58 protein-coding genes (2 of these 58 cut by a window edge) are annotated in these 57671 nt (G+C 35.9%); 40 read left to right on the top strand and 18 right to left on the bottom strand.

Going from position 1 to position 57671, the window contains the following annotated elements:
- Nucleotides 1-500, top strand: the 3' portion of a protein-coding gene (locus tag BM260_RS04825) for a TerC family protein (RefSeq protein WP_093535520.1). The gene continues 271 nt to the left of window position 1, outside the view; 500 of the gene's 771 nt are visible here — the last part of the coding sequence; its start codon lies off the left edge, out of view; its stop codon occupies nucleotides 498-500.
- A 101-nt stretch (nucleotides 501-601) separates the two neighbouring features.
- Nucleotides 602-1954 carry a TrkH family potassium uptake protein gene (locus BM260_RS04820; RefSeq protein WP_093535518.1) on the top strand — a complete coding sequence of 451 codons (1353 nt, stop codon included), beginning with the start codon at nucleotides 602-604 and terminating at the stop codon, nucleotides 1952-1954.
- A gap of 67 nt (nucleotides 1955-2021) precedes the next feature.
- Here BM260_RS04820 and BM260_RS04815 read toward each other — a convergent pair whose 3' ends face one another.
- Nucleotides 2022-3758 carry a B12-binding domain-containing radical SAM protein gene (locus BM260_RS04815; RefSeq protein WP_093535516.1) on the bottom strand — a complete coding sequence of 579 codons (1737 nt, stop codon included), beginning with the start codon at nucleotides 3756-3758 and terminating at the stop codon, nucleotides 2022-2024.
- Between the two features lie 185 nt (nucleotides 3759-3943).
- On the opposite strand from BM260_RS04815, the gene BM260_RS04810 reads away from it, so the two are divergent.
- The gene (locus tag BM260_RS04810; protein WP_093535514.1) at nucleotides 3944-4999 is read left to right on the top strand and encodes an ATP-binding protein; all 1056 of its coding nucleotides are present in this window, start codon (nucleotides 3944-3946) and stop codon (nucleotides 4997-4999) included.
- A 75-nt stretch (nucleotides 5000-5074) separates the two neighbouring features.
- Nucleotides 5075-5521 (top strand): MarR family winged helix-turn-helix transcriptional regulator, encoded by a 447-nt coding sequence (locus BM260_RS04805; protein ID WP_093535512.1) that lies wholly within the window; start codon nucleotides 5075-5077, stop codon nucleotides 5519-5521.
- Nucleotides 5522-5740: 219 nt separating this feature from the next.
- Here BM260_RS04805 and BM260_RS04800 read toward each other — a convergent pair whose 3' ends face one another.
- The 3 genes from BM260_RS04800 to BM260_RS04790 form a co-directional block, all read right to left on the bottom strand.
- Nucleotides 5741-6364, bottom strand: coding sequence for a hypothetical protein (locus BM260_RS04800; protein ID WP_093535510.1), 624 nt, complete (start codon nucleotides 6362-6364; stop codon nucleotides 5741-5743).
- A gap of 147 nt (nucleotides 6365-6511) precedes the next feature.
- Complete coding sequence (locus tag BM260_RS04795) at nucleotides 6512-7123, bottom strand: CPBP family intramembrane glutamic endopeptidase (protein ID WP_175496188.1); 612 nt, start codon at nucleotides 7121-7123, stop codon at nucleotides 6512-6514.
- A 60-nt stretch (nucleotides 7124-7183) separates the two neighbouring features.
- Nucleotides 7184-7372, bottom strand: a complete 189-nt coding sequence (locus BM260_RS04790; RefSeq protein ID WP_093535505.1) for a YkvS family protein — start codon at nucleotides 7370-7372, stop codon at nucleotides 7184-7186.
- Nucleotides 7373-7484: 112 nt separating this feature from the next.
- On the opposite strand from BM260_RS04790, the gene BM260_RS04785 reads away from it, so the two are divergent.
- From BM260_RS04785 to BM260_RS04755, 7 genes are all read left to right on the top strand, one after another.
- On the top strand, nucleotides 7485-7676 hold the full coding sequence (locus BM260_RS04785) for a hypothetical protein (RefSeq protein WP_093535503.1): 192 nt from the start codon (nucleotides 7485-7487) through the stop codon (nucleotides 7674-7676).
- 93 nt (nucleotides 7677-7769) lie between these two features.
- Complete coding sequence (locus tag BM260_RS04780) at nucleotides 7770-7946, top strand: aspartyl-phosphate phosphatase Spo0E family protein (RefSeq protein WP_093535501.1); 177 nt, start codon at nucleotides 7770-7772, stop codon at nucleotides 7944-7946.
- Nucleotides 7947-7963: 17 nt separating this feature from the next.
- The gene (locus BM260_RS04775) at nucleotides 7964-8902 is read left to right on the top strand and encodes an AAA family ATPase (RefSeq protein ID WP_093535499.1); all 939 of its coding nucleotides are present in this window, start codon (nucleotides 7964-7966) and stop codon (nucleotides 8900-8902) included.
- Complete coding sequence (locus BM260_RS04770; protein WP_093535497.1) at nucleotides 8899-10059, top strand: DUF58 domain-containing protein; 1161 nt, start codon at nucleotides 8899-8901, stop codon at nucleotides 10057-10059. Before BM260_RS04775 ends, BM260_RS04770 begins: the two co-directional genes overlap by 4 nt.
- Nucleotides 10052-11296, top strand: a complete 1245-nt coding sequence (locus tag BM260_RS04765) for a hypothetical protein (protein ID WP_093535494.1) — start codon at nucleotides 10052-10054, stop codon at nucleotides 11294-11296. Before BM260_RS04770 ends, BM260_RS04765 begins: the two co-directional genes overlap by 8 nt.
- A gap of 142 nt (nucleotides 11297-11438) precedes the next feature.
- Nucleotides 11439-12308, top strand: a complete 870-nt coding sequence (locus tag BM260_RS04760; RefSeq protein WP_093535492.1) for an NAD(P)-dependent oxidoreductase — start codon at nucleotides 11439-11441, stop codon at nucleotides 12306-12308.
- Between the two features lie 65 nt (nucleotides 12309-12373).
- On the top strand, nucleotides 12374-13279 hold the full coding sequence (locus tag BM260_RS04755; protein ID WP_093535490.1) for a chemotaxis protein: 906 nt from the start codon (nucleotides 12374-12376) through the stop codon (nucleotides 13277-13279).
- A gap of 85 nt (nucleotides 13280-13364) precedes the next feature.
- Here BM260_RS04755 and BM260_RS04750 read toward each other — a convergent pair whose 3' ends face one another.
- Nucleotides 13365-13826, bottom strand: a complete 462-nt coding sequence (locus BM260_RS04750) for a YkyB family protein (RefSeq protein WP_093535488.1) — start codon at nucleotides 13824-13826, stop codon at nucleotides 13365-13367.
- A gap of 192 nt (nucleotides 13827-14018) precedes the next feature.
- On the opposite strand from BM260_RS04750, the gene BM260_RS04745 reads away from it, so the two are divergent.
- The 12 genes from BM260_RS04745 (at nucleotide 14019) to BM260_RS04690 (ending at nucleotide 30476) form a co-directional block, all read left to right on the top strand.
- The gene (locus tag BM260_RS04745) at nucleotides 14019-16058 is read left to right on the top strand and encodes a sensor domain-containing protein (RefSeq protein WP_093535486.1); all 2040 of its coding nucleotides are present in this window, start codon (nucleotides 14019-14021) and stop codon (nucleotides 16056-16058) included.
- An 87-nt stretch (nucleotides 16059-16145) separates the two neighbouring features.
- Nucleotides 16146-16913, top strand: a complete 768-nt coding sequence (gene fadH / locus BM260_RS04740) for a 2,4-dienoyl-CoA reductase (RefSeq protein WP_093535484.1) — start codon at nucleotides 16146-16148, stop codon at nucleotides 16911-16913.
- Nucleotides 16914-17016: 103 nt separating this feature from the next.
- Nucleotides 17017-17457 carry a cyclic-di-AMP-binding protein CbpB gene (gene cbpB, locus BM260_RS04735; RefSeq protein WP_093535482.1) on the top strand — a complete coding sequence of 147 codons (441 nt, stop codon included), beginning with the start codon at nucleotides 17017-17019 and terminating at the stop codon, nucleotides 17455-17457.
- Nucleotides 17458-17739: 282 nt separating this feature from the next.
- Nucleotides 17740-18615, top strand: coding sequence for a LysR family transcriptional regulator (locus tag BM260_RS04730; protein WP_093535480.1), 876 nt, complete (start codon nucleotides 17740-17742; stop codon nucleotides 18613-18615).
- Between the two features lie 57 nt (nucleotides 18616-18672).
- Nucleotides 18673-21078, top strand: coding sequence for a hypothetical protein (locus BM260_RS04725; RefSeq protein ID WP_093535478.1), 2406 nt, complete (start codon nucleotides 18673-18675; stop codon nucleotides 21076-21078).
- A complete protein-coding gene (locus BM260_RS04720) occupies nucleotides 21078-22007 on the top strand; it encodes an ABC transporter ATP-binding protein (protein WP_093535476.1) in 930 nt (309 codons plus the stop codon). The genes BM260_RS04725 and BM260_RS04720 overlap by 1 nt, the downstream gene beginning before the upstream one ends.
- On the top strand, nucleotides 22008-22850 hold the full coding sequence (locus BM260_RS04715) for an ABC transporter permease (RefSeq protein ID WP_093535474.1): 843 nt from the start codon (nucleotides 22008-22010) through the stop codon (nucleotides 22848-22850).
- 13 nt (nucleotides 22851-22863) lie between these two features.
- The gene (locus BM260_RS18170; RefSeq protein WP_139219896.1) at nucleotides 22864-24252 is read left to right on the top strand and encodes a hypothetical protein; all 1389 of its coding nucleotides are present in this window, start codon (nucleotides 22864-22866) and stop codon (nucleotides 24250-24252) included.
- A gap of 12 nt (nucleotides 24253-24264) precedes the next feature.
- On the top strand, nucleotides 24265-25257 hold the full coding sequence (locus BM260_RS04705) for an AAA family ATPase (protein WP_093535472.1): 993 nt from the start codon (nucleotides 24265-24267) through the stop codon (nucleotides 25255-25257).
- Nucleotides 25254-26129, top strand: a complete 876-nt coding sequence (locus BM260_RS04700) for a DUF58 domain-containing protein (protein WP_093535470.1) — start codon at nucleotides 25254-25256, stop codon at nucleotides 26127-26129. Before BM260_RS04705 ends, BM260_RS04700 begins: the two co-directional genes overlap by 4 nt.
- 11 nt (nucleotides 26130-26140) lie before the next feature.
- Nucleotides 26141-27898, top strand: coding sequence for a vWA domain-containing protein (locus BM260_RS04695; protein WP_093535468.1), 1758 nt, complete (start codon nucleotides 26141-26143; stop codon nucleotides 27896-27898).
- A complete protein-coding gene (locus BM260_RS04690) occupies nucleotides 27882-30476 on the top strand; it encodes a VWA domain-containing protein (protein WP_093535466.1) in 2595 nt (864 codons plus the stop codon). The genes BM260_RS04695 and BM260_RS04690 overlap by 17 nt, the downstream gene beginning before the upstream one ends.
- Before the next feature lie 147 nt (nucleotides 30477-30623).
- Here the strand turns inward: BM260_RS04690 and BM260_RS04685 are convergent, their stop codons facing one another.
- From BM260_RS04685 to BM260_RS04660, 6 genes are all read right to left on the bottom strand, one after another.
- The gene (locus BM260_RS04685) at nucleotides 30624-31808 is read right to left on the bottom strand and encodes an MFS transporter (protein WP_093535464.1); all 1185 of its coding nucleotides are present in this window, start codon (nucleotides 31806-31808) and stop codon (nucleotides 30624-30626) included.
- Nucleotides 31809-32168: 360 nt separating this feature from the next.
- Complete coding sequence (locus tag BM260_RS04680) at nucleotides 32169-33242, bottom strand: ABC transporter substrate-binding protein (protein ID WP_093535462.1); 1074 nt, start codon at nucleotides 33240-33242, stop codon at nucleotides 32169-32171.
- Entirely contained in the window at nucleotides 33239-34042 is an 804-nt protein-coding gene (locus tag BM260_RS04675; RefSeq protein WP_093535460.1) for an ABC transporter permease, read from the bottom strand. The genes BM260_RS04680 and BM260_RS04675 overlap by 4 nt, the downstream gene beginning before the upstream one ends.
- Nucleotides 34026-34850 carry an ABC transporter permease gene (locus tag BM260_RS04670; protein WP_093535458.1) on the bottom strand — a complete coding sequence of 275 codons (825 nt, stop codon included), beginning with the start codon at nucleotides 34848-34850 and terminating at the stop codon, nucleotides 34026-34028. The genes BM260_RS04675 and BM260_RS04670 overlap by 17 nt, the downstream gene beginning before the upstream one ends.
- Nucleotides 34840-35946: an ABC transporter ATP-binding protein gene (locus BM260_RS04665; protein ID WP_093535456.1), complete on the bottom strand. Its 1107-nt coding sequence runs from the start codon at nucleotides 35944-35946 to the stop codon at nucleotides 34840-34842. The genes BM260_RS04670 and BM260_RS04665 overlap by 11 nt, the downstream gene beginning before the upstream one ends.
- 28 nt (nucleotides 35947-35974) lie before the next feature.
- Entirely contained in the window at nucleotides 35975-36520 is a 546-nt protein-coding gene (locus BM260_RS04660; protein WP_093535454.1) for a helix-turn-helix domain-containing protein, read from the bottom strand.
- Nucleotides 36521-36702: 182 nt separating this feature from the next.
- On the opposite strand from BM260_RS04660, the gene BM260_RS04655 reads away from it, so the two are divergent.
- The 3 genes from BM260_RS04655 to BM260_RS04645 all read left to right on the top strand — a co-directional run bounded on the left by BM260_RS04655 (nucleotide 36703) and on the right by BM260_RS04645 (nucleotide 39390).
- On the top strand, nucleotides 36703-37152 hold the full coding sequence (locus BM260_RS04655) for a thioredoxin domain-containing protein (protein WP_093535452.1): 450 nt from the start codon (nucleotides 36703-36705) through the stop codon (nucleotides 37150-37152).
- A gap of 74 nt (nucleotides 37153-37226) precedes the next feature.
- Nucleotides 37227-37886, top strand: coding sequence for a potassium channel family protein (locus BM260_RS04650; protein ID WP_093535450.1), 660 nt, complete (start codon nucleotides 37227-37229; stop codon nucleotides 37884-37886).
- Between the two features lie 166 nt (nucleotides 37887-38052).
- Nucleotides 38053-39390: an amino acid permease gene (locus BM260_RS04645; RefSeq protein ID WP_093535448.1), complete on the top strand. Its 1338-nt coding sequence runs from the start codon at nucleotides 38053-38055 to the stop codon at nucleotides 39388-39390.
- Here the strand turns inward: BM260_RS04645 and BM260_RS04640 are convergent.
- The 4 genes from BM260_RS04640 to BM260_RS18755 all read right to left on the bottom strand — a co-directional run bounded on the left by BM260_RS04640 (nucleotide 39387) and on the right by BM260_RS18755 (nucleotide 42293).
- On the bottom strand, nucleotides 39387-40046 hold the full coding sequence (locus tag BM260_RS04640; RefSeq protein ID WP_407691698.1) for a LysE family transporter: 660 nt from the start codon (nucleotides 40044-40046) through the stop codon (nucleotides 39387-39389). The genes BM260_RS04645 and BM260_RS04640 overlap by 4 nt on opposite strands.
- 85 nt (nucleotides 40047-40131) lie before the next feature.
- Entirely contained in the window at nucleotides 40132-41799 is a 1668-nt protein-coding gene (rnjA, locus tag BM260_RS04635) for a ribonuclease J1 (protein ID WP_093535444.1), read from the bottom strand.
- Between the two features lie 3 nt (nucleotides 41800-41802).
- Nucleotides 41803-42012 (bottom strand): DNA-dependent RNA polymerase subunit epsilon, encoded by a 210-nt coding sequence (locus BM260_RS04630; RefSeq protein ID WP_093535442.1) that lies wholly within the window; start codon nucleotides 42010-42012, stop codon nucleotides 41803-41805.
- 152 nt (nucleotides 42013-42164) lie between these two features.
- Complete coding sequence (locus BM260_RS18755) at nucleotides 42165-42293, bottom strand: hypothetical protein (RefSeq protein ID WP_281249737.1); 129 nt, start codon at nucleotides 42291-42293, stop codon at nucleotides 42165-42167.
- 142 nt (nucleotides 42294-42435) lie between these two features.
- On the opposite strand from BM260_RS18755, the gene BM260_RS04625 reads away from it, so the two are divergent.
- Nucleotides 42436-43209, top strand: coding sequence for a Cof-type HAD-IIB family hydrolase (locus BM260_RS04625; RefSeq protein ID WP_093535440.1), 774 nt, complete (start codon nucleotides 42436-42438; stop codon nucleotides 43207-43209).
- 12 nt (nucleotides 43210-43221) lie between these two features.
- A complete protein-coding gene (locus tag BM260_RS04620; RefSeq protein WP_093535438.1) occupies nucleotides 43222-44148 on the top strand; it encodes a carbohydrate kinase family protein in 927 nt (308 codons plus the stop codon).
- 156 nt (nucleotides 44149-44304) lie between these two features.
- Here BM260_RS04620 and def read toward each other — a convergent pair whose 3' ends face one another.
- Nucleotides 44305-44862 carry a peptide deformylase gene (def, locus tag BM260_RS04615; RefSeq protein ID WP_093535436.1) on the bottom strand — a complete coding sequence of 186 codons (558 nt, stop codon included), beginning with the start codon at nucleotides 44860-44862 and terminating at the stop codon, nucleotides 44305-44307.
- Nucleotides 44863-44997: 135 nt separating this feature from the next.
- Here def and BM260_RS04610 point away from each other — a divergent pair, with 135 nt between their 5' ends.
- The 9 genes from BM260_RS04610 (at nucleotide 44998) to BM260_RS04570 (ending at nucleotide 53823) form a co-directional block, all read left to right on the top strand.
- Complete coding sequence (locus BM260_RS04610) at nucleotides 44998-45645, top strand: YkyA family protein (RefSeq protein ID WP_175496186.1); 648 nt, start codon at nucleotides 44998-45000, stop codon at nucleotides 45643-45645.
- Between the two features lie 233 nt (nucleotides 45646-45878).
- A complete protein-coding gene (gene pdhA / locus BM260_RS04605) occupies nucleotides 45879-46991 on the top strand; it encodes a pyruvate dehydrogenase (acetyl-transferring) E1 component subunit alpha (RefSeq protein ID WP_093535432.1) in 1113 nt (370 codons plus the stop codon).
- A 3-nt stretch (nucleotides 46992-46994) separates the two neighbouring features.
- Entirely contained in the window at nucleotides 46995-47972 is a 978-nt protein-coding gene (locus BM260_RS04600; RefSeq protein WP_093535430.1) for an alpha-ketoacid dehydrogenase subunit beta, read from the top strand.
- 31 nt (nucleotides 47973-48003) lie between these two features.
- A complete protein-coding gene (locus tag BM260_RS04595) occupies nucleotides 48004-49365 on the top strand; it encodes a dihydrolipoamide acetyltransferase family protein (protein WP_093535428.1) in 1362 nt (453 codons plus the stop codon).
- Nucleotides 49366-49368: 3 nt separating this feature from the next.
- Nucleotides 49369-50781: a dihydrolipoyl dehydrogenase gene (lpdA, locus tag BM260_RS04590; protein WP_093535426.1), complete on the top strand. Its 1413-nt coding sequence runs from the start codon at nucleotides 49369-49371 to the stop codon at nucleotides 50779-50781.
- 166 nt (nucleotides 50782-50947) lie between these two features.
- Complete coding sequence (locus tag BM260_RS04585; RefSeq protein ID WP_093535424.1) at nucleotides 50948-51559, top strand: MEDS domain-containing protein; 612 nt, start codon at nucleotides 50948-50950, stop codon at nucleotides 51557-51559.
- Nucleotides 51560-51646: 87 nt separating this feature from the next.
- Nucleotides 51647-52462, top strand: coding sequence for a polysaccharide deacetylase family protein (locus tag BM260_RS04580; protein WP_245762638.1), 816 nt, complete (start codon nucleotides 51647-51649; stop codon nucleotides 52460-52462).
- A gap of 312 nt (nucleotides 52463-52774) precedes the next feature.
- A complete protein-coding gene (locus tag BM260_RS04575) occupies nucleotides 52775-53152 on the top strand; it encodes a CidA/LrgA family protein (protein WP_093535422.1) in 378 nt (125 codons plus the stop codon).
- Nucleotides 53149-53823, top strand: coding sequence for an LrgB family protein (locus BM260_RS04570; protein ID WP_093535420.1), 675 nt, complete (start codon nucleotides 53149-53151; stop codon nucleotides 53821-53823). Before BM260_RS04575 ends, BM260_RS04570 begins: the two co-directional genes overlap by 4 nt.
- Nucleotides 53824-53906: 83 nt before the next feature.
- Here the strand turns inward: BM260_RS04570 and BM260_RS04565 are convergent, their stop codons facing one another.
- Nucleotides 53907-55376, bottom strand: a complete 1470-nt coding sequence (locus tag BM260_RS04565; RefSeq protein WP_093535418.1) for an aminotransferase class I/II-fold pyridoxal phosphate-dependent enzyme — start codon at nucleotides 55374-55376, stop codon at nucleotides 53907-53909.
- A gap of 139 nt (nucleotides 55377-55515) precedes the next feature.
- Here BM260_RS04565 and BM260_RS04560 point away from each other — a divergent pair, with 139 nt between their 5' ends.
- Both BM260_RS04560 and BM260_RS04555 read left to right on the top strand, forming a co-directional pair.
- Nucleotides 55516-56472, top strand: a complete 957-nt coding sequence (locus BM260_RS04560) for an NAD(P)H-dependent flavin oxidoreductase (protein WP_093535416.1) — start codon at nucleotides 55516-55518, stop codon at nucleotides 56470-56472.
- Nucleotides 56473-56488: 16 nt separating this feature from the next.
- Nucleotides 56489-56758 carry a UPF0223 family protein gene (locus tag BM260_RS04555; RefSeq protein ID WP_093535414.1) on the top strand — a complete coding sequence of 90 codons (270 nt, stop codon included), beginning with the start codon at nucleotides 56489-56491 and terminating at the stop codon, nucleotides 56756-56758.
- 40 nt (nucleotides 56759-56798) lie between these two features.
- On the opposite strand, the gene BM260_RS04550 is transcribed toward BM260_RS04555, so the two are convergent.
- Nucleotides 56799-57428, bottom strand: a complete 630-nt coding sequence (locus BM260_RS04550; RefSeq protein WP_093535412.1) for a YktB family protein — start codon at nucleotides 57426-57428, stop codon at nucleotides 56799-56801.
- 157 nt (nucleotides 57429-57585) lie between these two features.
- Here BM260_RS04550 and BM260_RS04545 point away from each other — a divergent pair, with 157 nt between their 5' ends.
- Nucleotides 57586-57671 carry the start of a hypothetical protein gene (locus tag BM260_RS04545; RefSeq protein ID WP_093535410.1) on the top strand. It continues 112 nt past the right edge of the window, so only the first 86 of its 198 coding nucleotides appear in the window; it begins with the start codon at nucleotides 57586-57588; the stop codon falls past the right edge of the window.

Here is a 57671-nt window from a genome sequence, read left to right as displayed (position 1 = left end):
ATGATCAACGTAAAAGCCCTGGACCACATATAGATGTGGAAGGAATGGAGCCTAAAAAAGGATCCGGTTTCTGGATGACTGTATTAAAAGTAGAGCTTGCAGATATAGCATTTGCTATTGACTCTATGCTAGCTGCAGTTGCAATAGCAGTAACATTACCATATTGGGGAACTTATGAAATTGGTGGTATTAATGGAGGGCAATTCGCAGTTATGTTCCTAGGCGGAATCATTGGTCTAATAATTATGCGATTTGCTGCACATAAATTCGTACAATTACTAGAGAAGATGCCTACATTAGAAACAGCTGCATTCTTAATCGTAGGATGGGTTGGGGTTAAACTTACTGTTATGACTTTATCACATCCAAACGTTGGCGTGTTAGATGAGCATTTCCCACATTCTACTCCATGGAAGTTAACTTTCTGGATCGTATTACTTGCGATTGCTATTGGTGGATACCTTTTAGGTGTTGCAAAACAGAAAAAAGAAGCAAAATAATTAGAGTAAAAGCGTAAAAAGATAGTTTTAGCTATCTTTTTACGCTTTTTTTTTTTACAATGAGATAATGATTACTCGAAATGTTGAAAGGAAATAAAATAATGAAGCAGCCACAACTTAAAAAGAGATTAAAATTTACACCTGCTCAAGTAATTGTTACGTATTATTTTATTGCTATAGCTATTTCAGTAGTTCTTCTTTCTCTTCCAGGAGTGCATAAACCTGGTGTAGAAGTCGCATTCATTGATAGTTTGTTCACGGCAGTGAGCGCAGTCTCTGTTACTGGTTTGACTGCAGTCAGTATTTTGGATACATATAGTGTCTTTGGTTATTTCATGATTATTCTTATTTTACAACTTGGTGGAATTGGAATTATGTCACTAGGGACTTTTGTCTGGTTAATAGCTGGGAAGAAGATTGGTTTACGTGAAAGGCAGTTAATAATGGTTGATCACAATCAATCTAACTTATCAGGCGTCGTTCATCTAATAAAAGAGATTGTTAAAATTCTCTTGCTTGTCCAAACTATTGGCGCAGCACTATTAACTTTATATTTTACACAGTATTTTGATACGATAAAACAGGCAGCAATTCATGGAATATTCACATCTGTATCCGCAACAACTAATGCTGGGTTTGATATTACTGGGCAATCATTATATGCATATCATAATGATTATTTTGTTCAAACGATTACAGGAATATTAATCGTTTTTGGAGCGATAGGTTTTCCAGTTTTAATTGAGGTAAAAGAGTTTTTATCGAACAAAAATAAGAATTTCCGCTTTTCTTTGTTTACGAAGTTAACGACTATTACATATGGAGCATTGTTGCTATTTGGAACTGTTATGATTTTTATATTAGAATTTTTTAATTCATTTAGAAGTATGCCGTGGCACGAGAAGTTTTTTACTGCATTTTTTCATTCAATTTCCACGCGGTCAGCAGGACTAACGACGATAGACGTTACTATATTTAGCGAAGGCACCAATTTTTTGATGAGTGTTTTAATGTTCATTGGTGCTTCACCTAGTTCTGTTGGAGGCGGAATTCGTACTACAACTTTCGCTATTGCGCTTCTATTTTTAATCCATTTTTCAAGGGGCAAAGAGAATATCCAAATTTTTGGTCGGGAGATTCACTTAATAGATGTGTATCGCTCGTATGCTGTTATTATTCTAGCTTTAGTAATGGTTTTCACTGCTACCATACTTCTGACTGTAACGGAGCCTGGAGTTCCAATTTCTTCCTTAATATTTGAAATTACTTCTGCTTTTGGAACTTGTGGTATGAGTCTAGGTATAACAGGGGATTTGTCGAATATTGGAAAGGTTATTATTATGATTCTGATGTTCATAGGTAGAGTTGGATTAATCTCCTTCTTATTTACATTAGGAGGTAAGCATAACAAAACAAAATATCATTATCCGAAAGAACGTGTAATTATTGGATGAATGAAAAAACGAGCTATTCCTTTACGGATAGCTCGTTTTATTTTAGAAAAATAAGAAAGGCTCTATATTATTTGTACACAAATGATAAGTGAGGAAACTCTGATTTACCAAAGGTAGTCAGTAGATATCCTTCTTTTTCTTCTATAGATCCTTGCATAAATGCATCTACATCAATAGAAACTGGTGTGATGAAAGTTTGTTTGTATAATTCTCTTTCATTCAGCTGAAGCGTTGTAAAGGACTCCCCAGCAAGCTCTGGGTTATCTAGCAATAATTTATACATCTTGGATTGTTCTTCCTTACTAAGGTCATTATTCCACCAAGGCTTACGAGGTTGAAACTTTTGGTTAGATAAATAATCTAATTTCATGACGCTTCGAATAGTAGGCAATGATATATGATCTAGTCCTTCCAAGAATGTATAAAGTCTAGTATATAAATCCTCCAATTGATGACCGATTCTAGACCAGTTACGCTCTTCCCAGAATGTACCGAACTGTTGGAAGAAATCGAAAGGAGATTCAAATACATGTTCGAATAAATACTCTAATGTGCGGTCCATCCGGTGAGCATTCCAATACTTCTCCAGAACATCTTCTACTTGTTTAATACGCAAAATATCATCGAAGGTTAACACATTATTTGAAAATATTTCATATGGAGCTTGGTCTACATAAACGTAGCCATATTTCTGGGCTTCAACTCTTAATCCAGTTCCACGAAGTAATTTTAGAAAACCTAACTGAAGTTCCTCCGGACGCATTTCGAAGACTTCATTAAAAGTATTTCTAAATGAAGAATAATCTTCTTCTGGAAGACCTGCGATCAAATCTAAATGTTGGGCAATCTTTCCACCACTTTTAACCATAGTTACAGTACGTTTTAGCTTTTCAAAGTTCTGGCGACGTTGTACAAGTTCATTTGTTAAATCATTTGTAGATTGAACACCTATTTCAAAACGGAATAATCCTGCTGGAGCATTGTCGTTTAAAAATTGAATTACTTCAGGACGCATTATATCTGCAGTTATTTCGAATTGAAAAACAACTCCCGGTTGATGTTCGTCAATTAAAAATTGGAACATTTCCATCGCATAACTTCGACTAATATTAAATGTTCGATCCACAAATTTAATGATTCTTGCACCATTTTCCATCAAATAACGAATATCCTCTTTGACTTTGTCGCGGTTAAAATATCGAACCCCAACCTCTATAGAAGATAAGCAAAATTGACAAGAGAAGGGGCATCCTCTACTTGTTTCTACATAGACAATACGTTTCGACAAATCAGGTAGATCTTCTACAAAACGATAGGGGGAGGGAGATAATCTTAAATCGAGTTTTGGAGGTAGCGGATTAAGTATAAATTTGTCATCTCGAACATAAGCTAAACCAGGAACATCTTTTATAGTATGTTTATCGGATAAATAATTTAGTAAATCTTTAAAGGACTGTTCTCCTTCACCGACAACTACGTAATCTATTTCTCTAATTTGTCGAAGCCAGACATTAGTATCATAAGAAACTTCAGGACCACCTAAAACGACAACAACAGATGGATCCACAGTTTTTAGCATTTTAATAACTTTTATTGTTTCTTCAATGTTCCAAATATAACAGCTAAAACCAACTACATTAGGCTTCTTTTGATAAAGGTCTGCTACAATATTAAACGTTGGATCTTTAATGGTATATTCAACAATTAAGGGGTGATACTCGGGTTCAGCATATGCTTTTAAACAGCGTAGTGCCAAGTTTGTATGTATAAACTTAGCATTCAATGTAGTTAATATAATATTCATTGTTCATAAACTCCTTTATTAGTATTTCTATTGTATCAGTCATTACTACTGTCGACAATATAGGTCAAAAGAATTATGTCAATCTGTCCGTCATTGTGGAATAATCAGAATAAATAATCATGTATAAATAAAATCTCTGTTTTTCAATCTTGTGGTGGAAATAATCCGAAAAGGCGGGTGTTTTCTTGTTAACAAAATATGAATATAAAGAAAATTTAGGGAATATATTCGAGCTTTTCTCGAGTGGACTTATATTTATTAATGACAAAGGGATATTATTAGATATGAATTCATATGCCGAAAAAATTCTAGACATCAACAAAGATGACTATGTTGGTAATCATGCTAATGATTTATGTGAGATGTTTAGTGTAAGTGATGAGGAGAAAAAGTTCCTAGTAAAAAAACTTAAAAAAGAAGGATATTTGGAAAATCATATGGAATACCAACCGATCGTTGGTGAATATAAATATGTACATGTAGTAATTTCTAAACAAAGTGATAGTGATTTATATTTATTAGAAATTAGTGATGAATCGGAAAAAATATATATGAAGAAAAGATTGGATCAATCGGAATCACTGCGAACATTAGGCCAATTAGCAGCAGGAATAGCACATGAAATTCGAAATCCTATGACATCTTTGAAAGGTTTTACTCAATTATTAACTCAAAATGCAACGGATGATGCGAAGCGTTACTTAACTGTAATTAATGAAGAAATCAATAAAATGGAAGAAATACTTACTCAATTTTTAGAACTCTCCAAACCAAGTAAATCTAAGTTTACTGTCATAAATATTGAAGAGATAATACTAGAAGTAGTGAGCTTTATGGGTCCCCAAGCATTACTAAAATCAATCAACCTTCATGTTACTAGCCAAACAAACGGAGAGTGTCAGGTAATTGGCGATAGTCAGCTACTTAAGCAGGTATTTGTAAACGCTATTAAAAATGGAATGGAAGCAATGCCTGATGGGGGAAATATTAATATTAATATTTCTTATAAAATAGGGAAGTTTGTTAGTATTTCTGTCTGTGATGAAGGACAAGGCATTGATGATGAACATATCAATAAAATTTTTCAACCTTTTTTCACTACTAAATCAACCGGGACAGGTCTAGGGCTCTCACATGTTTACAAAGTAATTGAAGAGCATGGTGGAAATATAGAAGTTAGTAGTGTAGTAGAACAAGGTACTACTTTTGAATTTGTCCTTCCATTAAATAATAGTTTATAAAGCTTTTTGACATTTCAAAGCTTAGACCTATATAATAGTGGGTAATGTATTTTATATAGGTGAGGATGACGAAATATGACAGCTGAACAGTCAAACAGTGCATTAAAACTATTCATAGTATTATCTCGTGCCCATAAAGTAATCCATGAATGTACGAATCAGTTTTTTCAAGAAAATGGTTTAAATCCAACCGAATTTGCTGTACTAGAGCTTTTATATCATAAAGGTAAACAACCCCTTCAGCAAATTGGTAACAAAATTTTGTTGGCAAGTGGTTCTATTACGTATGTAGTTGATAAATTAGAAGGACGAGGGTATGTTAAAAGAGTATCGAGTCCTACGGATAGACGTGTAACATATGCAGAAATATCCGAAGAAGGTACGTTGTTTATGGATGAACTATTTCCGCGCCATGAGGAACAATTAGTAAGTCTTATGAGTGCATTATCCGAAGATGAAAAGCAGGAAGTCATTGAACTTACAAAAAAGTTAGGTTTATCAATTAAAAACTTATCATACTAATATTTTATCCTTTGAACCTTGCAATGTGAGCGGGGTTTTTGTTTTTTACCGAAAGAGATAGTGAGTGAAATTTGAATCTTCGAATGGATCACGCTCTAGTTTTCAAGAAAAGTACTAGCCTGTTTTAAAAAGATATTAAAAAAAGAAGGAGTGGTCATGACGTTAGTCATGACCACTCCTTCAATAATTAGTCGGTTAATAATATAGCGAGTACTGTAATTATTTAGATTTAATTGTTTCAGCCATTTGTACAAATTTCCCAAGTGCAGGTGTAGCAGCTGTGTCAAAAACAGTTAACTTAACGAGCAATCCATCACGTTCAAATACATATCCAGAAACTTTGCCATCAGTTGTATCGATCTGATGAGCGGAAACATTTTGGATAGAATCATGTGTAGGAATCATATTGTCGTCCGTAATTTCTGTAACAGTAGAAGATTCATTGGATGCTTGCAATGAAGCCATTGTATTCTCTTCAATTTCTTCAAGAGTAATTTCCTCTGGCGAGAAAGTTTCAATACGCATAGATTGTAGATCGTTTTCTTGGTTAAACAATAGGTCTTTATTTGGTTCTTCAGCAGTTAACTCATAGCCCTCCAACACAGTGATGGAATAGTTATTACTATCACTTTCCGTTGAGGTCCCTTCTAATTCTTTCTCAGGTGAAGCAGCTTGTGTTGTATCAACCTCACTATTTTCAGTTACTTCTGGGGAAGTTGTTACTTCCGCATTTTCAGTTTCTTGTGTATTACTATCCTGTTTCTCGGTTGTTGTACTTGTCCCACAAGCTGTGAGAATTACTGTTAGTAATAGTATAGAAAGTAGCGTATAAATTTTTTTCATCCTTATTCAGCTCCCTTTTATTAGATAAAGTCTTTGCTTTTCATTCAATATTTGTCCAAATTCAGCATCTCAAGTTGCTACAGAATCTCAGCGATTGTTGGCTAACAAAGTACTCGCACATATTGACGAAAAGGTTTTTCATATGTTTCAAGTGATGGGTAATATTAAAAACAATAGAACAAGCAATGTGATATGGGCGAGAACAATTGCAGTAATACTACGTTTCCACTCATATAGTATACCAAAGATGATCCCTACGAAAAATCCTCCTAATATACCTATCCAAAAACCAGTGAAAATGAACGACAATCCAAATAGTAAGGAACTTAACACAACAGCATATTTAGGCTTCATAAATTTTTTTAATTTTTGTTGGATTAGTCCTCTCCAAAATACCTCTTCCCCAGGAGCGATGATGAATACTAACAGGAGATAATGCCAGATAGCGGATGGTCCAAAATGATTTAGAAATTTATCTATACTATTTGTCCAACTAGCTGGTCCCATGTCGATTAATAAGTATGATACTAGAATGCCTGCATAAGCAAATACCCCGAACATAACTCCAAGAAAAATTAAGCGAACTGAATTGTTGTCTTCTTCCATTTTGGAAAAGTAGAAAAAAGCTGCCATTAGGAAAAACACAGAAAACGTATAAAAGTACCAAAAAACTTCTTCGTTCGAAAAAGTAATCCAGGACAAAAAGTAAGCAAGAAATAGTGAAAATACTAACTGATAAATGGATAATTGACGAAACATAATACACATCCTTCTTATATTTAAAAAACCGTCCATCTTTTGAGAGGAACGGCATGACGTTTAATCTTCATTACTATATAATATTTTATAACGCTTATGATTTATTACTGTCTTTTCTTCTGCCTCAAGCTCGTTAAAGTTCTCCATATAAGTTAAGTTAACGATTACAGAATTTTCATTGACTTTCTCTACAATGCCTTGAAGACCATCTTTGAATTCAATAATATTCCCAACTTCAGCTATTTTCATAGAGTGCCCCATCCCCTTAAGAACGTAATATAATACAGTTTGCCTTAAAATAAGGAGTACGTAAAGTATTTTCACTGAAAATCTTAAAATATTTGTGAAAGGAATGAGATATATGCATGAATCATATGAAGAAAAACTTAATATGCTTAAAAATAGAGATCTTAAAGAAATAGTCATCGAAAAAAATGAATTTCTAGCTTTTAGAAAAGTATTAGTTTTGCGAGAGGATTTTAAACACTTTTCTGGTAATGCAAAACAAGGTGGGCAGGTAGTATACACTTATTTAGATGTAGCTAGAAGTTAAGGATGTCATTAATTGTCGTCCGTTTATTGGTTTAGCGCTTTTCAAAAATAGGTATACTTCAAAGAATATACATTTTTAAAAGGGGCGATTAGTATGTCAGAAACAAGGTCAAATCAATTAGAAGTTACAAGAGAAAAAATGATAAAGTGCGCGATAGAAAAAGGAATCTTAAACAATGAAACGATTAAGTTAAGTGAAGAATTAGATCAATTATTAAATGATTTCCAATATACTGATATGAGTGATACAGAAACAAAAATAGAAGGATAATAGGGGGAGAGAGTAGATTGAGTAATATATCATTATTACAACAAGAACTGAACAAAGCTATCATTGGGAGAGAAACAGAAATTAAATTTATGTTAATGGGGTTGTTAGTGCAGGGTCATGTACTATTGGAAAGTGTTCCTGGCTCCGGTAAAACAATGATGGCTAAAGCTTTTGCAGAAGCTATTCATGGTGAATTTAAGCGTCTACAGTTTACTCCAGATGTATTACCTTCAGATGTTACAGGTATTAGTTATTTTCATCCGCAAAAACAAGAATTTGTTCTTCGCGTAGGACCAATAATGAGTAATATATTACTAGCTGATGAGATTAATCGTGCTACTCCTCGAACTCAGTCTAGTTTGTTAGAAGCAATGGAAGAAAAGCAGGTCTCCATAGATGGGGAAACAATTCCTCTGTTAAAACCATTTATGGTAATTGCCACACAAAATCCTGTCGAATCACAACAAGGAACTTTTCCATTGCCAGCAGCGCAGTTAGATCGTTTTTTGTTTAAATTGGCGATAGATTATCCTTCAAAGGATGAAGAAAAAACTATTCTAAAACAATTTGGTCGCACTCCAGGAAAAGTAAATATAGAGAAAATCGTATCTTTGGATCAGATCGAGATGTGGTCTGAACAAGTGAAAGAAATAACCGTGCATGAGGATATCATGACCTATATTATTCAAATTGTGCATAGTACAAGGAATCATCCGTACATAGAACTTGGACTTAGTAGCCGTGCTTCTCTGGCTATTCTCCAAGCAGCGAAGGCATATGCATTTGTGAACAACAGAACATTTGTAACACCGGATGATGTGAAGAGTGTTATCGAACCAGTATGTCTTCACCGCATGAAGTTATCACCTCAAGGAATGCTAATTCATAATTTAGCAGAGATTTTAACAACAATAGTTGAAGAGGTGGAAGCACCAGTGGAGGCTAATGTGCGATGAATTGGAATCGTCATGGTGCAGGTATGAAGAATACTAGAATGTATATAGATGTTCTAGTATTTTCTCTTATTCTCTGCTTTCTATTTAAGCAGTATATTTTAGTAACAATTATTTCATTTTTATTGATAGTAGCGCTGTTACAAATAATTTATTATCGCCGAGTTGGAAAAAGGTTCGAATTTGTAAATGAAAAAAAAAGAATACGCTTAATGAAAAACACTTCCTCTGATTTTACATTGACTTTTCACAACAAAGGACTCCCAATTTGGAATGCAGTTCTAAAAATTAGTTTTCAAACGAATATAGCTCCAGATGGTATAGCCAATACAACTATAGGGGAGTTTCACGAGGTTAGAATTCCTTTTTCAATAGGATATAAAAAAACCGTTTCCTTAAAGGTACCTATTAAAGGGATATCCAGAGGCCTTGCTAGAATTAGACAGATCGAAGTACTGATACCTCATCCATTAACAGAAGGATCTATATTACTAGAGTACAAGCCGTTTATATTAATGGATGCTATTGTTTTTCCTACTATAAATGAAGTGAGGACTAATTTTCCACCATCTAAATTGAAGCAAGGTGACTTACCTTTGAATGCTTCTTTGTTTGATGATCCTTTCTTCCCTGTAGGTACACGGGAATACGAGCCTGGCGATCAATTTCATCATATACATTGGAAGGCTAGTGCAAAGACGGGACAATTACAAACAAAAGTTTTTACACGTGTGGCCAATGTGTCTGCTCTATTTGTTGTTAATGTTGGGGAAAGATACAGCGTTCTTTCTGATTTTGAAGAAAAAATAGAATGGCTAGCTTCCTACATAGATGCTTGCTACAGAGAAGAGATCCCTTTCTCATTTGCTATAAATATCCGAGCAACAGGAAAAGTTCCTTTTGTACATCTACCACTTGGTAGTGGGGATTCGCATCGTATCCAAGCAATGGAATTGCTTTCCATCCTATCGATAGCTAATAGTATTATTCCTTTTGATAAATTACTAGCATACATAGAGATACATGAGGAGTTACCAGTGGTGACGTATGTAATGACGCCTCATGTAGATAATTTTACATTGTGGCTCCATCGATGGGAACAGAGCACGAATGTAATATTAATGGCGTCTACAAAGGTAGGGGGCATATCTAATGAATGAAGTGCTTAGTTTGAAAATGGTTCAAGCGGAGTCCCTGGGCAAATACCTACAAGATATATGGATAATCGCATTAGTGTCCGTTATTTTTCATCAGGAAACGAATATCGTGTTACCTTTTTTATGGATTATACTTCAGATATTCATTGTTAGCTGCGTGCAAATAATCATGAGTAAAACTGGTCCAAGGCCAATAATTCCGTATATAGTTCCTATGAGTGTTTTACTAATACTATTTCTTTTTAATAGCCCACTCTGGTTATACATAATTGGTACGGGAATATCTATATGGCGACTACAAATACGATTTAATAAAATTCAAGATGAACAGTCAGTAGAAAGTAATTATCATTTGAGTTTCTTCCTAGTATTTTTAGTAGTTCATTTTATTTGCTTAATCATTGGGATTGAGGACTATATTTTTCCTTTATATAGCATCGTCATTTTAGGTATTGTGATCCAAAGTGCAACGAGACTATATGCTGTGTGGATAAGCACAAATAAACAAAATTCAGCTTCCTTGTCCCACGTGGCAGGTGGATTTTCTATCGGATTAGTATTTGTAGTTGGTTTATCAATGTTGGTTTATTTTACAATACCATTGTTAAGAACTGGGTTCGGTTTTCTGCTAGGTAAGGTGATGACTATAGCTATCATTCCATTTGTCCCTCTATTGGAATATCTAGATAAGTTATTAAATAAGTTAGAAATAAAAATTCCGGAAGAAATGGAACGTATCCCATCAGAAGAGCAAACGGAACTTGAACCACAAGAAGTTGTATCCGAAACTTTAGGAGGAGCATTTCCATTTGAATTAATCTTCATTGTTTTAGCTATCCTGGCGATTATACTTTTCCTTCGATTTTTAATGAAAAACAAACCAGATGAGCTAATTGCAGAGCCAAGTGTAATTCATTATTTGAATAAAGAATTAGAAGATCAAAAAGAAGAGCATGAACACATTGGTCAGCAATCCCTGTATAAAGTGGATACGTCTCTATTAAGAGAGAAGTATCAACAATTTGAAGTAGAGGCTTCGTTCTATACTTATAACCGGGCTAAAAGTGAGACAGTTCGTGATTGGTTCCGACGAATGGAATGGGTCGTGCAGGACGAGTTCTTTCAAGTATACGAAGAAGTAAGATACGGGGGCCAAACGATTTCTTCAGAGAAGGCCCAACTTTTTCAAACAAACCTGAAAACAATAAAAAATGAATTTTTTTTAGAAAAAGATGTTTAAAAAATATGGAGCGGGGCATAATAATAAAGAACACAGCAACATTCTCATTTCCCCCTTTTTAAGGATCATCCAAAAGTTATATGGATGGTCCTCTTTTTTTGGTACACTTAATGTATTAAAAAATATAAATGGGGGATTAACTATGTCAAAAAAATTTAATGTTGGTTTTATTGGTACAGGCGTAATGGGGAAAAGTTTAGTAAAGCATCTATTGAATGCTCATCATGAAGTAACGATTTATACAAGAACAAAAGAGAAGGCAGCTGACTTAGTCAAAGAAGGAGCAGTATTGGTTTCTTCCCCTAGCGAGGTTGCAAAGAAAGTAGAGATATTATTCACTATGGTTGGCTATCCACACGATGTGGAGGAAGTGTATTTTGGCGATAATGGTATTTTTCAAATAGACAATGTCAATCTAATTGTGATAGATATGACAACTTCGACACCAACTTTAGCTAAGAAAATTGAAGAAAAAGCAAAAGAGAAAGGGATGCTATCGTTAGATGCCCCTGTTTCTGGAGGAGATATTGGTGCACAGCTTGGAAAGCTTTCTATTATGTGTGGTGGGGAAAAATCGACATTTGAACAAGCACTTCCTATTCTAAGTCTATTTGGAGAAACGATTTTATACCAAGGGGCAGCTGGTGCTGGTCAGCATACTAAAATGTGTAACCAAATAACTATCGCTACAGGTATGATTGGTGTTTGTGAGGCATTAGCTTATGGAAGAAAGGCTGGCTTAGACTTAGACCAAGTTTTACGTTCCATTTCAACAGGAGCAGCAGGATCATGGTCACTTAGTAATTTGGCCCCAAGAATGATAGCAGGAAATAATGAGCCTGGCTTTTATATTAAGCACTTTGTGAAAGACATGAAGATTGCTTTAGAAGAGGCGGATAAAATGGGTCTTCAATTACCAGGTTTAGCACTTGCCAAATCCTTATATGAGGAACTAATGGAAGACGGGTATTCCGAAAATGGTACACAAGCCCTAATAAATATGTACAAATAATATAGTAATTATTTACTACTACATGTTATAATAACTGTACATATTATGAAGGTAGGCGAATTATCGTGAGCGACCAAAAAGGAATATTACTTGAAAGTGGCACAAATGAATTAGAAATCGTGGAATTTCAGGTTGGACAAAATAAATTTGGTATAAATGTGATTAAAGTTAAAGAAATAATTCAGCCTATTGGCATTACATTTATTCCACACGCGCACCCCCATGTGGAAGGGATTGTTCAACTTCGCGGAGAGGTATTGCCTGTAGTAAGCATGAACCGAGTCTTAGGAATTCCTGTTCAAAACAAGAGTGATCAAGAAAAATTTATAGTAGCAGAGTTCAATAAACAACGTGTCGTTTTCCATGTAGATAATGTCACGCAAATTCATCGTATCTCTTGGGATCAAATTGAAAAACCATCAGATATTTATCAAGGTAGCTCTTCCCATGTTATTGGAGTTATTAAAAGACATGAAGAAATGATTCTATTAATAGATTTCGAGAAAATTATTGTCGATATTAATCCAGAATCAGGTATTAGTGTGGAGTCTGTGAAAAAACTTGGTAAACGTGAGCGATCAGATAAAAAAATTGTAATAGCAGAGGACTCCCCTTTACTTCGTAAACTATTACATGACACTTTGACGGAAGCAGGTTACGCAAACCTAGAATTTTTTGAGAACGGATTAGATGCTATTAACTATTTAGACCAAATAACTAAAGTGACGAATGATATTGCTGAGCATGTACAAATCGTTGTAACAGATATCGAAATGCCTCAGATGGATGGTCATACATTGACTAAAAAGATAAAAGAGCATACTATTTTATCCAAGTTGCCTGTACTTATTTTCTCCAGTTTGATTACGGATGATCTTCGTCATAAAGGAGACCAAGTCGGAGCAGAGGACCAAATTAGTAAACCAGAAATAGCTGAGCTGGTCTTGAAAATCGACAAATTTATTTTGTAGGTTAGTCTAGGTTTATATTGAATAACGCAAAAAAAACTAGCAAGGGGATTAGTTTCTTCCTGCTAGTTTTTTTGTATATAATTTCTTACCTGTCTAAATAGGATTTCATGGTACGTTTATAGTTTTCTTTCATGTAAGACTTAGTACAAACAACAGGTTGCTTTGAAGGCTTTTTTACAATAAGTTGAGGACCAATATAATCGGTAAGTAACTGTTTAGCCATTTTTAAATTCATCTTTCTAATTGGGTTTCGATATGAGTCGTCTAAATGCCCAAGGTGGGGGAGGTTCTTAAAATCTTCTTTTACCGGAATCATATGAAAATAGTAGTCGGCATACTGGATTAAGACAGAGGATTGTTGTTGACTATTTTTAGGGTTTCGTACGAAATGAAGACCAACTTTTTTTGCTTTATTTTCAGCTATTAACTTTTCAATCGTTAACTTTTTTAATTCGTATAGCGGTTTGTTGTCTATTGCTGTTTTCGCATGACGATTAACAGTATAAATTGCTGTTGCTATGTTTTTTTCATCAAATATAACGGACATATAATCCTCCTCGAAAGTTGCTCCATAATTATATCATACCAATTTTGTAGTTAATTGTGTACACAAACCAAAAGAATAGTGAAAAATAAATATATTTGAATAATTGTCCTAAAGAAAGTAGTGAACAAACCGATAAAATGAAGTAAAGTTATTTATATAGCAAGTACTTTTATGTAATCATTGGAGGACTATATGCATAATTCATCAAATAAAAATTTAGCTATCAGTGATTATTTAATAAAGATTATCGACGAAAATCCTTTGATTCCAACATTTTTGTTGAAAAAAGAGGAACAAAATAAATTTTCCTTAATTTATGAAAATGATGCTGCTACTTCAATTTTAAATCCGTTAGATCAAAGCACATTAGAAGTAGTGTTGAACCAATTACAACCTATGCTTGTCAATAATAGTAAGCATAAGCTTTATCCAAATATACCTTTTACTATACATAAAAAGTTATTTACATATGATATAACCATTGTCCTACTAGAAGATGGAATAGAACCGATCTATAGTGTGACAATGTATGATAGGACGAACGAGGAAAAAGAAATAAGTATTTTAAAAGAGTTTAAAGATAAATATCTGTCTCTTTTTAATAATAATTTGGACCCCGTCATATCCGTTTTTGAGAATGGAGAGATCCTCGATCTAAACGGTACTACTTCAAAAATTTTAGGGTATAATCCAAAAAACTTAGTAGGACAATCTATTGAAATGTTAATAGACGAAAATTCGAGGAGAAATTTCCAGTTAATGATGAAACAAACATTAACAGGCTATCCTACAGAAATGCAAAGTTGCTTAATACAGCATGTTAAAGGGCATTATATACCGATGTATATAAAGGCTATCCCACTGGAAAAAAATAATATTGTGACTACTTTTCACTTAGTTCTGCGCGATACAACCGCAGAATCTGATGAACAAGAACAGCTATATTATCTTGCATATCATGATCACCTTACTGGCTTGTGGAATAGACGTGCATTGAAGGAACATTTACAAGATAATGTGGTGAATGCAATGTCAGGAACTGAAATTTCAGTAGTTAGGATAGATTTAGATCGTTTTAAAATGATAAATGAATCACTTGGCTACAATTACGGTGATGAATTGCTCAAGAAAATTGCAGATCGACTTGGATTATATATTGATAAATCCAGTAATTTATATAGACAAAGTGGCGACGAATTTGTTTTTATAGCGGTTGGTAAATCTAGAGACGAAACTAGTGACTTTGCAGAGAATATATTATTAGAACTTTCTAAACCTTTATACTTAGACCATCAAGAATATTTCGTCACGGCTTCAATTGGGATTTCGATGTTCCCCTATGATGGGAAAAAAATGGATGAGTTACTTATCAAAGCAGATCAAGCATTATATATTGCTAAAGATAGAGGAAGGGCACATTACCGTTTCTATCAAGAACAAATGAACTTAGCTTTTCCTAATGATGCATTAATGGAATCACATTTAAGAAGAGCAATTGAGAAGGAAGAATTCTCTATCCATTACCAGCCGCAAGTTAATCTAGTAACTGGTGAGATAAATTCATTTGAAGCATTACTTCGTTGGAATAATAGGAAGTTTGGATATGTATCCCCTATGAATTTTATACCACTTGCAGAAGAATCAGGAATGATTATGCAAATAGGAGAATGGGTGCTAGAAGAAGTTTGTAAGCAGCTAAAGTATTGGCAAGAAAAAGGCTATCGCCCAGTTAGAATCGCAGTAAATATATCGCCAAAACAGTTTATCCAAGATAACTTCGCTAGAAAGATTAACGAAAAAATACAAAAGTATGGTATCAGTCCGAGTTCGTTAGAAGTGGAGATTACCGAGAGTGCTATGACCGATATGCAAGATACTTTTTCTACTTTAAAAGAACTGAAGAATATAGGAGTTGTTATTTCAATTGATGACTTCGGAACTGGTTATTCTTCACTAAGTTATTTAAAGAAATATCCTATTGATATTATTAAAATAGATCAATCTTTTATCAAAGATATGGAATTAGACGATAAAAATACAGCTATTGCTAGAACTATTATCCAACTTGCGCACAACTTAGGGATGGAAGTAATTGCTGAGGGAGTGGAAAAGGATCGACAAGTAGAAATTCTCAAAGCGGCAAATTGCCAAAAAGCTCAGGGCTATTTGTTCAGTAAACCTGTCTCAATTGAACATATCAATGAATCTTATATGCAACGCACAAAGCCGTAAATTCGTTTAGAGAATTTACGGTTTTTTTTTATTATCTATGATAATATAATGAGTGAATGTTCATTCAATTTAAAAGGGGTGTTTATATTGTTAAAAGAGAAGACGATAATAGTTACTGGTGGTTCAAACGGGATGGGAAAATACATGGCGATGAAATTTGTTTCAGAAGGAGCAAATGTAGTCATAACTGGCCGAGATTTAGAAAAGTTGAAGAGCGCTAAAAAGGAAATAGAAGCATATGGTAGTAATATAGCGTACTTCCAAATGGATGTTCGTGAGCCTGAGCATGTAGAAGCAATGATTCAATTTGCAGATCAAACATTTGGCCATATTGATGGTTTAGTTAATAATGCAGCGGGTAATTTTATAGTAGAAGCTGAAAAACTTTCCCCTAATGGTTGGAAAGCAGTAATCGATATCGTACTTAATGGTTCTTTCTATTGTTCAAGTGCTATTGGAAACTATTGGATTAGCAAGGGGAGTAAAGGTTCTATTTTAAATATGCTTGCTACATATGCATGGGGGGCAGGAGCAGGAGTTGTCCATTCAGCTGCTGCAAAAGCTGGGGTAATGTCGTTAACAAGAACTTTAGCGGTTGAATGGGGAAGTAAATATGGTATCCGTGTAAATGGTATAGCCCCAGGACCTATCGAACGTACTGGTGGAGCAGGAAAACTATGGGAATCTGAAGAAGCTGCGAAACGAACACTTCAATCAGTACCACTGGGCCGACTTGGAAAACCAGAGGAGATTGCAGAACTCGCAACATTTATATTATCCGACAAGGCTTCATATATGAATGGAGAGATTGTTACGTTAGATGGCGGGCAATGGTTGAATCCTAATCCTTTCTAACATAAAAGTAAGCGATTACATGGTTTTTTTATTCCTTTAATATGCTATGATAGTTACATAGGGTGTTTTCTTATGATGAAAGCAAACAAAGGAGTAGGATGCAATGATAACTGTGAGCAGCAAAGACTTTTTACAAATTCCTATTTTGGAATTCATTATTTCTGCAGAGAAGGTTGCACATGTACAATTAGGAAATAACGCAGAACATGCTTTACTTGTACTTACTAAAACTGGGTATTCTTCGATTCCAGTATTAGATGTAAAATATAGACTTCAGGGGTTAATAAGCTCTCAACAAATTACGGATGAAATTTTAGGATTAGAACATATTGAATATGAACGTTTACCAGATTTAAAAGTTGACGATATTATGAAAAAAGACATCGCGGTTATTCATGTAGATGAAAAATTTCAAAAAGGGTTGGATTTATTAGTAGATAACCCGTATATTTGTGTCGTAGATGACGAGAAGACCTTTTTGGGGATTTTAACAAGAAGAGTTATTTTAAAGCAAATGAAAAAGTATCTTTATCAAGCACAATAAAATTTTAAACAGTTAGAAGGGAAGGCCAATCCTAGTTGGCCTTCTTTTTTTAGGAAAGTATACATTTGAACATAAAGTTTATGACCATGTGAGAATAAATACTAAGGATTTTTGTTCAGGTGTAGCGATGATCAATAACCGTCGCTACAATATCTCATCTGTCTCACTCATCCCGCCGAAATGATACCCTTGAACTTATAGTACTGTACCGGGAGCTTCTATCCGTTTTTTCTTATAAGCGTATAAAGCTTAAAATAATCCTATCCGAAAAGAGGTAAGCAAATGGTAACAGACTTTTTAATAATTCGTACATTAGCTGAGGAACAAAATATGAGAAAAGCAGCGGAAAGACTGTTTTTGTCTCAACCGGCATTGTCTCTTAGGCTGCAAACAATTGAAAAAGAGTGGAATACTAAGCTTTTTTTGAGATCACAAAAAGGTCTAACGGTTACGCCAGAGGGAGAACTTGTCATTGAGTTTGCTAACCAGATGCTTCAACAAAGAGAAGAAGTATTTGAAGCAATTCAATCCTTATCATCGAAAGTACATGGGACATTGAAAATTGCATGTGCTTCGATCGTTGGACAAAATTGGCTGCCAAAAGTATTAAAAGACTTTGTACAAACTTATCCAGAAGCGAAAATCTCATTATTGACCGGATGGAGCTCAGAAATTGTGAAATCCATTTATGATGGCGAGGCGCAGATTGGCATAGTGCGTGGCCAATCTGACTGGAAGGGAAATAAGATTCATTTATTTAGAGATACTTTATATTTGGTGGACAAGGAGATGACGTCGATAGAGGAAGTGTTGACGACGGATAAGCCCTTTATTCAATTTAAAAGTGATTCTAACTACTACCAGGAAATTCAACAATGGTGGCAAAAACATTTTACGGTTAATCCGAAAAGGCAAATTATTGTCGATCAAATTGAAACTTGTAAGCAAATGGCGCTAAATGGAATAGGTTATGCAATTCTACCGTCGATCACTTTAACGGGTCATGAAGATGTCAACAAAATACCATTAACGAATAATGAAGAGCAATTTGAATTGACAAGAGATACATGGTTAATCGGCTATGATGCGGCTTTCAATTTACCCCAGGTAAATGCTTTTGTCGAAATTGTAAAAAAACATGCAAATAACTTTCAATAATGGAACCTAACGATACCATTAACGTACTAATACATATATAGACAAGGGGGGAAAAAGATGTATATTAAAAAGTTTGTGGTGGTTATTTCAGCATTAATATTTTATTTAATATTTACGCCATCATTAGAAGCTTTAGCTGCACCTGAACCTGAACTAAATGTAAAAGTAACAACTGGGTTTAATGGAAAAGCAAAATATGGGGAAGGATTGCCTATAACTCTAACCGTAGAAAACAAGGGAGATGCATTTTCAGGTGACATCGTCCTAGATTTAGCGGAATCCTATCGTTTAGGAAATGCCCAGTCTATTCCTTTTGAAATTGGCGCAGGGGAAACAAAAACTATCCAAATTGCAGTAAGTGGGCTATCGGAAGACTATATGTATTCTGGAAATAGTGTTCAGTTGATTCACTTTTTTGAAGGAGGATGGGAAAAAGGGAAATCTATTGCCTACAAAGGAAATAAGACGGTGAAACCAAATTTTTCAGACCCTGCAACTACTTTCTATTTAACATTGACGGAAAGTGCAGATCGCTTAAAGGTTCTCACTCAACTGAAACAACCAAATCAGGTGAACAACGAAATTATCCATGTAGCCCAGCAGAGTAACTTTACGTTACCTGATGAAGGGGTTGCTTGGGAAATGGCAGATTATATTATTATCGATGAGTTTGTAATTGCTGATTTAACGGAACAACAACAGCAAGCATTTATCGATTATGTATCGTCAGGCGGAATAATAGTAATTGGAGCCTCTGATAATGTAATAGGTGAGCTTGGAAATCTAGCTGACTATTTACCATTAAACTTACATACGACAACACAAAGTATTACTCCTCAGAATCTAGGTGCACTAACAGGGAGCTTGTTGACAAATGATTTGAAATTATATGATGCGACTTTGAACAATGGTTCTACCCCACTAGTCCAACTCGATGGGATGATACTAGCTGGTAAGAAACAATTGGGAAGCGGAACAATCATCCAAACCACTTTTTCACTAGGGGATGCACCATTGGCAGATGATCCCGTTTATAATGACTTAATGTCTACTATATTGCAGTCAGTTCAAGTGAAAAATACACAAAGTATGTATGGTTATAATATGAAAGACGAGCTTGTATACAATCTAGGGGAAACGAATTCGTTATTTAGTTCCTTTAAGGTATCTACACCACTAATGATTGGAATTGTCGTATTTTATATGATCATAATAGTTCCATTGTTATATATTATTTTGAAAAGAAAAGATAAGCGCGAGTACGCTTGGGGTATCATTCCTCTCACTGCTATAATTGCATCCCTGGCTATTTTTGGATACGGCGCCAAGGATCGAATAGCAAGGCCGCAAGTTCAGCAATCATCGTTTCTTCAAGTAAATGAAGATAAGAGCCTACAAGGATATTATGCTGAATCTATATTGAGTAACAAAGGTGGAGATTTCACTTTTGAAGCGCCAAATACTACTACGATGGTTGCAAAAAGAGGTACTAACTCATTAACAGGTCAAACTGCAAATGTGCATGAAAATGCTATTATGGAAAAACATGCAGCCAAGAGTGAACTGATCTTCCGTGATGTTGGTTATTGGTCTGTATCTTCCTTATTTGGGGAGACCCAATTGCAAGATGTAGGTAACTTTAATGTAGATTTAACAGTAGATTCTAGTAAAATACATGGTACAGTTCAAAGTAATTTTCCTTTTGGCTTAAAGGATGTTTCTATTTGGTCGGGTAGTAAGCTATATAAGTTAGGTGACATGGCTGCTGGAGAAAAAATAGAGATAAATAAGGATTTGGGTACCGTTATGTTAATGCCCATTTCTAACCCATACGCTAGTGCAAGCTATGGAACATATAATGCAAATCAAATGGATCTAATTACACAACGTAAGCAAGCACTTTATTCATCAAGTCTTATGTTAAATAATTCAAATTCAACGCCTGCTATAACTGGTTTTGCAGAAGATAATATTCTTCCAGTTGAGTTGAAGGATAAAAAAGTGGAGCTTTCTGCCTTGCATTTAGTTATTCAACCTTTCACAGCTACTACTATTTTCTCTGGAGAATTTACACTCCCAGCTAATACATTCTCAGTAGTTGTAAATACCGAGCAATTCGGTAAATACATGGAACCAGTCCAAGGCAATAACTTCGAGTGGTATTTAGATGATGGAGAATATAATGTACACTGGAAAGTTCCAGACACACTTCCTTTAGATAAGGTGAACTGGACGCAGTTACAGATAGCGAATACAGACCGAAATTCTCATACTATTGAAATTTGGAACTTAGAAACAAAATCTTTTGAAGAGATTACAGAAAGTCGATTTACTTTAACTGAAAATATTAATACGTATATCGATCAATCAGGAGTAATCCAATACAAATTAATTAAAAAATCAGTACAAGGCGATCCATATACACGACTTCCAGAAGTGCGTATGAAGGGGGAAGTGAAGTAATGATAGAAATTAAAGGATTAACTAAAAAATACGGCTCATTTTTTGCACTTAATGATCTAAATTTAACGCTACAAGAAGGCACTGTATTTGGTTTCGTAGGTGCAAACGGAGCAGGGAAATCGACCACTTTTTCTATACTGGCTACATTACTGCAACCAACCTCTGGTGACGCCATTGTAAATGGCAAAAGTGTAAGGACAGATGCAAGTGAAGTACGTAAACAAATTGGTTATATGCCTGACTTTTTTGGAGTGTATGATCAGTTGAAAGCAAATGAATATTTAGATTTTTATGGTGCTAGTTATGGGATTTCTGAAGCGGAAAGAAAAGTATTAATTCCACAGTTGCTCGAACTAGTGAACTTGACTCATAAGCGTTATGAATATGTGGACTTACTTTCACGAGGGATGAAACAACGCTTATGCCTTGCACGAGCATTGATACATGATCCAAAGGTTCTTATATTGGATGAACCAGCTTCTGGACTTGATCCAAGAGCGCGGGTAGAGATGAGAGATATTTTAAAGCAGCTAAAAGGAATGGGGAAAACGATTCTTATATCCTCCCATATATTACCGGAGTTAGCGGAAATGTGTGATGAAATAGGTGTAATAGATGGGGGAAGACTGATCGCGCATGGCTCCGTTGCAGATATCCAAGCTCAGCTTGCAGGAGAAAGACATATTACGGTGAAAGTAAAAGGATTATTAGAAAATGTTGCTACTTTTTTTGAAGAGGATCCTTTTGTCTCTTCTGTGGAATTACACACGGATAAAAATTCAGTGACCTTCAATTATCGAGGGACTGATGACGATCAAATCGATTTACTTAAAAAGGCAATGGACCATTCGATTAGAATTATTTCCTTCGCCGAGACAGAAACGGATCTTGAGGATGTCTTTATGGAAATAACGAAAGGAGCGAAATAAATGAAGCAGGTGTTTTCTAACCCGGTATTGGTAAAGGAAATAAAGTTGCGCTTTCGTTCCCCAAAAAGTTTTGTAGGAATTCTATTTTATTTAATTGCTATGTGTATTTTTGTCTTTGGATTTATCTTACTAACAACTCAATTTACAGGAACTGGATATTTCCGTCCAGAAGAAAGCTTTTTTATGTTTGCAATGCTTACTTATATACAATTAGGTTTAATACTTTTCATCACTCCAGGCTTAACGGCAGGTGCTATTAGCTCAGAGCGGGAGAAACAAACATTGAATATATTATTAACGACCGCACAAACTTCTTTCCAAATTATTTCGGGCAAATTAACGTCATCTATTGCCTTTTTATTACTATTATTAATAGCCGGATTACCTATTTATAGTATGGTTTTCTTATTCGGTGGGGTATCACCAGGTCAATTAGGAATTATATTCTTGTTTTTCTTTTTAACGATGCTTGCTATTGGAAGTATTGGAATTATGTACTCGACCATCATTCGTAAGACGATTGTTTCTATGATTGCAACATATGGAACAATGATTTTCTTAAGTGCGGTGACGGGTTTTATTTACTTAGTAATTACAGGAATGAACAGCATGGTAGCTGGTTCGATAGCATCTTCCCCGTTCGGGCATTTCTTTGCGAGTATAAATCCGGTGGTCCTCGTCTTAACACTTATATCACCAGGGTCAGATACATTTATAACAGATACAACGAAGGTCGATTTCCCTATTTGGGCAGGCTACGCCATCTTCTATATTTGTATTACAGTAATATCAATTTTCATATCGGTGAAAAAATTACGAGTAAATATGAAACGGACAAAATAAGGAGGACAAATGGATGACTACTCCGAAAAAACTGATCAGATACGCCCAAAGGGCAAGAAATAGTCTAGCTATGGAGCATTATGTCAGAATGCTCCAAGCGGCCCTCTTTTATGGTTTTAGTGCCACTGCGCTTATCCTATTGGTATCTCGTTTATTTGTCTTTCCATATTATTTAAGAACTTCCATCATTGTTGGAAGTTCTGTTTTTATAGGCACTTATCTTTATGCTTTTTGGAAAAGACCCTCAAGTGGAGAAGCAGTACAAAAGTTGGACACATATTTTGTTGATAATTTACTTGTAAGTGCTTTAAGTTTTCTAGAGGGGAAATCTCTTCTTGCTAAAGGATTAATAGACAAAGCAGAAACAAACAGTGAGAGTGCTTTCCTTCTTTTTAAGAAGCGTGACAAAAAATACTTTAAGCCCAAATGGATTATAGGGCTTGTTTTGGCTTTTGCAGCAGTTCTCAGTTTGTATGTATTCCCAGCTGCAACGCAATTAGAAGCTAAGGATTTGGAACAAGAGAAAGAGATTGTAAAGGAACTAAAGAAAGAAGTAAGTAAGCTTGAGAAAAAGGAATTGTCAAAGCCAGTAAAAAAAGAATTGAATGATCTTAAAGAAAAACTTAAAGATTTAGATATAGCAGAAGAAACTTTGCGTGAAGTGGTGAAAAAGCAAAAAGAATTAGCACTAAAAGAACAGAAGCTAGAAGAAAAGAAAAAGGTAGCCGAACAAGAAGGGACGTCTGAATCCTCTTTAAGTACCGAGGAGCAAAAAGAACTCGCTTCGTTAGAGGATATTAATAATGCACTAGCTAAAAGTGCATCAAATTCTCGAACTAAACTAAGTAAGATGGGGAAATCTTTACCATACAGTGCTGGGGTAGCTCAAAATAATAGTTCGCAATCTTCAAGCAATAAAAATGGGCAGCAGGGAAAAAATCCACCTAATTCTGGCGCAGGACAAAGTCAAAGTCAAAGTCAAAGTCAAAGTCAAGGCCAAGGCCAGGGCCAGGGACAAGGCCAGGGACAAGGCCAGGGACAAGGACAAGGCCAGGGACAAGGACAAGGACAAGGACAAGGCCAAGGCCAAGGACAGGGTCAAGGCCAAGGAACAGGGTCAGGCGCAGGTTTAGGTTCAGGAAGTAGAGATTTACTGTCTATACCTACAAGGATTGGTGGAAACGGGAAAACTTCAGTCGATTCAGGTGGACTTGGAGACGGAAATTCTGCTAGTGAACAACCAGCGGATACTGCTATAACACGCGGCTCATCAAGACCATATAAAGAGGTAGTTAATGATTATTCGGAGTCTTATATAAAAAGTTCCGAGCGTATGCAATTACCAGCTGACTTACAAAGAATCGTCCAAGATTACTTTTCATCAGTTGAAAAAAGAGAATAACGGAGGGGAAACATGACTTATACAACAGAAGACTATATGGATATGAGTAAGCGTTTAGATGATGTTCGAACGGAAATAGGTCAATTTATAGTTGGTCAAAAGGAGGCTGTTGAATTCTCCATTTATTGTGTGTTGGCTGATGGGCATGCCCTTCTCGAGGGATTACCCGGATTGGGTAAAACAATGCTCATACGGACAGTTTCGGAAGTGTTAGATTTATCCTTTTCACGTATTCAATTCACGCCTGATTTAATGCCATCTGATATAACTGGTACTAGTATGATTGAAAGATTAGAAAATGGTAAACAACAATTTACCTTTCAAAAGGGACCAATCTTTAGCCAAATGGTGTTAGCCGATGAGATAAATCGCGCCACACCTAAAACACAAAGTGCATTGTTAGAGGCTATGGGAGAAAAAACAGTTACCGTGCTCGGTGACACTAAACAAATGGACCGACCTTTCTTCGTCCTTGCAACGCAAAATCCAATTGAAATGGAAGGTACCTACCCTTTACCAGAAGCTCAAATGGACCGTTTTTTATGTAAAATCTTAGTAGCATATCCTTCTAAAGCCGAGTTAATGGAAATAACAAAACGCACGACAGGTGGATTAACGATTCAACTGAATAAAGTAATGAACGCCGAAGAAATAGTGCGTGCACAGCAAATGGTAAAGGAAGTCCTTATAGCAGATGATATGTTGGAATATGCAGTAGATATTATTGCCGCAACGCATCCTGAGGAAGCAAGCATCCCTGAAATAGCCCAATATGTTCAATATGGAAGTGGTCCTCGTGGATTACAAAGTCTCATAAAGTTAGCCAAAGCGAGAGCATTGGTTGCTGGGAGATATCATGTGTCGATAGCGGATATTAAAACAGTGGCTAAACCGGTATTGAGACATCGTTTATTACTCAATTATGAAGGGGAAGCAGAAGGTAAAACGGCAGATGGACTAATCGATCTTATCTTACAAACAGTAAAACAAGGACAAGTTGTATGAGTAGTGAACAATTAGTACCAAAGGACTGGGCAGGTAAGCTAAGTAGATTATCCATCTCAACTAAATCGAAACTCAGAGGCCAACATAAAGGCTCCCACCGATCTCAGCGTTTTGGTGCATCTCTAGATTTTTCGGATTTTCGTGAATACTCGCCAGGTGATGATGTACGGCAAATAGATTGGAATGTTTATGCACGTACAGACAAGTATTTTATTAAACGTTTTTTAGACGAACAAGAAATGCGAGTGCATATCTTACTTGATACGACTAAGTCTATGGGAGATTCACTGAAATGGAACTTTGCTAAGCAATTAGCTGCTTCTTTAGGAATTCTTGTATTACAGAGAGATGATCGATTATCTTTTTCAGCTGTTAATGAAGACAAAAAGCCGCCCTTTAGAAGAAAGGGTGCAACCTACCGAAAAGCGTTCGTTCAAACAATTTCTGACATAGACGAACCAGCAATGACTTCCACTTTTACAGATAATGCACTTCCTTTTTTACCGAAAGATAGTACTGTATTGTTTGTGATTACAGATTGCTTAGAAAGTATTGAATCATGGGAACGATTTCTACAGAAATTGCCAAAATTCGCTGGTGATATTCGAATATTACAAGTAGTTACTGATGAGGAGCTCGCTCCATCATACGGTGGGGATGTTCAATTAGAAGATATTGAAACGTTGGAACAAGTAAATGTCTCTATTTCCTCCAGAGTACTTGAATCATTTCATCGAGAAAGAAAAGAGCATCAACAACGATTAGAACTACTTTGTCATAAGTTTGGTATTAAAATACTGCAGGTAAATGCACATGAAGGAATATCACATACAATGTTTCAACAATTATTAAGAGCAAATTGGGTGCAATGAGGTGAATAGGTTTGGGTATTAATCAGTTAATATATTCTTGGACAGCCATTTTCCCAATTGCTGTGCTTTTATATTATTTTTTTCGAAAAAAATATGTAAAAAAATCTGTTTCCTCTACACTGTTTTGGCAGGAGGCAATGAAAGAAACAAAGGCATCCCCATATTTACAACATTTGCAGCGGAATGCTTTGTTTTATTTACAAATGCTCGCCATGCTTTTGCTTGTTCTAGCATTACTTCAACCTTATTGGAAAACAAAATCGATTGCTGGGGAACAGATTGTGTTTGTCGTAGATACTTCTGCAACGATGAAAGTAAATGTAAATAATGCTACTTCTCTTTTTGAACAGCATAGAAGTAAAATGCTTGAGTTAGTCAAGGAATTATCGGGTAAGCCCTTAACAATAATCACAACGGGAAACGAGCCAGTTGTCCTATTGAGGCAAGAAAAGAATACAGAGCAAATGATTAAAGAGATAAATAAACTAGAGATAAGCTATGAAGCAGAAAATATGTCAAAGTCTCTTGATTTTACCCAATCCTTTTTTCAAGATAAAGCAACCTCTGTGTATATTTTTACAGATGATTTAGAAAGGCAATCTCTTCCGTTGCAACATGAAAATGTAAGCTGGAATGTGGAAGCTTTAACAACTGTGGTTACCAATGCATCTATTAAAAGATTTGGTGCAACAGAAACAGCAAATGGAATTTCTACACTAGTTCAAATTGAAAATCAGTCAGAAAAAGAGAGTACAACAGAGCTGACGATATCCAATGAAGAGAAAATATTAGTAACGGAAGTTGTCAATTTACCGCCAAAAGAAACGATTACATTATCTTTCGATGAACTAGTCAATTCAAGTTATTTAAAAGCAAATATAGACATCCAAGATTCTTACCTTTTAGATAATGAAAATATTATATTCATGCAGGATCAATTGTCTAATGTTTTCATAGATAGCACCATACATTCGCTAGTTCGAACTGCTTTTCAGTCATTAGACATTAAGGTGAGTAGTGTTCCTCCAGAGCAAGTTGGTTTGTTGAAAGATGAAGGTATGATGGTCACCAATCAGTTTGGCGTAAATATAGAAGATGAAAGGCCAATCTTATATATAGGCAGGAATGATGCTATACCAAATGAAGTAAATGGAAACGTTCAGACAACTGAATCTCCATTATTTGCTTTCGCTGATTTAAGGGACATATATGTGAGTTCAGTGTATCCGCCTATAGAGGGCTATACTACTATTGCTTCTGTAGGGGATGATCCATTCATCCAAACCTCACCATCTGGAAATATTATTATCCTTGCAGATATTCAAATGACAGATTGGCCACTGAGTCCTACGTTTCCACTATTTATGTGGAGTGTAAAGGAGCAACTTTCATCAGGAAGTGATTATTTAGGAACATTCACTCCTAACGAGAGAAAGCCTCTATCTCTTGGTGCTTTGGACGAGTGGGAAATTTATACGATGAATGATGAATATGAATATGCTATTGAAAATGGTGGGAAGTTCGTAGCACCAAATAAACCAGGCTTATATGTTCTACGTTCGAAAGATGCTGAGAAGAATCTTTCAGTCATATTGCCTCAAGAGGAAAAAGTAATTGAAAAAGGTACTTCATATAAAGTGAATGGACAACAGATGAATGCCGAGGAAGACTATCAAGCCAATTCCTTTGTTCCATATATATTAATATTACTAATTTTACTATTTGTAATAGAGTGGGAGGTGCAAAGAAGACGTGGATTTACGAGTTGACCAACCACTTTGGCTTTTACTATTAATTCCTATTGGTTTTTATTTTCTTTGGACTTGGCGAAAAGATAAGAAAATCTTTAAGCGAGAGGGGAAAGTAGTCTTTAGTATCCGGATACTGGCTATTCTGTGCTTAATATTAGGAATTACTAATCCCTATCTTTTGTTACCTATCAAAGAAGAGCAGGTTCTGTTTTTGGTAGATCGCTCTGCTTCTCTACAAGGAACTGACAAACAAATAACGGAGTGGGTAGATGAAAGTTTAAAATCTAAAAAAATGAGCCATTTAGTAGGTGTTTATACATTTGCAGAGAATTTTCAAACGGAAGTAGCGCTAACAACGGGAGAAGTGAATTTACCAGTTTTCACTCCTATGTCAGATCCAAGTAATACAGATTTAGCGAAAGCCCTGCAGCTTTCAACAGGTATTATTGAGCCAAACAAAGCTACAAGAATTGTCCTCTTTACAGATGGGATAGAAACAATTGGATCTGTTAGTGATGAAATTGTGAAAATCGCAGGAGGGAATGTCACGATAGATGTTGTTCAAATGGCTCGACTGTCATCGGAAGATGTCGCTATAACTTCCTTTGAGACGCCGCCTGTGGCTTTTGAAGGAGAACAGCAACAATTAAATGTTACCCTGGATGCCACAAGTGAAGCAGTGGCCGAGTTACTTCTATATCAAAATGATCAGCTACTCACGCGCGAACAAATAAATGTAGAACCTGGCACTAATACGTATACATTTAGAAATGCATCTAAGGGCGAAGGATTACTTAAATATGAAGTACAAGTTGTGCTGGCTGAGGATGGACTAATAGAGAATAACAAGTTGACAAGTGTCACAAATGTAGAGAGTTCTCCACGACTTCTAATAGTTACGGATGACGGTAATTCTTCTAATATTGCCACAGTCATTGATCAACAAGCGATTACAACGGATGTTATAGATGCAGGTGTCCTGCCTTTTGATTTATCAAATTATTTATCATATGATGCGATTATATTTGATAATGTACCTGGTCATGTCGTCGGTGAACAGAAGATGATGGTTATTGAACAGGCTGTGAAAAACTTTGGTGTGGGTTTTATGATGGTCGGAGGGAAAAACAGCTTTGGCTTAGGAGGCTATTTTAAGAGTCCTATTGAGCGATTATTACCAGTGGAGATGGAGATAAAAGGAAAGCAACAACTGCCTTCACTGGGGTTAATTATCGTTATGGATAGGTCAGGTAGTATGAGTGGAACAAAATTAGAATATGCGAAGGAAGCAGCAGCGCGTTCTGTAGAAATGCTTCGAGAAGGAGATACACTCGGATTTATCGCTTTTGATGATCGACCATGGGAAATAATTGAGACTGCTCCATTGAATGACCAAGAAACAGCTGTAGAAAGCATACTATCTGTAGGGACAGGCGGAGGAACAGAAATTTATACGAGCTTAGCGCTAGCATACGAAAATTTATCACCTCTTAAACTTCAGCGAAAACATATTATCTTGTTGACAGATGGTCAGTCAGCTACCAACAATGACTATCAAACGTTGATAGAAGGTGGTAAAGAGGGATTAATAACAGTCTCCACTGTTGCAGTTGGGCAAGATGCGGATAGATCTTTACTAGAAAGTTTAGCAGAAATGGGAGGGGGCACGTTCTACGATGTCCAAGATGAATCTACTATTCCTGCTATAATGTCCACCGAGACAGCAATGATCTCAAGAACCTATATTGAAGATAATCCGTTCTATCCCACTATTTTTGGAGATGCTGCATGGACAAGTTTGTTTGCAGAAGGAGTTCCTCAAATGAATGCCTATATTGCTACAACACCTAAACAAACAGCTTCCGTTGTTGTTGAAAGTGAAAAAGAGGATCCGGTATTAGCTGAATGGATGTATGGACTCGGTCGCACAATTGCTTTTACATCGGATTCCACTGGTGAATGGAGTGGTGACCTAGCGAGATGGGCTAATTGGGGAGATTTTTGGAATACAGCAGTCTCCAGGTTACTACCAGCATATAGTGAGGTGCCTTTTTCTATTCAAAAGTCCTCGGATGAATCCTTTACTGTTACAGATCCGTCAGGAAAGTCATCATTTTTGGACGTAGCAGTTGTCAATGAAAAAGGCGAAGAGGTTTCTGTTACATCTGAAGCAATTGCACCAGGTAAAGCAAGGGTAACAATAGATAGTGAACCAGGATTAGTGTTTTTCCGAATTTCCAATGAACAAGATGCTGTTTACCAGGCAGGTATTTCCGTTCCTTATAGCGAGGAATACAAAATACAAAAGCCGAATACAGCAATTCTGGAGATGATTACAAGTAGAACAAATGGAAAGATGCTAACCGAACCATCTGAAGCTTTCCGAGAAATGGAACTCTCTAGTTCAGAGAAACAATCTATTCAACAGTCTCTTCTATTGCTAGCTATCTTCTTGTTCTTTTTCGATATTACAATAAGAAGATTTGGTTTCCACCTATTGCTTTCTCCGTTCAAAAGATCTGGTAAAAAAGCGGAGCCAGTAAATACGACTACAACCTACGTGGGGAAACTAGTTAGAGAAAAGAAAAAGAGATAAGGCATAAAATTACCAAAAAAGGATGCTTGATGGTTGTGACAGAAGTCATAACCATCAAGCATCCTTAAAATTTCTCTCGGAATCATACAGCAAAAACGTCTCAATCAGGTTACTTTCGAGAAAGAGTTTTGATAAGTTAATTATAAATTAAATTATCGGTTTTTTTCTTTTAATCCATATAAGTGTGATAGCCCACGAAGCTAGTAGTATGATAGATCCTACTATGAACGGATAGCTTATATTAATATCAAAAAACATCCCTGCTAGCGCTGGTCCAATCATACTTCCTAAACTCATATAAGCATTATTCATACCAGCAGCAAATCCTTGCTCATTACCTGCCATTTTAGAAATTACTGTATTTACTGCTGGTCGGATAAGTGTAGTTGCAGTAGAGAAGATAGATGCGACAAGTAATACAAGTGCAAAGCCGTCTACTACAAAGAATAGTAGAAAAGCTATTGCAGCAACAACCAAATTGACTAGGATAACATTTAATTCGCCAAAACGTTTAAATAGTTTCTCCACTACTAACGTTTGCACGATGACACCTATAAACCCACCAACTGTTAAGACAACAGCAATATCCTGTGGAGTATAGTTATACTTATGATCTACATATAATGAGAACGTCGTTTGGAAGTTTGCTATTCCAAAAGTGAAAACAAAAATTATGATTAACATCATGAAGTAAGGTGTCTTCACTGAATTTTTCATCTGTGTGATGATGTTTTCGCGCTTTTTAGGCCCCGACGGTATTTCGGAAACAGTATTTTTAATATCGGGTAGAATGATTAAAGATATTATTCCTGCAATCAAAGCTGCTAAAGATGCCATGTAAAATGGGAACGATAAGCTTACACTTGCTAAAAATCCTCCAAGCGCTGGTCCAATCATAAAGCCTAGTGACATAGAAGCTCCTAAGAATCCCATTCCTTTCCCACGCTCTTCTAATGTAGTAATATCTGCAACAAATGCCATAGTGGCTGGTATTAAAAAGGCTCCCCCAATACCACTTATAAATCGTGCAGCATACAACATCCATTCATATGTAGCTAACCCAAACCATAATTGAGATGCCGAAAAAATGACCAATCCTACAATAATTAGTTTTTTTCGTCCCAGTTTATCAGATAGGTCACCTGCAAGTGGGGAAAATAGAAACTGACCTAATGCAAAGGAAGCTATAATAAATCCGAGAGCTTGACCAGCAACACCAAAGGTTTCTAGGTATTGAGGCATTACTGGAATTACTAATCCTATCCCCGACATAGCAATAAACATATTGAACATTAAAATATATAATGCCGAACTATTTGTTTTCTTCGCCATAATACTCCTGCTTTCTGTAATTACTTTTATGCGTCTATAGATTCTACCATATTCCTAAAAGAATAAAAACTTTCGAGTAACGAATTATATAATATTTAACATAAAAAAAACCGAGAAAAAAGACGCCCAATCTTCTAAAAATATGCCGTTGATTTCCGCTGCGAGCGGACGCTTTCCGTGGGCACGGCTTCAGCCAATTCCCTCGCGCCGCTTCCCACGCGAAAAGCGGCCACTGAAATAGAAACCAGTAGTATTATTATTCATTCATTCTCTCTTTCAATCATTAAAATAGTGTATATGGTAATTTATTATATAATTTCTACGCAATAAAAAGAGTCGTCACTATGACGACTCTCCCATTTAGTTAGCGCTCATTTTAAATTCTAAGAATAGCTCGTTATATTTACCAAGCATTTCAAGACCTAGGTTTTTATATACTTCTAGATTTTCTCTAGCTTCTTCTAGAGGATAGAATCGCTCATCAGAAGTTACTTCTTCATCCATTAACTCAATTGCTGCAGTATTAGGGATGGAATATCCAACATAATCTGCATTTTGTGCGGCAACTTCTGCATCTAACATAAAGTTGATAAACTCATGAGCACCTTCCACATTTGCAGCAGTTTTAGGTATAACCATATTATCGAACCAAAGATTCGATCCCTCTTCAGGGACTGAATAATCTAATCCTTCGTTTTCCCACATCATATCAGCTGCTTGCCCAGAGAAAGTAATAGCTACGGAAGCTTCTTCATTTATCATTAGCTGAGTTACTTCATCTCCAATAATTGCTTTTACATTTGGAGTCAATTCCTTCAGTTTCGCCGTAGCTTCCAGCAATTCTTTTTCATCCGTAGAGTTAAGGGAATAACCGAGACTATTTAATCCCATCCCAATAATTTCACGTGCACCATCTACTAGTAACACTTCACCTTCTAAAGATGGGTCCCAAAGTGATTCCCAGCTATCAAAGGTCTGTCCGTCTAGAAGAGAAGGATTGAACACAACTCCAACTGTTCCCCAGAAATAAGGAATGGAGTATTTATTTTTAGGGTCAAATGCTAAGTCTAAAAAGTATGGATCAATATTGCTTAGATTCGGAATTTTAGAATGATCAATTTCTTGCAATAGGTCATTTTCTTTCATCTTTTCAATTGCGTACTCTGAAGGTACCGCAATATCATAAGAAGTTCCGCCTTGTTCTATTTTTGTCATCATTGCTTCATTGGAGTCAAATGTTTCGTACACAACACGATAACCTGATTCTTCTTCAAATTGAGAGATCAAATCGGGATCGATATATTCACCCCAGTTAAAGATAGTTAATGTATCACTACTGGCATTGCCAGAGCTTTGGTTTAAATATTTATTGACACCAAACAAAATGATACAAACGACAACAATGGCTATAGCTGCTCTTGTTATTTCTTTCATTTTCGAACCCCCATTCCGACAGGGTTTTTCCCGCGTTGGCTAACAAAATAATACCCAACTACGAGAACTAGTGTCACTATAAATATGATTCCCGATAATGCATTAATCGTTAACGTAATACCAGTTCTTGCCATCGAGTAAATTTCAACTGAAAGTGTGCTAAAGCCATTTCCTGTAACAAAGAAAGTTACTGCGAAATCATCAAGAGAATATGTTAAGGCCATAAAAAATCCTGCGAAGATTCCAGGTTTAACAAAAGGGATAATTACGCGTGTCAGAATATCCCGTTTGGATGCGCCCAGATCTGCTGCTGCATCAATGAGCGTACTATTCATGTCTTGTAGCTTCGGTAATACCATTAATACAACAATGGGTATACTAAATGCAATATGAGAAATTAATACGGATGCAAATCCAAGTTTTACCCCAATAGCTGTAAATAGTATCAGGAACGATGCACCAATAACAACATCGGGACTTACTATTAATACATTATTTAAAGAAAGGATAGATCTGCGCAGTGATTTGTTTCGCATAAATACAATGCCGATTGAACCAAATACACCAACTATTGTTGCTATTAATGCAGAAAGTAAAGCAACAATTACTGTATTGAGAAGTATCATGATCAAACGAGTATCTGAAAAGACAGCAGAATAATGTTCCCAAGTAAATGATTCAAAATTATTCATATTTCCACCACTATTAAACGAGTAAAAAATCAGATATAAGATAGGCGTATATAAAACGATAAATACAAGGGCTAAGTAAAACTTCGCTGACTTACTTGTTTTTTCCATTTGCATAAGCCCCCTTATCACGTTGACCAGTAATGATCATTATAATTACCATAAAGATGATTAAGAAAACGGCGATTGTAGAACCCATTCCCCAGTTTTGGGTAACTAAGAATTGCTGCTCAATAGCTGTACCCAAAGTAATAACTTTATTCCCCGCGATTAATCGAGTAATCATGAATAGCGAAAGGGAAGGGATAAATACAGCTTGAATTCCAGCTTTTACCCCATTAATGGTTAATGGTAGAATCACCTTTGAAAATGTCGTCCAGCTAGATGCACCTAAATCTCGACTAGCATCCATTAAGGAAGGATTTAACTTATCCAATGAATTAAAAATAGGTAAAATCATAAATGGGATAAATATATAGACTGATACAAAAACGAAACTAAAATCTGTAAATAAAATTTGTGTTTCTTCCAACCCAAATACATTTAGAAATGCATTTACAGGCCCATATAAACCAAAAATCCCGATAAAAGCATAAGTTTTCAATAATAAATTTATCCAAGAAGGAATGATGATTAACAGCAACCAAAGCTGTTTATGTCGTGTTTTTGTTAGCAAATATGCTGTTGGATATGCAATAAGTAAAGTAAAAAAAGTTATAAGAAATGCATACCAAAACGAACTCAAGGTTAACTTTAAGTAAACTGAAGTGAAAAAGTTTTGATAATTATCTAAAGTGAAGTTTCCACTTAAATCGAAAAAGGAATAATATGCAATTAAAGCAATGGGAGCCACAACAAATAATACAATCCACACATAATAAGGTATTAAATAAAATGCTTTGGTAGTTTTAGTTTGCATATGCGTCTTCTCCATAAGACTCGAGACGTTTGTCAAATTCTTCTTCTGTTTCATTTAAACGCATAACGTGAATAGCCTCCGGGTCGAAATCTAAACCAATAGAAGCACCAACGTCTGCTTTTTTCGTAGAATGTACTAGCCATTCATTTCCCTCATCATCGTAAGTAGAAAGTTCATAGTGAACTCCTCTAAATAATTGTGTATCTACTTTTACCTTCATTTTCCCTTTGTCAACAGCTGTTATTTCTAAATCTTCTGGACGAATGACGATATCTACTTTTTCGTTTGGATTTAGTCCTTGATCCACACATTCAAACTCTTTGTCACCAATTTTTACGCGGAAATCAGCGACCATTGTACCAGAAACAATATTTGACTCTCCGATAAAGTCAGCTACATAGCGATTAATCGGCTCATCATATATATCCATTGGAGTACCACTTTGTTCAATTTCGCCTTCATTTAACACGAAAATTTCATCAGACATTGCCAATGCTTCTTCTTGGTCATGTGTTACGAATATAAAAGTTTTGCCAAGTCTTTGTTGAAGCTCACGTAACTCATATTGCATTTCAGAACGTAATTTTAAATCTAATGCAGAAAGTGGCTCGTCCAATAGAATGATTTCAGGATCATTTACAATGGCACGTGCAATTGCTACACGTTGTCTTTGTCCGCCTGACATTTCAGCAATTTCTCTTTTTTCATAACCTACTAAGTTAACAAATTTCAAAGCTTCTATTACTTTTTGTTCTATTACTTTTTTGCCAAGCTTTTTAATGCGAAGACCGAATGCTACATTTTCAAATACATTTAAATGGGGAAATAACGCATAATCTTGAAATACTGTATTTACCTGTCTTTCATTGGCGGGGACATTATTAATGAGTTTGCCGTTAAAGTAAATACTTCCACTTGTAGGTTGCATAAAACCAGCGATTAAACGTAAAATCGTTGTTTTCCCACAACCAGATGGACCTAGTAAAGTATAAAATTTCCCTCGCTCTAACTCTAAGTTGATATTTTTTAATACGGTCGTTTCTGCATCATATGATTTTGTCACATTTTCAAAACGAATAATAGTATTGTCAGACATAATATACCTCCATTGTTATTTAAGTATCTTACAAATAAGAATTGTTAACGACATAGATTACCTTTGAAATTTCTTCCGCTGCATTTTGTAGAAGATGATTATCAGAAGCATCAAAATAAAGTGATTCACCAGCTGTAGCTATATAGTTTTGTTTACCTATAGTGAGTGTCACTTTCCCTTGTAGCACGTATATGAAAGTCTCGGAAAGAGAAGGTTCGAATTGTTTAAATTGTCCCCCAATATCCAATGAAATTAGTACTGGCTCCATTTCATTTTCATTGGATTCTGAAATTAGCCAATGAAGCTTGTACTTTTTTTCATCATCCAAGTAAATAGTCTGTTCTTCTTTCGGGTAGTACACTTTCGTGCGAGAATGATCATCGTCATCAAAAAAATCTTTTGGCTTGGAACCTAGGACGTTTAAGATTGAAAACAACGTTTCGATAGAAGGAGAGTTTATATCTCTTTCCAATTGAGATATAAAACCTTTACTTAAATCGGTTCTTTCACCTAATTCTTCTTGTGTCAGACCTTTTTTTAAGCGCAACTGTTTAATTTTTTTCCCGATTTGCATATTTTTAGGCTCCTTCGGAAATAAACTAGTATTTTTCAGACAAAGTTTATTTTAACACAACTTAAAGTTTACTTTAACAATTTATTTGAGGAATATCAAAATTTTTTTCTTAAACAGAACAAACGCTATTTTTGAAGAATGCATATACTAATGAATGCTGAAAGAAAGAAGGGATCTAGGCAGTGAAGCTACGTACTAAATTACCGTCATTTCCAATGGATACGAGATGGATAAATGGACAGATAAACAATGACAGACTAATAGGGGAAAAGCCCGTCCTAGTTTACTTTTGGTCAGTGAGTTGTTCATTATGTGGAGGAGCATATAATAACATTAGATTGTGGAAAGAAAAATATAAGGAAAACTTTCATGTAGTAGGGATTCATATGCCAAGATCTAGAGATGACTTATTCGAGAAGCCTATTCTAGATGCAATTCAACGAGGAAGGATGAAGGATTCTATCTATTTGGATCATGAACTAATCGTGACTAATCAATTTCAAAATCGAGTAGTTCCATCTTTTTATTTGTTTGATAAGAAAGGACTATTAAGGCATATGCAAGCAGGCGAAAAAGGGATGATGATGTTAGAAAAAAGGCTGCTTATGCTTATAAATGAAAACATAAAATAATGATTAAATCCCCTATCAATTAAAGGATTGGATATGTTAAACTTATCGCATTAGATATGTAGGGGGCATTTAGGATGCACAAAGAATTTGTTGTAGTCGGTTTAGGTAGATTCGGTGGTAGTATTGTCAGAGAGCTGATTGATCAAGGAGCAGATGTTATGGCAATTGATATAGCATCTGAACGTGTAGATGAGTTTGCGACCATCGCCACTCAGGCGGTAGTTGCTGATACAACAGACGAAGCTGTGCTGAAATCATTGGGTATTCGAAACTTTGAACATGTTATTGTAGCTATTGGAGACGACATTCAATCTAGTATTTTGACTACTTTAATGCTAAAAGAGATTGGCGTAAAGAAAATTACAGTCAAAGCACAAAATGATTACCATGAAAAGGTGTTAAGAAAAATTGGAGCAGATCAGGTAGTACATCCTGAAAGAGATATGGGTATTAGAATTGCAAACAATATTCTTTCCAACAATGTATTAGACTATCTTGAACTTTCTGATGAACATTCTATTATGGAAATAAGAGTCAATGAGAAAATAGCAAGTAAATCACTTATTGATTTAGATATCCGTGCAAAATATGGCATCAATATTGTGGCGATTAAACGAGGAAATAATATTATAGTTTCTCCACAGGCCGATGAAAATTTAATACTTAATGATGTATTAATCATTATTGGAGCGGACGTAGATATTATACGTTTTGAAAAGAAAGTATTATCTTAAGAAAAATATCAGTTTTATAAAAGAGACTGTTTGTGACTCATGTCATAAACAGTCTCTTTATGTATTAGTGAACTAATATATAACCCAAAGAAATCATTCTCCAAGTGTAAACCGAACTCATAATTACTATTTCTCGTGAAATACTAGGTTTACGAGGAGGTGTGAAATGTCCAAAAAACCGGTTAGTACCAATAAGGAAGATGGTCACTTAGCATGGTGGCAACTATCTCTTATCGGAGTAGGATGTATTATTGGCACAGGATTTTTCTTAGCTTCTAGCATAGCCATCCAAATGACTGGTCCTTCGGTTATATTGGCTTTCACTATGGCAGCTTGTGCTACCTATATTGTGTTTGAGGCACTTGCTAAAATGTCAGCGAATGATCCACAAAAAGGATCATTTCGAACTTATGCCAAAAAAGCTTATGGACGTTGGGCGGGATTTAGTAGTGGGTGGGTTTACTGGTGTTCCGAAATATTGATCATTGGTAGTCAATTGACAGCGATATCTCTGTTAACCAAACTTTGGTTTCCAAAAGTAGCTCTATGGATATTTGCATTAATTTATGCAATTTGCGGATTGTTAGTGTTATTCATAGGAGCAAAGGCATTTGGAAAACTAGAAAGTGTATTCGCAGTGATGAAAATTGCTGCTATTTTTATGTTCATCATAATTGCAGTTTTGGCATTGACTGGAGTAATAGATGGCAACCCTAAAGATAATATTCCAAGTACATTAGAAGGTTTCTTTCCGAAAGGAATTTTAGGTTTTTGGAGTGCTCTTCTATTTGCATTTTATGCACACGGTGGAATTGAAGTAATGGGTGTCATGGCTATTTATCTGAAAAAGAAAGAAGATGCACCAAAATCGGGTAAGGTCATGTTAGGATTACTTGGTATAATCTATGTCACGTCTCTTATTTTGGCGTTATTATTAATGCCATATACTAAATATAAGGATGACAAGAGCCCATTTGTTACAGCATTATCCGGTTTTAATCTGGATTTTTTCCCTCATGTTTTTACAGCTGCTATTATAATTGCGGGTTTTTCAACTATGTCAGCGTCCCTATTCTCAGTAACGACAATCCTTACTACCTTATCTGAAGAGGGGGATGCACCAGCCATATTTAGTAAGCAAACGAAAAAGAAGTTTAAGACGCCTTTACCAGCAATAGCTCTAACTTCTGTAGGTCTTATTCTTTCGATAGTTACTTCCTTGTTGCTACCAGATAAAGTTTATCAGTATATAACTACTGCAGCCGCATTGATGTTGCTTTATAATTGGCTGTTTATCTTAGCTATGTATCACAGGCTAGTGGACACAACGAAAGCTGATAAAGTAAAAAGAGTAATCGGTATTATTCTTGTTTCGGCAGCTGTCAGTGGGGCGCTTTTTCATTCAACTAGTCGACCAGGTTTCTTCATCAGCCTCATATTCCTATCAATTATCGCGATCATCGTATTATTTTTACGCAAAAAGTGGAAAAAAGAAGAGGTTTAAAAAAGTAATTGATAAGCTTGAATGCCAAAATAAATTCCGAAACCAAGCATGGACAAAGAGGAAATGATAGAAATGATCACTAAAAATTTATTGGAAAGAAACTTCCGTGCACCACTAGATAGGAAAGCCGTAAAAGTATCCCATAAAATAATACCCCCAATAATTGCAAAGCAATATAAAATGAGTTGACTATCCGTAATTTGTTGAGAGGCTTCAGCTAGTACTGAACCAAATATTCCTAACCAGAAAAGAATGCTTAAAGGGTTTAGCAAAGCCAAAAGAAATCCTGAAGATAATGACTGTCTAAATCTAATTCTTTTTTCTTTATGGTAATTTAACTTAATCTTATGGAGCGTTAGTAGACTTTCTATCCCGGTGTAAATTAGAACAAAGCATCCAAAGGACCTTAGAAATATTTTGATATATGGAGAATCAACAAATTGTCCCACTCCAAAATAGACTAACACCATATATAAAATATCAGCCAACAAAGCACCAAAGCCAAAAATCCATGCATGAAAGAATCCGTTCTTTATACCTGTATTTAATTGTGCCGCATTGACAGGTCCCACTGGTGCCGCTAAGGATATACCTAAAAAAATATAAGTAAATATTGAGTTCATACTAGATGCCGCCTCCATTGGAATGATATCCATGTATGATATTCAAAAGAGGGAACATGTACAACTAACTTTTAGGTAAAAAAAATAACCTCAGAATTTTAGATTCTGAGGTTATTACTTATACTTCCATAATAATCGGAAGTATCATTGGACGACGTTTCGTCTTTTCATATAAATAAGGACTTAGAACGTCTATAATTTCATTTTTTAGTTCAGACCATTCAGTCTCTTTACTTTGAATAGTGTATCGTAAATGTTTATTCAACATTTGTTGTGCCTCATTAATCATTGTTCCTGATTCACGCATATAAACGAAACCACGAGAGATAATATCAGGACCTGATACAATTTTTTTCTTCTCCATATCAGCACTTACTACAACAATAACTAAGCCTTCCTCTGATAAGACACGACGATCACGAAGAACTATATTACCAATATCTCCAATTCCACTTCCGTCAATATAAATATCGCCAGAAGGAATTCGGCCAGCAACATGTGCCTCATCAGCACTCAAGGCAAGTACTTCTCCGTTTTCCATAATAAAGGTATTATCCGGATCTACATCGCAATCTACTGCTAATTCAGTATGAATCTTCAGCATTCGATACTCTCCGTGAATCGGCATGAAGAACTTAGGCTTCATTAGACGAAGCATAAGCTTATTCTCTTCTTGTGAACCATGCCCAGATGTGTGAATATTATTTAATGAACCGTGGATTACTTCTGCTCCCGCACGGAATAGTAAGTTAATCGTACGATTGACACTTGCTCTATTTCCAGGGATAGGTGAAGAAGAAAATACTACTGTATCTCCAGGTTGAATTTGAATTTGTCGATGTGTACCGTTTGCGATACGAGATAATGCTGCCATCGGTTCCCCTTGACTACCTGTACAAAGTATAAGCACTTCGTTTGCTGGTAATCGGTTCAATGCGCTTACATCCACAAACGTTTCTTTTGGAGCTGTAATATAACCTAGTTCACGACCGATTGTCATAGCATTATCCATGCTTCGACCAAAGACAGCAATTTTACGTCCATGAAGAACAGCTGCGTCGGTTACTTGTTGAAGTCTATGAATATTAGATGCAAAAGTAGCGAAGATAATACGACCATCTACCTTACGGAAAATAGAATCCATGCTTTCTCCGACTTTACGCTCTGACATTGTAAAATTAGGGATTTCTGCATTTGTACTATCTGATAGTAAGCATAGCACTCCATCTTTTCCGATTTCAGCCATTTTTGTTAAGTTAGCTGGTTCACCTACAGGTGTGAAATCAAATTTAAAGTCACCCGTATGCACAATATTGCCGGGTGGTGTTTTTACCACTATCCCAAATGCATCTGGAATACTATGTGTTGTACGATAGAAACTTACAGAAGTTTTTCTGAACTTGATAACATCTTCTTCTTGAATAACGATCATTTTTGTTTGGCGTAGTAAGCCATGCTCTTCTAATTTATTTCTTAATAAACCAAGGGCAAGCTTTCCTCCGTAAACGGGTACATTAATTTGTTTTAAAAGATAGGGAATACCACCGATATGATCTTCGTGACCGTGAGTGATAAAGAGTCCTTTAATCTTGTCCACATTTTTTACTAAATAAGTGTAATCAGGAATTACATAATCAATGCCGAGTAAATCATCCTCTGGGAATTTAATACCAGCATCGATTAATATTATTTCATCTTGGAATTGAACGCCATATGTGTTTTTGCCGATTTCGCCTAGTCCGCCGAGGGCGAAAACCGCAGTTTGGTCATTTTTTACAAATTTCATATATTAAATCTTCTCTACTTTGTAATTCTCGCCGGCTTGTTCGTACTCTAAATGATTACCTTCAAGCAACTGAATTAATTCGATATTATATTTGCGGTCTATTAATAGCGCACGAACTTCGCGCTCAGTTTCAGCCTCTACATATAAACATTGTGTGTTTTCGCGAACTGGTACTTCTAGTACATTCTCTTGATAATAAACTTTAAAAATCATTTTATACTCTCCTTTTTCACGTTCAAAATAAATCAATTCTCTTTATATTATCATGACACTTATTTAAAATAAAGAAAAGCCCTCCATTTTAGAGGGCAAAAGTATTTTACCTGCGTTACGAGTAGTGTAATATCCCGATTTTAAGCCTTGTCCTAAAACTTTGGCGTTAGCGGGAGATTAAATTTACGTAAGCGGTCAAATGTTAAAACTATTAATCCTGTAGTGAAAAACTGAGGATTGAAGCCTACTTTAAGCAATCGTTTTGTTTCTAAGCATTCCACCGAGCCGTCTCAACCATTTCCTTTTCAGGCGTTTCAACATGGCTATTCACTCCTTATAGAGTATTATATACGCAAGAGTGAAATGTGTAAAGGATTATGACTGAAAAGTCAAATAATTCGCATTTTAGAATGGAGGATTTTTATGAAAAACAAAATTTTATTTTTTGATATTGATGGAACGATTTTAGACCATGATAAAAATATTCCCGATGGAGTAGAAGAGTCACTTCAAAAGGCCAGAGATAATGGACATGAAATTGTCATATCGACTGGACGCTCTCCTTTTACTGCTCAAGCTGTTTTAGATCGATTGAAAATAGATTCGTTTGTTTGTTATAATGGCCAAATTGTTCAGTTCAGAGGAGAAGTATTACATAAAGGGATTGTTGAGAGGGAAGAGTTGGCCCGACTAACGGAGTTTGCGAACAAAAGAAAGCAACCAGTTGTGTATATGGACAGTGATGAAATGGTTTCTAGCTTTCCAGATCACCAAGATGTATTCGATAGTATATCTACACTGAAAATAAATTTCCCGCGTTATGCAGAGGATTTCTATTTGACGAATGATATTCATCAAGCGCTTATCTTTTGCAGTTTAGAGGAACAAAAGGAATATGAACAAGCTTTTCCAAATTTAAAATTTGTCCGCTGGCACCGTGTTTCCTGTGATGTTCTTCCTAAAGGGATTTCAAAGGCTAAAGGGATGGATCTTTTGTTAAAACATATTGGAAGAGGACCCGAAGATGCGATAGCTTTCGGTGATGGCCTAAATGATATAGAAATGCTTCAGTTCGCTGGGACAAGTGTCGCAATGGGGAACTGTGTCGAAGAGTTAAGGGAACATGCTACCTTTGTTACGGATCATGTATCAGAGAGTGGGCTTTCCAACGCAATGAAAAAATTAAGGTTAATTTAAGGAGTTTACTAGATGTCCAAAAAGTTTGTCCTCATTTATGGAGATGCATTTGTCGATTATATTGCAGAAGATCAAAGCAATAGTCGATTCACAAAGTTTTTAGGTGGTGCGACCGTTAATGTTGCTGCAGGAGTAGCACGACTCGGAGCAGCATCTTCGTTCATAACTGTAACCGGAGAAAATGAAACATCTGAATTTGTTAGAAATGAATTAGCAGAGGAGGGAGTAGATCTATCCTTTTCGCAAATAGTTCCCGAAAAAGAGGTTAGCGGTGTATATGTACATCTCTTGGAGAACAATGAACGTCATTTTGAACGTTATGTTGATGTTACCCCTGACATCCAAGTAGACTTTTCCGCTATTAAGAACGAGATAATTCATGAAACATCTGTTTTTCATTTTTGTTCTGGTACCCTATTTCATCCTATAGCTCTTGGGACAACTAGAAAAATTGTAGAGAATATGAAAAAGTCAAATGTACTTATTTCTTTTGATGCTAACATTAGACCATTACGTTGGAGTAGTGAAGAGAGTTGTAGAGAAACCATCTCTTCCTTTTTTAACATGGTTGATATATTGAAGTTAACAGAGGAAGAATTATTCTTTTTAACGGAAACGACATCTATAGAAGATGGTATCAAATCTATGCAGCAATATAATATCGAGGCTTTACTTATTACTATTGGTGCAGAGGGGACTTATGCGGTGCTTCACGGGGAAGTAGTACATGTTCCGGTAGAAAAAGTAATACCAGTTGATACGACTGGTGCTGGAGATGCTTTTGTCGCAGGCATTCTTTCAAAGATATATTTGGAGGGGCATCCTTCCACAAAAGAGGACTGGATACGTTACATCGCATTTAGTAATAGGTTAGGTGGGATCTGTGCCACTAAACCTGGTGCATTATCTGCTATGCCAAGATTGAAAGACTTACAATAATGGAGAGTGCAAAATGGTGGTTATAGTTGGTGCAATTACAAATAAAAAGTCTCGAATAGCCATCATATCACTACTACAAACGACAAATTAAAAACTTGAATACGATAACTAAAACGCCGGTTCTACATACGTAGGACCGGCGTTTTGTGTAAAAGTTTAAACTCGTTCATAAGGTACCGAATCTGGAATCGGAGCATATGGATTTTCTTTGTTGATGTGATCATAAAACATGATACCATTTAAATGATCGAGTTCATGTTGGAAAGCAATAGCTGCTAATCCTTTTAAGCGTTTTTTAAATGGAGTTCCATCTGGGTAAAAACCTGTCGCGGTAATGCGTGCATATCTTGGCACATATCCTTCGATTACTTCATCTACAGATAAGCAACCTTCTCCAGCAGAAATATACGTTCTTTCTACGGAGTGACTAATTATTTTGGGGTTAACTGCTACGAAGCTTACTTCTAGATCGTTTTCATCTTCTAAGTGAAGTGCGAACATTCTTTTGTTAGCATTTACCTGTGGAGCAGCAATTCCAATTCCTGGTCGTATTTTATATTTTTCAACCATTTCATCGTCTTGGCTGTTAATAACATATTCCAGTAAATCATTGGCAAGAATTATATCTTCTTGTGATAATGGGAAGATAAGATCTTCTGTTTTTGTACGTAAAGATGGATGACCATCTCTGACAATATCATTCATTAAAATCATTTTTAATCGTCCTTTCAATGTTCATATATCTATTATAGCGAAATTTGTCTGTATACTAAACAAAAAACAGCCTATTCGTCAGTTGAATTTAATAGTTAATACAATTATAGTTGAATGGGTATAGGAGGTTACATGATGAAAATAAACAAATTTGTACTCATTTTAAGTAGTATATTACTACTTGCCGGCTGTAACTTTGGGGAGTCGACAGAAGAAAAGTTATCTAACATCTTAACGGAAATTTACGATCAAGAAGCCGATTATAGAGATGTACAAAAAGAACTAGCAGAAACAGAATCCAAAGAACAGGCAAACTTTCAGAAAATGATGGAACTGACTAAAGATCAAAAGGAAGAACTTACTACAATGGTGGAAGATACGGCAACTCTATTAGAAACTAGATTAACTTTAGTAGAAAAGGAAGCTGCATCGATAAACGCTACTACTGAGGATATTAAAAAAATTAATACACTTATTTCAGAAACCAAGGAAGCTTCGGAGAAAGAAACTTTAAAAAAAATGGAGACTTCATTGGAAGAACGTATTACAGCATATGAAGAAGTAACGACTAACTATAATGAGTTAGCTGATCTGCAACAAAATTTATATAATATGTTAATAGATGAATCTGCAGATATAACTGTCATTCAAGCACAGGTTCAAGATGTAAACATGCACAATGAAGTAGTGAAAAAATCCGTTGAAAAGTTTAATGAAGCAACAGCAAGGGTAAATGAAGTGAAGGAAGAAGTCTTAACTTCGTTACAGAAAGATGGAAAATAAAAAAGCAGCTCTACGCAGAGCTGCTTTTTTATATAAATATAGCAATCTGATATAGTACAGACATAATTTAGTAGTAGTACAGGTTATATAAGTTCTAATATTCCGACAATTAAATACATGGGTTTCATATGATTGACCCTGGATTTATTCTTGAGTATACTGAAAAGGAAATGTTGTTGTACTACTATAATTAAATAATAATTTTAATACAGAAGAAAAGGAGAGATGTAATAATGGTTGCAAACAAACCAGCGCAGTTAGACCCTATGAAAACGCTTCATGAAATCGAAGAAAAGTTTGAAATGTTTCAGATTTTAAATGAAGAAGGGGAAATTGTAAACGAAAAAGCAAATCCTAACTTATCTGACGAGGAACTAGTAGAGTTGATGAGTCGTATGGTTTATACACGTATTTTAGATCAACGCTCTATCTCTTTAAATAGACAAGGACGTTTAGGCTTCTATGCTCCAACAGCGGGTCAAGAAGCTTCTCAACTAGCTTCTCAATATGCTTTAGAAAAAGATGATTTTATCTTACCTGGATATCGTGATGTACCTCAAATAGTTTGGCATGGCTTACCTTTATGGCAAGCGTTTCTATTCTCACGTGGGCATTTTATGGGGAACCAAATTCCTGAAGGTGTAAATGTTTTCCCACCACAAATAATTATTGGTGCTCAATTTATCCAAGCGGCTGGTGTTGCACTTGGTATGCAAAAACGTGGTAAAAAAGCAATCGCCATTACTTATACGGGTGACGGTGGATCATCACAAGGGGACTTCTATGAAGGTATTAACTTTGCTGGAGCATTCCGTGTTCCTGCAGTGTTTATCGTTCAGAACAACCAATTTGCGATTTCTACCCCTCGCGAACTACAAACATCTGCTAAAACAATTGCACAAAAAGGAATTGCGGCTGGTATTCCTAGTGTTCTAGTTGATGGCATGGATCCACTTGCTGTTTATGCTGCTACGAAAGATGCTAGAGAACGTGCCATTAAAGGTGACGGACCTAGTCTTATTGAAACAGTATGTTATCGTTACGGTCCTCATACGATGGCTGGCGATGATCCGACTCGTTACCGTACTTCAGAAACTGATTCTGAATGGGAAAAGAAAGATCCATTAGTTCGTTTCCGTAAATACCTGGAAACAAAAGGTATCTGGAGTGAAGAAAAAGAAGCAGAAGTAATTGAAAAAGCAAAAGAAGAAATTAAAGAGGCTGTTAAGAAAGCAGATGCAGCACCAAAACAAAAAGTAACGGACCTTATCAATATTATGTATGAAGAAAATCCATATAACTTAGATGAGCAATTAGCTTACTACACTGAGAAGGAGTCGAAGTAACCGATGGCACAAATGACGATGATTCAAGCAATTACGGATGCACTCCGTACTGAGCTTAAAAATGATGAAAACGTTCTAGTCTTCGGTGAAGACGTAGGCGTTAACGGCGGAGTTTTCCGTGCAACTGAAGGATTACAAAAAGAATTCGGAGAAGATCGTGTATTTGATACACCACTTGCTGAGTCAGGTATTGGTGGTCTTGCCGTAGGTCTTTCCCTACAAGGGTTCCGTCCTGTTCCAGAAATTCAATTCTTTGGATTTGTTTTTGAAGTAATGGATTCTATAGCTGGTCAGCTAGCTCGTATGCGTTTCCGTACAGGGGGAGCATTTAATGCACCTGTTACAATCCGTTCTCCATTCGGTGGAGGAGTTCATACACCAGAAATGCATGCTGATAGTTTAGAGCTTCTTATGACTTCAACACCAGGTGTAAAAGTGGTTATTCCTTCTACTCCATACGATGCAAAAGGACTATTAATCTCTGCAATTCGTGATAATGATCCAGTAATTTTCCTTGAGCATATGAAATTATATCGTTCATTCCGTGGAGAAGTACCGGAAGAAGAATATACAATTCCTCTTGGAAAAGCTGATGTTAAACGTGAGGGTACAGATTTAACAATTATTGCTTACGGTGCAATGGTACACGAAAGCTTGAAGGCAGCAGAAGAACTTGAAAAAGAAGGGCACTCTGTAGAAGTAATCGATTTACGTACAGTTCAACCTTTGGATATCGAAACAATTATTGCTTCTGTAGAAAAAACGAATCGTGCAATGGTTGTTCAAGAAGCACAAAAACAAGCAGGGATTGCGGCAAACATTGTAGCAGAAATTACAGAGCGTGCTATTTTAAGTTTAGAAGCTCCAGTATTACGAGTAACTGCTCCAGACACTGTTTTCCCATTCTCTCAAGCAGAAACGGTTTGGTTACCGAATGCTACGGATATAGTAAATACAGCTAAAAAAGTTTTAACATTCTAATTTAAAATCTGCTATAGAAAGGGTGAATAAATTGTCATTTGAATTTCGATTACCAGATATCGGTGAGGGTATACATGAAGGTGAAATTGTTAAGTGGTTTGTAAAAGCGGGCGATGAGGTACAAGAGGACGATATTTTATGCGAAGTGCAAAATGATAAAGCGGTTGTAGAAATTCCATCTCCTGTAAAAGGGAAAGTTACAGAAGTTCTTGTAAGTGAAGGAACAGTAGCTATCGTTGGAGATGTGCTTATTAAGCTTGATGCTCCTGGTTATGAAGACCTTAAATTTAAAGGCGATCATAGTGATGAGGAAAAAGCAGAAGAAAAAACAGAAGCGCAAGTTCAAGCAACTGCTGAAGATGGCCAATCAGTAGACAAAGAAAAAGTTGAAACTCCTGCAAAAAATGTTGAAGCTTCAGCGGAGAAAGTGACGACAACACCTAAAGAACAACCAAAAGGTGATACACGCGTTATTGCTATGCCTTCAGTTCGCAAGTTTGCACGTGAAAACGATGTAAGTATTTCGGATGTAACGGGTTCAGGTAAAAATGGCCGCGTTTTAAAAGAAGACATTGAAACTTTCTTATCCGGAGATCAGCCTACTGCAGTGGAAGAAAAAGCTGAAACAACTACTAATGCAGAAGCTAAACAACCAACTAAACCTTCAGCACCAGTTACATTTGAAGGTGAATTCCCTGAAACTAGAGAAAAACTTTCACCGATGCGTAAAGCAATCGCTAAAGCAATGGTACATTCTAAACATACAGCTCCACATGTAACGTTAATGGATGAAGTGGATGTTACTGAACTTGTTGCACATCGTAAGAAATTTAAAGAAATTGCTGCTGAAAAAAATATTAAGTTAACATATTTACCTTATGTAGTTAAGGCTTTAGTAAGTACTTTAAGAGAATTCCCTGCGTTAAACACATCTTATGATGATGAAACAAACGAGGTAATCCAAAAACATTACTTCAATATAGGTATTGCAGCTGATACGGATAAAGGTCTATTAGTTCCGGTTATCAAAAATGCTGATCGTAAGTCGGTTTTCGCAATTTCAGATGAAATTAATGCACTAGCAGGAAAAGCGCGTGATGGTAAACTTGCTGCTGCCGAAATGAAAGGTGCATCTTGTTCTATTACAAATATCGGGTCCGCGGGTGGACAATGGTTCACTCCAGTTATCAACCATCCAGAAGTCGCTATTTTAGGAATTGGTCGAATTTCAGAGAAACCAGTAATAAAAAATAGTGAAATTGTGGCTGCACCTGTGTTAGCATTATCATTGAGCTTTGATCACCGAATGATCGATGGTGCGACTGCTCAACATGCGTTGAATCACATGAAGCGTTTGCTTAGCAGTCCAGAATTATTATTAATGGAGGCGTAAAAAATGGTAGTAGGAGATTTCCCAATCGAAACAGATACACTTGTAATAGGTTCAGGCCCTGGTGGATATGTTGCAGCAATTCGTGCAGCACAAACAGGACAAAAAGTCGTAGTTGTGGAAAAAGAACATATCGGAGGAGTTTGCTTAAACGTAGGATGTATTCCTTCTAAAGCATTAATCTCTGTTGGTCACCGTTTTGAACAAGCAAAACATGCTGATGATATGGGAATTACAGCTACAGATGTAAAAATCGATTTTTCTAAATCACAAGCTTTTAAAGACAGTGTAGTAAAAAAACTGACTAGCGGTGTTTCTGGATTATTAAAAGGAAACAATGTCGAAGTAGTTATGGGCGAAGCTTATTTTGTTGATGCTAATACTGTACGTGTAATGGATGAAAAATCTGCGCAAACATATACATTTAAAAATGCAATTATTGCAACAGGATCTCGTCCTGTTGAAATTCCAACTTTTAAATACTCTAAACGTGTTTTAAACTCTACTAGTGCATTAAGTTTACCTGAAATTCCAGAAAACTTAGTTGTAATTGGTGGAGGATATATCGGTACAGAACTAGGTTCAGCATTTGCTAACTTAGGTTCAAAAGTTACGATTGTTGAAGGTGGCGATGATATTCTTGCTGGCTTCGAAAAACAAATGACAACTATTGTTAAAAAAGGCTTGAAGAAAAAAGGCGTGGAAATAGCTGTTAAAGCATCTGCAAAAGGTGTGGAAGAGTCAGATACTGGCGTAGTAGTAACTTATGAAGTTGGCGGAGAAGAGAAAAAAGTTGAAGCTGATTACGTTCTAGTTACTGTAGGTCGTCGTCCAAATACGGATGAAATGGGTCTGGAGGAAATTGGCATTAAATTCGCTGAACGTGGATTATTAGAGGTTGACAAACAATGTCGTACAAGCATTTCTAATATTTACGCTATTGGTGATATTGTTGCTGGTCCTCAGCTTGCACATAAAGCATCATACGAAGGAAAAGTAGCTGCAGAAGCAATCGCTGGGCAAACATCTGTTGTAGATTACCTAGCAATTCCTGCTGTTTGTTTTACAGATCCTGAAATGGCTACAGTGGGTCTTAATGAAGCACAAGCGAAAGAGCAAGGATATGACGTTGCTGCAGGGAAATTCCCATTTGGAGCAAATGGTCGTGCACTAGCTTTAAACGCTACAGATGGTTTCGTAAAACTAGTTTCACGTAAAGAAGATGGTTTATTACTTGGAGCTCAAATCGTAGGTCAAGGTGCTTCAGATATGATCGCTGAACTTGGTTTAGCAATTGAAGCGGGAATGACTGTTGAAGATATTGCAATGACTATTCATGCTCACCCAACTTTAGGTGAAATTGCGATGGAAGCTGCAGAAGTAGTTATGGGTCATCCAATTCATATTCTATCTAAATAACTTCTAACTTAAGTTTAACAATAGACTTGTTCGCTTTTGCGGCAGGTCTATTGTTTTTATTGTGGAAAGAAATTCTTCTGTTAAAGTTAATATGACTTTCTATATTTGAATAGTAATGAAGGAAATTGGGGAAATCCGTCGAATGAATAATAAAGGGGTGATACATATGCTTGAAAACTCTAAAAGTATTGTAAGAAGAAAAGTAATAGTAAATATGAGTGAAGTGCTTGAAAATCATAGAGATGATCATCTTCATATTTTGTATAAGTACCGTGGATTAGAAAATTACACTTCACAGTTATTGAATTATATTGAAGACGGTATCGTAGCAGGTGATTACGTGGTTCTTATAGAGAACTCTCGTCTTTACCCTGTTATTCAAAAAGAATTAAACGCACGTTTAACAAAAGAACAATTAGAGTTAATTCATTATGTAAATAGTATGGATTTCTATTGGTCAAGTGGAAGTTATCATCCTCCCTCAATCGCAGAGTATTTTAGTAAAACAATACAGTCTTATGTGGAAAATAAACTTTCTTTTCGCGCATGGGCACATGTCGAGTGGGCTAGCATGGAAGAGCCGCTACATCTTATAAAAGATCTTGAGGAAATAGTAGATGAAGCGGTAAATTCACTTTCCTTTCCCTTAATCTGTGCATATGAAGGAGAGAAAATGCCAGACTTTCTCAAAAATAGTTTGATGGAAACACATCCTTATGTTCTATTGGATGACGACTTCATAATCTCTGAACAATATCAGTCTTCGAAAACACTCTAAGGAAATCCTCTTTAGTGTGTTTTCTTTTTAACTACTATCAATCTAGTTTGCCTGTTAAAATATAGAGGAAGGGACTGGGTGATTATATTGAAACATACAACTTGGATGATATCAGCAGTAATGTTACTTGGACTTTCTGCATGTAGTGACGGAGATGAAAAGCCTAAAACAGTAAAAGAAAGTAATGAGACTACTACAGTATCTCAAGAACCTGTAGTAGAAGAAGTGGAAGAGGTTGTAGAAGAAGAAGTAGTGATCCAAGAAACTGAAACACTATACGAGCTAAATGAGGCAAATTGGACATTCAAACCAATTGAAGATGCCAATCCCAAAGCAGTTTTGCTTACAATCGATGATGCTCCTGAAAAATACGCAGTAGAAATGGCAAAAACGTTGAAAGAGTTAAATGCACCGGCTATATTTTTCGTAAATGGTCATTTTCTAGACACAGATGATGAAAAGAATAACTTAAAAGCAATTTACGATATGGGATTCTCTATTGGAAATCATACGCAAACACATGTAAATTTAAAAGAGAGCTCTGAGGAGCAGCAAAAAGAAGAAATTATAAAAGTAAATGAGACAGTAGAAGCTGTAATTGGCGAAAAACCGAAGTTCTTCCGAGCGCCTTTTGGGATTAATACAGATTTTAGTAAGAGCCTTGTTAAGCAAGAGGGTATGCTTTTAATGAACTGGACATATGGATATGATTGGGAAAAACAATATCGGGATGCTGCTAGTTTGACGGATATTATGGTGAACACGGAATATTTGACAGACGGAGCTAATTTGTTAATGCATGATCGGGAATGGACTGCACAGGCATTACGAGGTATTGTGGAGGGTCTTCGTGCAAATGGATACGATTTAATTGATCCAAAAACAATTAAAGGAATACAATAATCTAAAGACCTTTGGATAATCCAAAGGTCTTCCTTTATGAATAAGAAAGTAGCTATTCTCTATTATTCTAAAATCACTTACCTGTTTTAAGACTTCCAGGAGGGCGAAGTACAGACAAACGTCCTTTGGTTACTGGGGAAGCTTGTCCAAATCGGGAACGCATTAAACAGGTTTTGTACTTAAAGATCCTGCGTATTTATGTCTGGTTATATTAATAGACAGTGTATCTAAATCGGCGTAGAATTATTCCCTATATATCTATCAGTTTCTTGGAGGTGGAAGCTTTAAAAGAAATTCTTTTAAAGCAAAAAAATGGTTAAAGTTATCCGAATTGTATTTCAAGTAATTATTTTATATCTTTTCTCGTTTATCGGGTCATGGATCGTTCAAAGTCTCTCTCTTCAATTTCCAGGGAGTATTGTCGGGTTGTTATTACTCTTTGTTTGCTTATATTTCAGAATAATACCGGTAGAACTTATAAAAGATGGGGCTGGATTTTTATTGGCTTTTCTAGCGTTATTTTTTATACCAGCGACTGTTGGAATTATGGATTATCCAGAACTCTTATCATGGGCTGGTTTAGGAATGGTATTAGCTATTGTACTTAGTACTGTAATTACTATTATTTTCACAGGAAGGTTCTGTCAGTACCTTGAGCGGAAGCTATTAGAAAAGGAGCTGATTGAATGATTGCATCCATGATGATAGTAGGAACTATTGTGCTTTTTTATATTATGTCTATCGTCTATAAACGATTTACATACCCGTTATTGTTACCTATTCTTTCTACAACTGTACTAATTGTTCTTATCTTAATAATTAGTAAAACACCTTATGATTCCTATATGTCTGGTGGAAAGTGGATAAATGAATTATTAGGGCCAGCTGTTGTTAGTATGGCCTATCCATTATATATTCATAAAGAGAAAATCTATAAATACAAGTTCCCGATTATCTTAAGTGTATTAAGTGCTCTTTTTTCAGGGATAATCAGTATTATGATATTATCTAAGTTATTGTCATTTGAAGAACATATTCTATTATCATTATTACCGAAATCCATCACTTCACCTGTCGCTATTCCGATAAGTGAAACAATAGGAGGTATACCAACTTTAACAGCTGTCTTCGTTATTCTTGCAGGTTTAGTGGGGGCTATTCTGGGACCATCTATTTTTAAAGTTTGTCGTATTGATAAGGCGATAAGTCGAGGGATTTCCATGGGAAGTGCTTCTCATGGTATTGGTGTATCTAAACTAGGAGAATACGGTGAGGAAACGTTAACAATGGGCTCTGTTTCTATGACTTTGAGTGCTATATTCGGGTCTTTCATTTTCCCGTTAATTGCTCTATTAATCTAGTTCTAAATTTAAGACTTCATTACAGTATGTGCATAATATAACATATAAAAAAAGGAACTCATCACCACGAGTTCCTTTTTTTGTCAATATATAGCTTGATGTTCTTTAATGACATGAATCATTTCAAGTGTATCGTCCTCAGGACCTTGTACAGGCAATCCTGCTTCCATATTCATCGCTATATAATCGATATTACCCTGTGTAATTATTTCCCCGGGAATAAAGATCGGAATACCAGGCGGATATACCATTACAAACTCTGCAGAAATACGTCCACTTGCCTCTTTCAGAGGTACAGACTCTGTAGCCGCATAGAAAGCATCTCTTGGAGACATGGCAAGCCCAGGTATTTCAGGCAAAGTAACAAAAGGTTCTAATACCACTGCATCGGATTCATGTGCTGCAACCATTCTCGAAAGAGCATTAACAAGTAAATTAACCTCTTTCTTTGTATCTCCTAGTGTAATAAGGCATAAAATATTATACAGGTCAGAAAGCTCTACTTCTATATTTGCTTTTTCTCTCAGCCAAATTTCCGCATCATAGCCTGTCATTCCTAAGTCTTTCACACTTATTAAAAGTTTAGTAGGATCAAAGTCAAATGTTGCAGACGTTTTTAAAATTTCATCTCCAACACAACGGATATGTGGAATAGCGTTAATACGTTTACGTGTATCTTTTGCAAGGCGAATGGCATCACCTATCAAGTCTTCCCCATGAATGGCTAACTGACGTCTAGCGGTGTCTAAAGATGCTAGTAATGGATAAGAAGTAGAAGTTGTCGTTAGCATAGACAAGATAGATTGTACACGCTTAGTAGAAACTAACCCTTTTCTTACATTCAATATAGAACTTTGCGTCATGGAGCCGCCTAATTTATGCACAGAGGTTGCAGCCATGTCCGCACCAGCTTGCATTGCAGAAATAGGAAGAGAATCGTGAAAATGTATATGAACTCCGTGCGCTTCGTCTACCACAACTGGAATTCCCTTTTCGTGAGATAGCTCTACAATTCTTTTAAGATCTGCTGCCAATCCAAAATAGGTAGGATTAATAACTAGTAGTCCTTTTGCATCTGGATGTGCCTCTAATGCTTTTTCCACTGACTCTACGGAAATACCATGAGAGATACCTAATTCTTTATCTACTTCAGGATGGATAAAAACAGGGATCGCACCTGCAAAAACAATAGCGGACATAATCGATTTATGTACATTTCGCGGAATAAGGATTTTATCTCCAGGTCCACAAATAGTAAGTATCATGGTCATAATAGCACCACTTGTCCCTTGAACGGAGAAAAAAGTTTCATCAGCACCAAATGCTTCTGCTGCTAAATGTTGTGCTTGTTTAATGACACCTTTAGGAGAATGTAAATCATCTAATGGTGCAATATTGATCAAATCTATTGAAAGTACATTATCTCCAACGAACTCTCGAAATGCAGGGTCCATCCCTTTTCCTTTTTTATGCCCAGGAATATGAAACTGGATTGGATGACGATTACGATGCTTAAGTAATGCATCGAATAATGGAGTTTCTAATTGTGACAACGCTCCAACCACCTTAAGATAAATTTTTTTAAAACAAAAGAAATTATAGCATCTCATGTTCATTAATACTATTAAAATAATTGTCATTTGTATCATCAGAACAATTTTATTACACTATTCATATAAGGGGGGATTAGAAATGACTTTTCAAACAAAGGTTACTGATTTATTAGGTACTAACTTTCCGATTGTTCAAGGGGGACTGGCATATTTAGCATACTCGGAGTTATGTGCGGCTGTATCAAATGCGGGAGGCTTAGGACAGGTAACTGCTATGAGTTTGAAGACGCCAGATGAGCTACGTAAAGAAATACATAAAGTAAGAATGTTAACGGAGAAACCTTTTGGTGTGAATTTCGCAATTGGACAGACTGGGAGACCATATGAACATATGCTCCAAGTTGCTATTGATGAAGAAGTTCCAGTGATATCAATGACTGGTGGAAATCCAGCTCCTATTTTAGAAAAACTAGCAAATACATCTATTAAAAAATTAGTGTTAGTTGCAGCTAAGCGACAGGCTCAAAAGGCAGAACAACTTGGGGCGGACGCAGTAATGGTTGTTGGACAGGAGGGCGGGGGGCATTTAGGTAGAGATGATGTCGGATCTATCGTGCTAATTCCTCAAGTGGTTGACGCTGTATCCATTCCAGTAATCGCTTCTGGTGGTATTGCAGATGGTCGAGGATGGATGGCTGCTCACGCACTTGGAGCAGAAGGGATTGAAATGGGGACAAGGTTCATCGCCACAAAAGAATGTATACATGCCTCCATGGCTTATCAAAATACATTAATAAAGAGCGGAGAAATGGATACAGTAGTTATCAAAAGATCCATTGGTGCTCCGGCAAGAGCTTTAAAAAATAGTTGGACTGATGAAATTTTAAGTATTGAAAAAGAGAATCCAACATATGATGCTCTTAAGGACTACATTAGCGGTAAGGCTAATAAGCAATTTATATATGAAGGCGATGAACGAAATGGATTTGGATGGGCTGGGCAGTCAGTCGGGTTAATCGAAGATATACCTTCCGTACAGGAGCTATTCAATCGAATGGAAATGCAAGCAATGAACATACGAAATAAATGGAAATAATAGGAGGCAATATTATATGGAATACACATATCCTTTCTCTTTGGATTGGTCCACAGAAGAAATAGTAGATGTAGTGCAATTTTTTGAAGCGATAGAAAAAGCATATGAAAATGGGATCAAACGAGAGGAACTATTAAAGAGATATCGTAGGTTTAAAGAAATAGTACCTTCTATTGCAGAAGAGAAAACATATTTTCGTGAATTTGAAAAAGAAAGTGGTTATATAAGTTTTCCTATTATTAAAAAGATGAAAGAACAATCGGAGAATATTATCATTAAAGGATAAAAATACCTCCTATACTCAAATAGTATAGGAGGAAAGTTTTTTACTTCATTTGGACCATCGTTTTATAAATTGGTATTAAATGATCAAAAGTTTCTTCTGCAAATTTCAAAAATTCTTCCTCCGTAAATTGAACTGCTTCGTCTTTACTAATATGGCGGCCTACTAAAAATTCTGCTTTTTTTACATCTTTTAACCGTACCAGCAGTTGTTCAAGACCTTCTTTCTTTTCTTTTTTTAACAAGGAGGCATCTGGCTTCATATGATCACCAGAAATGATAAAGTCCGAAGGCAAGTTGTTAAACAAACTTTTTTTCTTTAATAATCGTTCAGCAATGTTCACTTTATCGGGTGCTTCATAAATAACCGCCAAGATAATAAAAGCATGACTTCCCCATAACCCTATTTGGAAGTGAGGGAGTGCCTTGTAGCCTCTTTTATAAGGTGCAAATGCTACCCAACTATCTTTTGGAGGATTCACTGACCGTCTAGCATGCTTTGCTACATGAGCGTAATACTCTTGTCCGAGTAATGTAGAAAAATAATGACTATAATGATTTCCTAACTCTTCGAACTTAGGTCTAACTTTTTCGATCAATCCAGCCATTCTGTTTTCAAGTCCATCTATTTGAAAGACATCAAAATCTTCCTTTGTCCAAAATGTTTTGCTCATATGTAAACTCCTTTCAACTTCTATGTTTATTTTATAGGAAAATTGGGTAAAAATCTTGTAAGTAGTATTTTTCAGTAGACATTATTTATATAACCGCATACTTTATTATAAAGAATCTTCTGAATATTACGATACAAAAAAAGAAGGGGTGGTAGTGATGAGACAGGTAGTGCATATTATTCGTAAAGAAGACTTGGAAAAAGAAAAAATACAAACATTAAAAATGGAGTTAGACTATGAACT

Source organism: Psychrobacillus psychrotolerans (genome assembly GCF_900115805.1).
Classification (GTDB): domain Bacteria; phylum Bacillota; class Bacilli; order Bacillales_A; family Planococcaceae; genus Psychrobacillus; species Psychrobacillus psychrotolerans.
Note: the sequence above shows the minus strand (reverse complement) of the source record. Positions and strands in the feature narration are given on the sequence as shown.

Coding starts and splice junctions, on each gene's coding strand:
- BM260_RS04730 (WP_093535480.1), top strand. CDS start 17,740: ATGGTAACAGACTTTTTAATAATTCGTACATTAGCTGAGGAACAAAAT.
- lpdA (WP_093535426.1), top strand. CDS start 49,369: ATGGTAGTAGGAGATTTCCCAATCGAAACAGATACACTTGTAATAGGT.
- BM260_RS04585 (WP_093535424.1), top strand. CDS start 50,948: ATGCTTGAAAACTCTAAAAGTATTGTAAGAAGAAAAGTAATAGTAAAT.
- BM260_RS04790 (WP_093535505.1), bottom strand. CDS start 7,372: ATGAAAATAGCTGAAGTTGGGAATATTATTGAATTCAAAGATGGTCTT.
- BM260_RS04645 (WP_093535448.1), top strand. CDS start 38,053: ATGTCCAAAAAACCGGTTAGTACCAATAAGGAAGATGGTCACTTAGCA.
- BM260_RS04760 (WP_093535492.1), top strand. CDS start 11,439: ATGTCAAAAAAATTTAATGTTGGTTTTATTGGTACAGGCGTAATGGGG.
- BM260_RS04675 (WP_093535460.1), bottom strand. CDS start 34,042: ATGGAAAAAACAAGTAAGTCAGCGAAGTTTTACTTAGCCCTTGTATTT.
- BM260_RS04780 (WP_093535501.1), top strand. CDS start 7,770: ATGTCAGAAACAAGGTCAAATCAATTAGAAGTTACAAGAGAAAAAATG.
- def (WP_093535436.1), bottom strand. CDS start 44,862: ATGATTTTAATGAATGATATTGTCAGAGATGGTCATCCATCTTTACGT.
- BM260_RS04680 (WP_093535462.1), bottom strand. CDS start 33,242: ATGAAAGAAATAACAAGAGCAGCTATAGCCATTGTTGTCGTTTGTATC.
- BM260_RS04750 (WP_093535488.1), bottom strand. CDS start 13,826: ATGTCCGTTATATTTGATGAAAAAAACATAGCAACAGCAATTTATACT.
- BM260_RS04715 (WP_093535474.1), top strand. CDS start 22,008: ATGAAGCAGGTGTTTTCTAACCCGGTATTGGTAAAGGAAATAAAGTTG.
- BM260_RS04670 (WP_093535458.1), bottom strand. CDS start 34,850: ATGCAAACTAAAACTACCAAAGCATTTTATTTAATACCTTATTATGTG.
- BM260_RS04610 (WP_175496186.1), top strand. CDS start 44,998: ATGAAAATAAACAAATTTGTACTCATTTTAAGTAGTATATTACTACTT.
- BM260_RS04560 (WP_093535416.1), top strand. CDS start 55,516: ATGACTTTTCAAACAAAGGTTACTGATTTATTAGGTACTAACTTTCCG.
- BM260_RS04660 (WP_093535454.1), bottom strand. CDS start 36,520: ATGCAAATCGGGAAAAAAATTAAACAGTTGCGCTTAAAAAAAGGTCTG.
- BM260_RS04625 (WP_093535440.1), top strand. CDS start 42,436: ATGAAAAACAAAATTTTATTTTTTGATATTGATGGAACGATTTTAGAC.
- BM260_RS04575 (WP_093535422.1), top strand. CDS start 52,775: ATGGTTAAAGTTATCCGAATTGTATTTCAAGTAATTATTTTATATCTT.
- BM260_RS04815 (WP_093535516.1), bottom strand. CDS start 3,758: ATGAATATTATATTAACTACATTGAATGCTAAGTTTATACATACAAAC.
- BM260_RS18170 (WP_139219896.1), top strand. CDS start 22,864: ATGACTACTCCGAAAAAACTGATCAGATACGCCCAAAGGGCAAGAAAT.
- BM260_RS04705 (WP_093535472.1), top strand. CDS start 24,265: ATGACTTATACAACAGAAGACTATATGGATATGAGTAAGCGTTTAGAT.
- BM260_RS04570 (WP_093535420.1), top strand. CDS start 53,149: ATGATTGCATCCATGATGATAGTAGGAACTATTGTGCTTTTTTATATT.
- BM260_RS04820 (WP_093535518.1), top strand. CDS start 602: ATGAAGCAGCCACAACTTAAAAAGAGATTAAAATTTACACCTGCTCAA.
- BM260_RS04550 (WP_093535412.1), bottom strand. CDS start 57,428: ATGAGCAAAACATTTTGGACAAAGGAAGATTTTGATGTCTTTCAAATA.
- pdhA (WP_093535432.1), top strand. CDS start 45,879: ATGGTTGCAAACAAACCAGCGCAGTTAGACCCTATGAAAACGCTTCAT.
- BM260_RS04555 (WP_093535414.1), top strand. CDS start 56,489: ATGGAATACACATATCCTTTCTCTTTGGATTGGTCCACAGAAGAAATA.
- BM260_RS04765 (WP_093535494.1), top strand. CDS start 10,052: ATGAATGAAGTGCTTAGTTTGAAAATGGTTCAAGCGGAGTCCCTGGGC.
- BM260_RS04770 (WP_093535497.1), top strand. CDS start 8,899: ATGAATTGGAATCGTCATGGTGCAGGTATGAAGAATACTAGAATGTAT.
- BM260_RS04720 (WP_093535476.1), top strand. CDS start 21,078: ATGATAGAAATTAAAGGATTAACTAAAAAATACGGCTCATTTTTTGCA.
- rnjA (WP_093535444.1), bottom strand. CDS start 41,799: ATGAAATTTGTAAAAAATGACCAAACTGCGGTTTTCGCCCTCGGCGGA.
- BM260_RS04725 (WP_093535478.1), top strand. CDS start 18,673: ATGTATATTAAAAAGTTTGTGGTGGTTATTTCAGCATTAATATTTTAT.
- cbpB (WP_093535482.1), top strand. CDS start 17,017: ATGATAACTGTGAGCAGCAAAGACTTTTTACAAATTCCTATTTTGGAA.
- BM260_RS04785 (WP_093535503.1), top strand. CDS start 7,485: ATGCATGAATCATATGAAGAAAAACTTAATATGCTTAAAAATAGAGAT.
- BM260_RS04600 (WP_093535430.1), top strand. CDS start 46,995: ATGGCACAAATGACGATGATTCAAGCAATTACGGATGCACTCCGTACT.
- BM260_RS04795 (WP_175496188.1), bottom strand. CDS start 7,123: ATGTTTCGTCAATTATCCATTTATCAGTTAGTATTTTCACTATTTCTT.
- BM260_RS04800 (WP_093535510.1), bottom strand. CDS start 6,364: ATGAAAAAAATTTATACGCTACTTTCTATACTATTACTAACAGTAATT.
- BM260_RS04620 (WP_093535438.1), top strand. CDS start 43,222: ATGTCCAAAAAGTTTGTCCTCATTTATGGAGATGCATTTGTCGATTAT.
- BM260_RS04805 (WP_093535512.1), top strand. CDS start 5,075: ATGACAGCTGAACAGTCAAACAGTGCATTAAAACTATTCATAGTATTA.
- BM260_RS04650 (WP_093535450.1), top strand. CDS start 37,227: ATGCACAAAGAATTTGTTGTAGTCGGTTTAGGTAGATTCGGTGGTAGT.
- BM260_RS04630 (WP_093535442.1), bottom strand. CDS start 42,012: ATGATTTTTAAAGTTTATTATCAAGAGAATGTACTAGAAGTACCAGTT.
- BM260_RS04640 (WP_407691698.1), bottom strand. CDS start 40,046: ATGGATATCATTCCAATGGAGGCGGCATCTAGTATGAACTCAATATTT.
- BM260_RS04665 (WP_093535456.1), bottom strand. CDS start 35,946: ATGTCTGACAATACTATTATTCGTTTTGAAAATGTGACAAAATCATAT.
- BM260_RS04745 (WP_093535486.1), top strand. CDS start 14,019: ATGCATAATTCATCAAATAAAAATTTAGCTATCAGTGATTATTTAATA.
- BM260_RS04685 (WP_093535464.1), bottom strand. CDS start 31,808: ATGGCGAAGAAAACAAATAGTTCGGCATTATATATTTTAATGTTCAAT.
- BM260_RS04700 (WP_093535470.1), top strand. CDS start 25,254: ATGAGTAGTGAACAATTAGTACCAAAGGACTGGGCAGGTAAGCTAAGT.